Here is a 57,671-nt window from a genome sequence, read left to right as displayed (position 1 = left end):
GCCATGAACGAATCCCCGATCGAGACCAGCTGGGCACCCGCGACGGGCTCGGCCGAAGCGATCGAGGGCACACCCGCGGTCGCCGCCACCACCGCGGCAATGCCGATCACCGCCGAGAGAATCCCCAACCCGCGCATGTGTTCCCTCTCCTGGCCGCAGGCCCGAAGATGGCCCGGATCAATGGTACTGAACGGCCTATCGCCGTTTGCCCACGTCGGCGTTACGTCAGAGGGTCACACCTTGGCGGCCCTTGGCGGCCTGGCGCTCGGCGCGCCTGGCCTGACGTTCCAGGTACTTGGCCTTGACCTCCTCGAAGTCGGAGGCTGTCTTCTTGAGGTCGGTGATGAGGCGGTCCAGGTCCTCGCGGTACCACTCGCCTTCGCCGCTGATGTCGTCGCGCTCGAAGATGCGCCACTTGCGCAGCACCGGCTGGACTACTTCGGCGAGGTGCTGTTGTGGGTCGTAGACCCCGCCGGTGGCGATGGTGACGGCGTTGCGTCGGAATCCCGGAATCGTGTAGCCGGGCATCGTGAAGTTGTCGAGCACCTTGTGGATCGACTTCAGGGCTTGGTTCGGTGCGATCTCCAAACCGGCCTCCACCATGTTGCGGTAGAAGATCATGTGCAGGTTCTCGTCATTGGAGATGTGTTTGAGGAGTTCCTGGGCGATCGGCTCGGCACATGCGACGCCGGTGTTGCGGTGCGAGACGCGGGTGGCCAGCTCCTGGAATGACACGTACACCACCGAGTCGAACAAGCTGTCGGCGAACATATGATCGCCGCCCTGGCGATTCTGGCCGGGAGAGAAGCCGCGGGTCATCTGCTCCACGCGCAGCTTCTCCAACTCGATCGGATCGACCGAGCGGGTGACGATGAGGTAGTCGCGGATGGCGATGCTGTGGCGGTTTTCCTCGGCGGTCCAGCGGTTGACCCAGGTACCCCACGGTCCGTCCATGGTGAAGTTCATCGCGATCTCACGGTGATACGAGGGCAGGTTGTCCTCGGTCAACAGGTTGGTGATCATCGCGATCTTCGCCAACTCCGACAGCTTGGACTGCTCCGGATCCCAGTCCTGACCGCCCAGGGCCTTGTAGTTCTTGCCCTCGGACCACGGGACGTAGTCATGCGGGTTCCACTCTTTGAACACCCCGAGGTGGCGATGGATGTTCTCCTCGACCACGGGTTCGAGCTCATGCAAAAGCTCAAGGTCGGTGAATTCCTTCTGCGGCATGGATGCGGTCCTCGGTTTCAGGGTTATCTGTGTCTAAAAGTGACACTTACATTTGATCGAGTGCCCGTATGACGCTGCTAGTGACGAAGGTCCTCTGCCGGGAGTGGAAAGTCCCGTATGTGCGCCAGAGCCCTGAACCGGAATCGAGTGCGAGCCTGACGCGGAAATCCCGGCGAAAACCCGCGCGGGGCTCGCACTCGATTCCGGCACCGCGCGGGCGGGTCCGCCTCGAGGTGTATGGATCTGCCGGGCGGTAGGTAGCCACGGCCTGTACGTTCAACGGCTATGACTGCGCTCCTGGACCGGTTCTTCCGGATAACTGAACGGCAGTCGACAGTCGGGCGCGAGGTGCGTGGCGGGATCGTCACCTTCTTCGCGATGGCCTACATCGTGGTGCTCAACCCACTCATCATCGGTGGTGAGCCGGGACGCGCGCACAACGTCGACGTGCTGGGTCACGTGCTGCCGGTAGGGCAGGTAGCGGCGGTCACGGCCCTGGCCGCCGGGGTCATGTCGATCCTGTTCGGATTCATCGCCAACTATCCGTTTGCGCTTGCCGCGGGGTTGGGTATCAACAGCCTTCTCGCGGTGTCGTTCGCGTCCCAGATGAGCTGGCCCGAGGCCATGGGCTTGGTGATTGTCGACGGCATTATCATTGTGGCGCTGGGTATCTCGGGCTTTCGCACCGCGGTCTTCCATGCGATTCCCGACGAGCTGAAGGCTGCCATCGCCGCCGGAATCGGGTGTTTCATCGCGTTCATCGGGTTCGTCGACGCGGGCTTTGTGCGGCGCATCCCCGATGCCGCCAATACCACGGTGCCCGTGGGTCTGGGCATCAATAACTCGGTGGCCACCGTCCCGACGCTGATCTTCGCCGTGGGTGTGCTGCTGATGGGAATCCTGGTGGTGCGCAAGGTTCGTGGCGGATTACTCATCGGCATCGTGGCGATGACTGTCGTGTCGATGATCGTGCAGGCCTTGTTCGACCGCGGTGCGCAACCCGCCGACACCAAGGGGTGGAATCTCACGGTGCCCAACTGGCCGTCGTCCGCGGGCGGTATGCCGGATCTGAGCCTGCTCGGCCAGGTGGACATGTTCGGAGCCTTCACCCGGGTGGGGGTGCTGTCGGCGACGGTGCTGGTTTTCGCGTTGGTGCTCTCGAACTTCTTCGACGCGATGGGCACCATGACAGGCCTGGGCAAGGAGGCCGGTCTGGCCGACCAGCACGGCACCCTGCCGGGAATCGGGCGGGCGCTCAGCGTCGAAGGGGTGGGGGCCGTGATCGGGGGTGTCTCCTCCTCGTCGTCCAACACCGTGTTCGTCGAGTCGGCCTCCGGGATCGCCGAGGGCGCCCGAACCGGACTGGCCAATGTGGTGACCGGACTGCTGTTCCTGGCGGCCATGTTCTTCACACCGCTGTATTCGGTTGTGCCGCTGGAGGCTGCCGCGCCGGCACTGGTGGTAGTCGGGGCAATGATGATCGGTCAGCTTCGCAGCATCGATCTCACCCGATTCGACTACGCGCTGCCCTGCTTCCTGACCGTGGTGACCATGCCGTTCACGTATTCGATCGCCAACGGCATCGGTGTCGGGTTCATCAGCTGGGTGGTCCTTGCCCTGGTGTCGGGGGAGCGCGGGTCTCGGATTCGTTCCGTGCACCCGCTGCTGTATGTGGTGGCGGTGTTGTTCGTCGTGTACTTCGCCAAGGGGCCGATCGAGGATCTCCTCGCACGTACCGCCTAACGTTCTTGTCTGTGACTACATGGGCGAACGGAACGGGTGTCGGGTCCTGGCCGGGCCAGCAGGTGCGGCCCGCGACCGAGATTGTGACGGCCGAGCTGCCGCTGGCCCATATCGTGGAGCTGCCGGCACGCGGGGTGGGTGCTGATCTGATCGGTCGGGCCGCCGCGCTGTTGGTAGATATCGCCATCGATGTGGTGCCCACCGGGTATCGGACCACCGCTCGCCCTGGTGCGGTGGTCAGGCGGGCGCGCGGATTCCTGGACGAGGACGTGGACGCGCTCGAGGAGGAGTGGGAACGTGGCGGCCATCGCGGCAGCGACCGCGCCGTCAAGGTGCAGGCGCCGGGACCGGTGACTCTGGCGGCACAGCTCGAACTGCCCAATGGTCACCGTGCCATCACCGACCCGGGCGCGGTTCGTGATCTGGCGGCGTCGTTGGCCGAGGGTTTGGCCATTCATCAAGCCAACCTTTCTCGTCGGCTCGGCGCACGCGTCGTGGTGCAGCTCGATGAGCCGTCTCTGCCTGCCGCTCTGGAGGGCAGGCTGTCCGGGACCAGCATGTTCTCACCGGTGCATCCGATCGATGTGCCCACCGCGACCTCGTTGTTGGATCAGTGCGCCGAGGCGGTCGGTGGTGAGCTGCTGGTGCATTGCTGCGCGTCCCAGCCTCCCTGGGAACTGTTGGGTAGAGCCAATATTCGTGGGATTGCGGTAGATGCAGCCTATCTGGCCGACGCGCAGGCGCTCGATGGTTTGGCCGCGGTGCTGGACACCGGTAAGGCCGCTGTGCTGGGCGTGATTCCGTCCAGTGCGCCGAGTGTGCCCGTTTCGGCCGAGGTGCTGGCCACCCGCACCGCCGGGCTTGCCGACAAACTTGGCTTCGGGCGGGCGGTGCTGCGCGATCGGATAGGCATCAGCACCAGCTGTGGTTTGGCCGGTGCCGACTTCGAATGGGCGCGTACGGCAACCGAATTGACGCGCAAGGTCAGTGACCTTATCGACGCGGACGCGGAGGCGCTGTGATGGACGTCTATCAGGCCATCGCCACTCGCCGGGACGTGCGGGCCGAGTTCACCGGGCAGGTCGTCGACGATGCGACGTTGATGAAGCTGCTGCAGGCCGCCCATCGCGCGCCCAGCGTCGGGAATAGTCAGCCATGGGACTTCGTGGTGGTGCGCGAGACCGAAATGCTGGACACCTTCGCGGCGCATGTCGCCGATCACCGCCAAAGGTTCGCCGACAGCCTCCCGGAGGAACGACGAAACACCTTTGATCCCATCAAAATCGAAGGCATCCGGGAGAGCGGCACCGGCGTGGTGGTCACGTATGACCACGGGCGGGGCGGCCCACACATTCTGGGGCGCCACACCATCTCCGATGTGGGCCTGTTCTCGGCGGTTCTTGCCATCCAGAACCTGTGGCTTGCGGCGGTCGCCGAGGGGATCGGTGTCGGTTGGGTGTCCTTCTACGAGGAACAGTTCCTGTCCGAATTAATCGGCGCGCCAACGCATATCCGGCCGATCGCCTGGCTGTGTGTGGGGCCGGTGCACGAGTTCGCGGAGCGGCCCGATCTGGAGCGATTCGGCTGGCGCAGTGGGCGTCCCCTGCAGGATGCCGTGCACTGGGGTAGGTATCGCCCCTAACGTCCCTTGAAGTCGGGTTCCCGCTTCTCGAAGACCGCGCCGATGGCTTCCTGGAGGTCCTCCGACGGCAAGAACGCGGCGTTCCAGGTCGAGACGTACTTCAGGCCGTCGGCGACGATGTTCTCGCGCTCGCGGCCCAAGACGTCCTTGACGCCCTGCACCACCAGCGGCGGATTGGCCGCGATCTCGGCGGCGGTGGCGTGTGCGGCCGCCAGGGTCGCCTCGGGGGTATCGAAAACGTCATTGACCAGACCGATCTTCTCGGCCCGGGCGGCGTCGATATCCTTGCCGGTGAACGCCAGTTCACGCAGGTGGCCGTCGCCGATGATCGGTGGAAGCCGGTGCAGCGAGCCGATATCGGCCACGATGGCGACCTTGGCTTCGCGCACGCTGAACTTCGCCTCGGAGCTTGCGTACCGGATATCGGCCGCCGCGATGAGGTCGACGCCGCCGCCGATGCACCAGCCCTGAATCGCGGCGATGACCGGCTTGCGGCACTCGGCGACGGCGGTCACCGAGGCCTGCAGCCGGCGGATCTCGTCGAGGAAGTCGGTACGCGGTTTGGCCAGCGCCTTCTCGGCCAGCAGCGGCATGAAGGTGCCTGCCATGGCCGGCAGGTCCAACCCGTAGCTGAAATGCGCACCCGCGGCGGCGAGAACGACCGCCCGTACCTCCGGGTCGGCATCCAGCTCGGTGAAGATCAGCGGCAGTTCCCGCCAGAAGTCCGGTCCCATCGCGTTGCCCTTGCCGGGGCCGATGAGGGTGACCTGGGCGATGTGCCCGGTGATCTCGACGGTGAAGGCTTTCCAGTCAGACATGGCCTGAGCCTACGGGTCCGGATAATCGACGCTCAGGCGGGCAGCAGGCCCGTGCGGTCCTCGCGCAGCTGCTTGATCACCGACGGCCACGACATTGCCCAGGACTGCACATCGTCGCCGGACTGGCTCGTCATGAAACCGCGAATGATGCCGACGAGCACCGTGCGGTCGCCGACGTGGGTGTAGACCGGGCCGCCGGAATCGCCCTTGCCGATCACCGGGCCGTTAAACCTGAACCAGCCGTTGCCAAGTCGTGTCACCGATCCGCACGCATCGCCCGTGGTGTGACCGGTCCGGCAGACGGGCATGCCGACGTCGGGAGCGACCGTGTCATCGCGTTCGAGGCGCTGGCCGTTGGCCAGGACGTCGTTCAGCGGCAATCCGTCATCGATGGAGATGGCCTCGTAGTCGATCGTGTACTCGTTCTCGTACACCGGGCCCTCGGGGGGACGGTTGTCATGTGCCAGCACCTTGTGTCCCACGGCGGCACCGTCGCCGTTGCGGATGATGCCGTCGCCGTTGAAGCAGTGCCCGGCGGTGATGCCCACACGGAGTCCAGGATCGACGTAACCGAGCGTGCAGCTGAGCGAGCCCTGGTAGATCAGCATGCCGGGATATACGAGCGGGGGATCGGCATGCGTTGGCGCTGGATACGCGGCGGGGAGCGCGCACAGCACCGCAACGATGGTGGCTATCCACAAAAACGGGCGCATGAGTGTTAGGGGACAACAATTCTCGCGGGACCGGACGGCCGGTCATCTGAGGGCGCGGGGGGCAGGACCATCGATGGTGCCTGCGGGTTGATCGCGACCGGACTCGCGACGCTGCCCTCGCCGGGGCGGCGTGAGGCCGCGATATCGTCCCGGATCTGTTGCTGCACCGTGGGCCAGGACAGCGCCACAGTGGATTCGCGATGGGTTTGGTTGGCCGTGAAGCGCGCGCTGACGATTCCGACGATGGCCGCGTTGCCCGGGGAGGTGACGGTGTACACGGCGCTACCGGAGTCTCCGTGGTCGGCGGGCAGGCCGTCCACCAGGAACCAGCCGTTGCCGAATCCGGCGATGGCGCCGCATGCCTCACCGGTGGTGATACCCACTCGGCACACGGGCAGGCCGTCCCGGGGCACGACCGCCGGATCAACTCCGAGTCGCAGCCCGTTGGGCAGCACATTGTTGATCGGTACGCCGTCGTCGAAGGCGATGCCCTCGTAGTCGATGCGGTAGTCGTCGCGCGACAGCGGTCCCTCGGGCTGGATGTTGGACTGGGCCACCGCGAGCTGTCCGATGCGGAGGCCGTCGTTGGTGAACACCGGACCGTTGCCACCGCAATGACCCGCGGTGACACCGACGCGCGCGGCGGGATCCACGAAACCGAGCGTGCAACTCAGTGATTCCTTACCGGGTGGGCGCTGGATGATTTCCATACCGGGGTAGATCAGTGGGTCCGCATGTGCCGCAACCGGGTTGGCAAGGCCAATGCCGATCAGTGCGGTGACGGCCGCGGCATACACCGTCAACCGTCCCCATGGGCCGGTTCGTCGACTCTCATCGCCGACACTGGTCACGCCGTAGCTCTCTGTCTGCCACGTTCACCGTCAATAAAGCCCGACCAGCATGAGGAGAGCACGCGGCACGACTCTCCGTGTCGCTACGAGCCTATGCGAACCGGGCGTCCTGTGGTGCAGGAAGTGCGGTTGGGGCAGGTGAATCCCCAGGTGGCGGGGTGGCATCGGGTGATTTTTCGAGGTCTTCCCGCAGTTGATTGAGCACAGTCGACCAGGAAATCGCGGTGGTCTGGACCACGCCGGTCTCGATGTTGCGAGTGATGCCGCGTGCGATTCCGACGATGGCGCCGTGCCCTGGCGAGGTGAGCGAGTACACCGCGCTGCCCGAGTCGCCATGGTCGGCGGGTAACCCGTCAATCTCGAACCAGCCATTGTTGACCGTGGTGACGGTGCCGCAGGCCTCGCCGGTCGTGACGCCGTTGCGGCAGACCGGCAGCCCGGTGTGCGGCTGGATCCCGCTGCCGCGTTCAAGTCGAATCCCGTTGGGGAGTATGTCGTTGATGGCCACGTCGTCACGGAATTTGATCGCCTCGTAGTCGATCACGTACTTGGTGCCGTCGATCCGGTCGCCGTCGTGCAGGTTGGAGCCGGCGATGACGAGGGCGCCGATGAGTTCGCCGGCCGAGTCGTATACCGGGCCGTCGGTATCCATGGCGCAATGGCCTGCGGTGAGACCGATCCGGGCACCGGGATCGACGTATCCGAGCGTGCAGCTCTGGGTTCCCTGGATGATCTCCATCCCGGGAAACACCAGAGGACCGTCGGCGCGCGCGCAAGGCGCCACGGCGATGGCGGTTAGTGCCGCGGCGGCCAGGGCACTGCAGAATCGATTGGCAACAGACACTGTGCGCCCCAGCCTGTCTCTGTGAGTGGTAGGCAAATTTTGAGGTAGCGCGGGGGGATTGTCAAAAGGTTCAGTCGTCCTGATCCAGCAGCTTGATCAGCCGTTTGGTGGCGATCAAGCGGTATGAGGCATCCAGGAGCTCGGCGACCTCGTCCCAGTCCACCTCGGAGGCGGTGAAATCCAGTCCGAGCCAGCCATAAGGCCCCATGTACGCCGGGTAGTAGAAGCGTTCGTCCTGTAAGAGTGCGGTGCGTTCGGAATCGTCCACCTTGATCAGCACCGAGTACGGGTAGGCGATCATCTCACCCTTGGTGGCGCCTTTTGCGTTGCCGCCGAACATCGCGAAGATCTTGCCCGCCTTGAAGACGGGTCGGCCCCACGAGATCTGTTCGGCCGCTTCCGGCAATGCGAGCGCCAGTTCGCGCAGTTCAGCCAGGCCGGGATCGTCTTCGGTGAACATAATGGGGTGTGTGCCCATGGGCACATCGTAGGGTTCGGGAGCTGTCGGGTGGGTCCGTTAGCCTGCCCGGTATGGATTCCGACATCCAGCGCCAATGGGGCGAGCTGGCCGACGAGGTGCGTGGCCATCAGTTCCGTTACTACGTCAAGGACGCCCCGGTCGTTTCGGACGGCCAGTTCGACGAGCTGCTGCAACGGCTGACGGCGCTGGAAGAGCAGTACCCCGAGCTGCGTACACCGGATTCCCCCACGCAGCTGGTGGGTGGTGCGGGTTTCGTCACCGAATTCAGGTCGGTCGATCACCTGGAACGAATGCTGAGCCTGGACAACGCATTCAGTTCCGAGGAGCTGGTGGCTTGGGATGCCCGGGTGCGCGGCGATATAGGAGAAGAGCCGGAGTATCTGTGTGAGCTGAAGATCGACGGCGTGGCGCTCGCGCTGGTGTACGAGAACGGCGTGCTGGTGCGTGGGGCCACCCGCGGGGATGGGCGCAGCGGTGAGGATGTCACGCTGAACGCCCGGACCATTGAGGACGTGCCGGAACGGCTCACGGAGTCAAAGGAATACCCGATACCCGCGCTCCTGGAGGTGCGCGGTGAGGTGTTCTTCCGGCTGGAAGATTTCGAGGTGCTGAACGCTTCCCTGGTCGAGGAGGGCAAACCGCCGTTCGCCAACCCGCGCAATAGCGCCGCGGGCAGCTTGCGGCAAAAGAACCCGGCGATCACCGCCCGGCGACGGCTACGGATGATCTGCCACGGACTTGGCCGCGCCGAGGGTTTCTCGCCGGAGAGTCTGCATGATGCCTATTTGGCGTTGGGAGAGTGGGGCTTACCCGTCTCGACGCACACCACCAAGGTGCGCGGTATCGCCCAGGTACAGGAACGCGTCAACTATTGGGCTGAGCACCGCCACGATGTGGAACACGAGATCGACGGCCTCGTGGTCAAGGTCGACACCGTGGCGCTGCAGCGGCGCCTCGGCAGTACCTCGCGCGCGCCCCGCTGGGCCATCGCCTATAAATACCCGCCCGAAGAGGCAACGACCGAGCTGCTCGACATCCGGGTGAGCGTGGGCCGCACCGGACGGGTCACCCCGTTCGCCTACATGACCCCGGTCAAGGTGGCCGGATCCACGGTGTCCTTGGCGACCCTGCACAACGCCTCCGAGGTCAAACGCAAGGGTGTGCTGATCGGTGACACCGTGGTGATCCGTAAGGCCGGCGACGTCATCCCCGAGGTGTTGGGACCTGTCGCCGATCTGCGAAATGGGTCCGAGCGCGAATTCATCATGCCCACAACATGTCCCGAATGCGGCACCACGCTGGCACATGAGAAGGAGGGTGACGCGGACATCCGCTGCCCCAACTCGCGTAGCTGCCCCGCGCAACTGCGTGAGCGGGTCTTCCACGTGGCGGGGCGTGGCGCGTTCGATATCGAGGCTCTCGGTTATGAGGCGGCGATCGCGCTGCTTTTGGCCGGCGTCATCGAGGACGAGGGCGATCTCTTCGGCCTTACCGCCGATGACCTACTGCGGACCGATCTGTTCAAGACCAAGAACGGGGCGTTGTCCGCCAACGGAAGTCGGCTACTGGACAACCTGGACAAGGCGAAACAACAGCCACTGTGGCGGGTGTTGGTGGCGCTCTCGATTCGCCATGTCGGCCCCACCGCAGCGCGTGCCCTGGCCACCGAGTTTGGTGACCTGGAGGCCATCGAGGGTGCGTCTGTCGAACAACTGGCCGCCGTCGAGGGCGTGGGAGCTACGATCGCCGCGGCCGTGGTGGATTGGTTCACCATCGACTGGCATCGGGCCATCGTCGACAAGTGGCGCACCGCGGGAGTGCGGACTGCCGATGAGCGTGACGAGTCGATACCGCGCAACCTGGAAGGGCTGTCCATCGTCGTAACCGGCTCGCTCCCAGGGTTTTCCCGTGACGAGGCCAAGGAGGCCATCATCGCCCGGGGTGGCAAGTCTGCGAGCTCGGTGTCCAAGAAGACGGCGTTTGTGGTCGTCGGTGACGCGCCGGGGTCCAAGTACGACAAGGCCGTCGAGCTAGGGCTGACCATCCTCGATGAGGACGGTTTCCGGGCCTTGCTGGCCGACGGGCCGCCCGCGTAGTACGGGTGGCCCGCCGACGCCTGGACCTCTACGGCTTCGGCGGAATCGAGAGATCGAACACTCGTAGATCACCGTAATCCTTGGAGGAGAAGTGGGTCTCGACCCACTTCTGAACCTCGTCGGCCACCCGCTTGGTGTCGTCGCCCTGTTGCGGTTGTTCCTTCTGCTTGTCTTTGTCCTGCTTGTCTTTGTCTTTGTCTTTGTCCTTGACGGACTCGGCATAGAACTGGACGGCGCCATCCTGGGTGTATTCGATGAACTGCTGCAGGGTGATCGGGTTATCGCGCCCGGAGAATCCGCCGATCGCCATCACCGGAGCATTGGTCTCCAACTGAATGGGCGCGGCCGTGCGGGTGTTGGTGGTCGCCACCGGCCATCGGGCGCCCGAATCCTTGATCTGGGCGGCCAATGCGGGATCTAGCGGCTCGGGTGGTTGACCGCCGAACTTGTCGTCCTTGGCGATCGCCGGTCCCGACGAGGACAACCCGCCCACCTTCGGGGTGGTCACATTGGCGATGGTGAAAGCGAACGAACCTCCCAGTGAAACCACGAGCGCCACAGCGGCGATGGCGTAGCGCAGCCGGGCGCTGCGCTCCAGTGCACCGAGTGCGAGGACAACCGCCACCACGAGACCGCCGATCAGCAGGACCCACCGCAGCCAAGGCAGCCAGGCTGGAATGCGCCGCAGGAGGACGAAGGCCATGACGGTGCCGCTGAGCGTGAGTGCGCTCAGCCCGAACTTGCCGATGCGCTCGGACCGATGCCGCCACAGCAGCACCGTGCCGATCGCCAGGGAGCCGGCGATGGCCGGAGCCATTGCCGAGGTGTAGTACGGATGGAACTGCTTGGCCATGTAGCTCAGGATCACGTAGTTGGACACCATCCAGGTGCCCCATAAAACGAGCCCTGCCCCGGCGGGATTGGTGGTGATGGCGCGCAGGCGGCCCGTCCAGCCCGCCGTCTGCGGTGTCTTGCCGACGATGATCAGCCCGAGGATCAGCGCGATGAACGCCGTGGGAAGCAGCCACGCGATGTGATCGGCCTGGGTGTCCTGGAACAGCCGGAAGATGCCCGGGGTGCCCGAGAATCCGGGCCCGCTGCCGCGGCCGCCGCCCATTCCATCGGAGTTGTCGCCGAGCAGGCGGTCCAGGCCGTTGTAGCCAACCGCCAGCGTCCACTCACTGTTGTCCGTGGAGTTGTCGACGTACGGGCGACTGGCCGCTGGGGTCAGCGCGACGGCGGCCATCCACCATCCCGACGAGGCCAACAGGGCGACGCCGGCGCCGATGATGTGCAGAAGTGTTGTCTTCCAAGGCCATTTCGCGGACACCAGGTAGGCCAGGAGTAGCGCGGGAGCTACCAGCAGACCTTCGAGGGTCTTGCACAGGAACGCGAACCCGATGCCGACTCCGGCCAGGGCCAGCCAGCCGGCGGCGCTCCGCGAGCGCTCGGAGTCGATGGCGCGCGTGGTGAAGTACGCGGCAACCACCATGCCGAACACCATCGGTGCGTCGGGGTTGGAGTGCCGGAACATCACCGAGACCACCGGGATGAGAGCGAACAGGGCCGCCGCGAGCAGGCCCGCGCTTGGACCCGCCTGCCGCCGCACCGCCGCGCGGATCAGGGCCGCGCTGGCGATCGCAAGGACAGCCTGGGGGATGAGCATGCTGGCGCTGGAAAAGCCAAAGAGCCTGGCAGACAATCCCATCAACCACAGACCGCCGGCCGGCTTGTCGACTGTCACGTAGTTCTGCGGATCGAAGCTGCCGAAGAACCATGCCTTCCAGCTCTCGCTGCCCGATTGGACGGCTGCCGCGTAGAAGGCATTGGACCACCCGTTCTGGCTGATGTCCCAGAGGTACACCACGGCGATCGTCAGCAGAATGGCGGCGAGGATGAGTCGTTCCCTTGTCCGGCTCATGGACGCGTCGATGTCAGTCACGTCAGTGAGTGTGCCGCGCGATTCAGGGAATTGGCTGTGCCGTTCCTGTGAACCGACCGCTACCGCACCAAGGTTGCGACGATCCCGGCCAGGTAGCCCAGACGCGCCACTTCCGAGGGCCGGAACTCCGGTCCGCCGGGACGGCCCAGCACCACCGCGGTGTCACCCGAACCCAGCGGCGCGGCCGCCAACGTGGTGTCCATGTCTTTCCACAGTTGGGGCACCCAATCTGCGGTGCTGTCGAGAACCTGCGCGCGGCTCAGCGGTAGCCAGGGGGCGGAGGTGGCCTGGGTTTCCGGGGCCCCCGCGCTGCCGGCCACCCGAATGAAGCCGGTGCCGTCTTGCCGCACCACCGTGCACCAATTCGCGCGGAGTACGTGGGGGGCCTCGTGGGCGAGCACCTCGAGGCGGGCAGACGCCCCGGCAGCGGCCACCCTGTCGATCAGTTCCAGCTCGCGGTGCGCTTCCAGCAGGCCGGTGTGTGGGCGAATGGAATGCACATGCACTCCATTCAGCGCCTCGGCGGCGGTGATCAATGTATCGGGCATGGAGCCCGGCGGAAGGTCGATGACCAGGTCGTCGATGGCGTAGCCCGGACCGCGTTCGACGACGTCCAGGGACAAGATGTCCGCACCCACCGTGCCGAGCGCGACGGCGACCGACCCCAGACTGCCGGGGCGGTCGGCGAGCTGTAGGCGCAGCAGATATGACGGCACGTCCAACACTGTGGCATAGGTCAGGCAGTGCCGCCCTCTAGGCTGTCTAGCCGTGAGCGCCATATCCCGTGACGAGGTCGCGCACCTGGCCAGACTGGCCCGGCTTGCGCTGACCGACGCTGAGCTGGACGGATACGCCGGGCAACTCGACGCGATCCTCGGCCACGTCAGCCAGATCAGTGCCGTTTCCACCGATGAGCTGGACGAGGTTGATGCGACGAGCTCCCCGCTCGATGCGGTCAATGTCACACGGCCTGACGTGATCGCCGATTGCCTTACTCCTGATGAGGCGCTGGCGCAGGCTCCTCGGGTGGCCGAGGGCCGTTTCGCGGTGCCGCAGATTCTTGGGGAGGAATGATGAGCCGACCGGCCTCTGAACTCATTAGGCAGGACGCCGCCGCACTGGCCGCGTTGATCCATTCCGGCGAGGTGTCATCCGTGGAGGTGACACGCGCGCATCTGGATCAGATCGCCAGCACCGACGAGACCTACCGGGCCTTCCTGCATGTGGCGGGGGAGCAGGCCCTGGCCGCCGCCAAGGACACCGACGACGCGATAGCGCGCGGTGATCAGCCCGCTTCTGCTCTTGCCGGTGTTCCGCTGGCACTCAAGGATGTCTTCACCACCCGGGACATGCCGACCACGTGTGGGTCGAAGATCCTGGAGAACTGGGTACCGCCCTACGACGCGACCGTGACCGCCCGGCTGCGCGAGGCTGGGATTCCGATCCTGGGCAAGACGAACATGGACGAGTTCGCGATGGGCTCCTCCACCGAGAACTCCGCGTACGGCCCCACCCGTAACCCCTGGGACGTTGAGCGGGTGCCGGGTGGTTCGGGCGGCGGTAGTGCTGCCGCGTTGGCGGCCTTCCAGGCGCCGCTGGCCATCGGTACCGACACCGGTGGCTCGATCCGCCAGCCCGCGGCGCTGACCGCGACGGTCGGGGTCAAGCCGACGTACGGCACCGTTTCCCGTTATGGGCTGGTGGCCTGCGCCTCCTCGCTGGATCAGGGCGGGCCGTGTGCACGCACGGTTTTGGATACCGCGCTGCTGCATCAGGTGATCGCGGGCCATGACCCGCGTGACTCCACCTCGGTCGACGAGCCGGTGCCCGATGTTGTGGCCGCGGCTCGCGCCGGTGCCGCCGGTGATCTCAAGGGTGTCCGTGTCGGTGTGGTGTCGCAGCTGCGCGGCGACGGGTACCAGCCCGGCGTGATGGCGTCGTTCGATGCCGCCGTCGAGCAGCTGACCGCGCTGGGCGCCGACGTGGTCGAGGTGTCTTGTCCGCATTTCGAATACGCACTCCCGGCTTACTACTTGATCCTGCCCTCGGAGGTGTCCTCCAACCTGGCCCGATTCGACGCGATGCGATACGGCATGCGGGTCGGGGACGACGGAACGCATAGCGCCGAGGAAGTCATGGCGCTTACCCGGGCGGCCGGCTTTGGTCCAGAGGTCAAGCGGCGCATCATGATCGGCACCTATGCGCTGTCCGCTGGCTACTACGACGCCTACTACGGCCGGGCGCAGAAGGTACGTACCCTGATCAAACGTGATCTGGAGCGCGCCTACGAGCAGGTCGATGTGCTGGTCACCCCGGCCACGCCTACGACCGCATTCCGGTTGGGGGAGAAGGTCGATGACCCGCTGGCCATGTACCAGTTCGACCTGTGCACACTGCCGCTGAACCTGGCCGGGCACTGCGGAATGTCGGTGCCCTCCGGTCTTTCCGCCGACGACGGGCTTCCGGTCGGGCTGCAGATCATGGCGCCGGCGCTCGCCGACGACCGGCTGTACCGGGTGGGTGCGGCGTATGAGACCGCCCGGGGCGCGTTGCCCGCGGCGCTGTAGGAACCCACAGCCAACTGGCAGTTGATATACGACGGTTATCGGCAGTCGGCTGCGTACCGTGGAGGCATGCCGCGCGTGCCTTCCTGCGTCGCCACCCTGGCGTTGTGTGGTGTGCTCGCGGCCGCACCGGCGGTCTGGGAGACTCCTGGCAGTGAGTCGGCGCAGCGGGTGACCTGCTCGGTGCAGACCGACAAGGCCTGCATCCACTCCAATGATCCGCACATGAGCTCGGCGCCCGATCCCGATAACAAGGCGCCGCTGGCAACGGTGCCGGCAACCAAGACGCGTCCCACGGTGATTCAACCGGGCCGCTAGCCGGCGGTGCTGTCGGGGCGATCATCCGCAGTGGGCAGGTACACCGTGAACGTGGTGCCCGCTCCATGTCCCGCGCTGTGTGCCTCGATGCGCCCATCGTGCGCTTCGACAAGCGCTTTGGCGATCGACAACCCGATACCTGCTCCGCCGTGCTGTCGATCGCGGGCGGCGTCGGCGCGATAGAAACGATCGAACAGTCTGTCCAGATGTTCGGCCGGGACACCGTCGCCGGTATCGGAGACGGTGATCGTCGTACCGGCGCCGGTGGCCACCGCCGTCACGGTGACGTGCCCACCCGGGCCGGTATGGCGCAGGGCATTGTCGAGCAGGTTGCTCAATACCTGGCCAATCCGCTCGGGGTCGGCCCATACGTCCGGTAGTGCGTCCTCGGCGTGGGCCTGCAGGACAACTCCCTTTGACTGGTAGCGCGGCACGAACGCGGCGACCGTCGTGTTGACCAAGTCGTTGGGTGACACCAACCGCGCGTCGATCGATGTGGTACGGCTCTCGGCCACCGAGAGAGCATTGACATCGATACTGAACCGCGTCAGGCGACGGGTTTGATCCCGCAGTGTGGCTACGGTCTGTTGATCCAGTTGCTGCACACCGTCTTCCACTGCTTCCATGTACGCCTCAAGCACCGCGACCGGGGTTCTGATCTCGTGCGCCAGGTCGGCCAGCATCTGCCGGCGCGCCTCGTCCACGGCGCCGAGTCGTTGTGCCATTTTGTTGAAAGCCGCTGCGACAGCGTCGAACTCCTTGCCCAACAGTGGCGGTGGCACCCGAATGTCGTAGTGCCCGTCGGCAACAGCGGATGCCGCCTGTGACAGCGAAGTGGCCGAGCGATGGACCCGTCGACTCAGATACCAACTCAGGGTGAGTGCGGCCAGGGCCGACACCACGACGGCGAACCCGATGGACATCGCGGTGGCATGGCGGAAGGCGCGTTCGTAGGGGTGATCGTTCCCGGCGCCGGGCGCTACCTGCTGATCCATCAGGCGGCGGAACATCGGGGGCCCCACGATGGCGGCGACCACGCTGGTGGTGGCGATCCCGGCGAGGACCACCACCGAGTTCACCACCAGCAGCCGCAGGCCGATGCCGTACTGGGGACGTGTCACGATCCAGAGCCCATGCGATAGCCGACGCCGCGCACAGTCGCCACGTATCGCGGCAGTGCCGGGTTGTCGCCCAGCTTTTGGCGTAGATGCCCGATGTGGACATCGACGATGTTGTCGTTTCCTACCCACGTATCGCCCCATACCGCATCGAGCAGTTGCTTTCTGCTCAGCACGATGCCCGGCCGGGAAGAGAGGGCGGCAAGTACGTCAAACTCGGTGCGCGTCAGCGTGACTGGTGCTTCGCCGATATGTACCTCACGGCCGTCCACGTTGATGCGCAACGCTCCGAACACGCGGGGCGGGCTCAGATCCGGAGCTAATTCGTCCGACGGCGCGGGCACGCGGCGGGGTCGCCTAAGCATGGCGCGCACCCGGGCTACGACCTCCCGCGGGCTGAAGGGTTTGGTGACGTAGTCGTCGGCTCCGACAGAAAGTCCGACGATGGTGTCCACCTCGGTGTCCCGAGCGGTCAACATCACCACATAGGCGTCGGAGAAAACGCGAAGCTGTCGGCAGACCTCGATACCGTCCACGCCCGGCAGGCCGATATCGAGGATCACCACATCGGGATCGACCTCACGCGCCAGATCGAGTGCGCGACGGCCATCGTGGGCGAGGTGAACCTCGAACGATTCCCGCCTGAGATAGCTTGCGACTACCTCGGCAAGCGGTACTTCATCGTCGACCACCAGGGCCCGATAATCCGGGGCAGGCACCGCCGCGGCATCGTGGGAGGAACCGTGCATGTGCCCATGGTGCACTGACCGACCCGTCCACGTCGAAGGTCGCTGCGTCTCGGGGGCACTTCTTCATCGAAACTTCAGAGTTTCCTTGGCGCACCGATAGCACCCGGCGGCGATTCGGGTACCGAAACCGCTGTTCATGGCCCTGATTGGGCCTGTGGTAGCCCGCCGATTTCTCCATCGAATCTTCAGTGGGCGCTCAAAGAACACATGCCTTTCGCGCCGAGCCTTGTGAAGTCGCCGGAAATGGTCCCGCGGCACGACTAGCAAGGAGCGTCATCATGAAGAAGTTCGCATTCGCGGCCATTACCGCTTCGGCTTTCGCGGCAGCTGCTGTGGGGTTGGCCGGGACCGCCGCGGCGTCCACGAGCACCGGCGGCGGTAACGCGGGTGACACGGTGACAAATCTGCAGAAGCAGGGGTATTCGGTGCAGATCAACGGCAGCGTGTCGGCGCCGCTGTCGCAATGCACGGTGACGGATGTGCACGGGGTGTCCGCCGGCCAGACCAGCGCGTTCTCGTCCACCACCGCGTACGTCGACGTCTCGTGCCCCGATTTGAACAACTGATGGAAAGTCGTTGCTAAGTGGGGAATTTGGCGTGCGACTAGCGCTGGGTCGGTGGCCCCGGCTAGGTTCGCTCCCATGGCACCGGCGCCCCTACGCGTAGCGACAACCAGTGGTGAAATCGAAGGTTTCGTGCGGCGCGGCATGCGGCGCTTCCGCGGTGTCCCGTACGCCGAACCGCCGGTGGGGCCGTGGCGGATGCGGGCGCCCCGTCCCGTCCACCCGTGGGAGGGGGTGCGTACCTGCCGACGTTTCGGTGCCGCGCCGATTCAGCCCAAGGTGTTCACGCCACAAAAACGGCGCAGCGAGGACTGTCTTACGCTCAATGTGGTTGCCCCCGAGGAGCTGCCCGACGGACCGCTGCCGGTCATGTTCTACATCTACGGCGGTGGCTACTTCCTGGGCAGTTCGAGCAGCCCGCCGTACGAGGGTTCGATCCTGGCGCGCCGTGGATGCGTCTATGTATCGGCGAATTACCGGGTGGGCGCGTTGGGGGCTTTTGATCTGTCGTCGTTGTCGGACGACGAACACGTGATCGAAAGTAACCTGTACCTGCGTGATCTCGTGCTCGCCCTGCAGTGGGTCCGCGACAACATCAGTGCCTTCGGCGGCGATCCGGACAACGTCACCATTTTTGGTGAGAGCGCGGGCGGTAGCGGCGTCGAGACCCTGATGGCGACGCCGGCCGCCGCGGGTCTGTTCCAGCACGCGATCATCCAAAGTACGGCCAGCGGCCTCGCCGCGAGCGCCGATGCGATCGCACACGACGCCCGGCGGTTCGCCGAATTGCTTGGTGCCACGGCTGATAACGCAGCCGCGACCGTCATGAATGCCTCACCGCGGCAGCTCCTGCGCGCACAGCGTAGGTTGATCGCGCAGGGTGGGTTCCCCTTCGGGCCGTCCGTCGACGGTAGTTATCTGCCGAAGCCTCCCGTGGAAGCCATGGAAAGTGGTGAAGCGCAAAGGGTTCCGTTGATCATCGGCAGTAACGCCGATGAGGCCCGGCTCTTCACCAAAGCCATCAAGGTGATGCCGCTGTCCGAGTCCGAGCAGCAGGAGATCCTCGGGCGCGGGGGGACCGGTTACCGGGAGCGGATCATTGCCGCCTATCCGGGATATCCCTCCAAGGAGGCGCGCCTGCGGTTGGCGGGGGACATGTTCTTCACATCGTCGGTATGGCGGATTGCCCGCGCCCATCAACACTTCGCACCGGTGTACGTCTACCGGTTCGACTATGCGCCCTGGACGGTGCGCGCGGCCGGTTTGGAGGGATCCCACGCCACCGAGCTGCCGGCGGTTTTCGGCAACTATCGGGGTCCCGCCGGCCCCATCTTGGCCGGCAGCTTTACCCACCGAGATGCCTCGCGGGTCGTCGATGACGTGCAACAACGTTGGGTCGCGTTCGCGCGCAACGGCGTTCCGAGCCAGGACTGGCCGCGATACTGCGGTCCGGACTGGCCCGTGATGGTCTTCGACCGGGAGCCGCGTGTCGAGCAGAATCTGGGCGCCGACCGCCGCGCGGTATGGGCCGGGTTCAGGCTGAACATCCAGAGCCGCCTGCCCAAGGCTTCGTAGCGCTGCCGTCTGACCGGCTCACGGGCATGATGGGGGCTATGCGTATCGGAGTGCTTACCGGCGGCGGCGACTGTCCTGGCCTGAACGCTGTCATCCGTGCGGTGGTGCGAACCTGCGCCAACCGCTACGACTCGCAGGTCGTCGGGTTTCAGGACGGGTGGCGGGGTCTATTGGAGAACCGGCGCATCCAGCTGGCCAACGACGACCGCAACGATCGGCTGCTGACCAAGGGTGGGACTGTGCTCGGCACCGCACGCACCAACCCGGACAAGCTGCGCGCCGGGCTGGATCAGATCAAGCAGACCCTCGATGACAACGGGATCGATGTGCTCATCCCGATCGGCGGAGAGGGCACTCTCACCGCGGCCAGCTGGTTGGCCGACGAGAACGTGCCGGTCGTTGGTGTGCCCAAGACAATCGACAACGACATCGATTGCACCGATGTGACTTTCGGGTTCGACACCGCGCTGACCATCGCCACCGATGCCATCGACAGGCTCCACAGCACGGCCGAATCTCATCAGCGGGTGATGCTGGTCGAGGTGATGGGCCGGCATGCGGGCTGGATCGCGCTGCATTCCGGATTGGCCTCGGGTGCGCATATGACCCTGATCCCCGAAGTGCCGTACGACGTGGAAGAGGTGTGCCGCCTGATCAAAGGGCGCTTCCAGCGCGGCGATTCGCATTTCATCTGTGTGGTGGCCGAGGGGGCCAAGCCGGCCGAGGGGTCAATGGAGTTACGCGACGGCGGAATTGACGAGTTCGGGCATCAGCGGTTCACCGGGGTGGCCCAGCAGCTGGGAGCCGAGATCGAAAAGCGCATCAACAAGGAGGTGCGCACCACCGTCCTCGGTCACGTGCAGCGCGGCGGCACCCCGACACCATTCGATCGGGTGCTCGCGACGCGCTTCGGCGTCAACGCCGCGGACGCCGCACACGCGGGGGAGTACGGCGTGATGGTGTCGCTGCGTGGACAGGACATCGGGCGGGTGCCGCTGTCGGAAGCGACCCGTCAGCTCAAGCTGGTCCCGAAGAATCGCTACGAGGACGCCGCCGCGTTCTTCGGCTGAGATTCCAGTCATTAGCACCGCACATGGTGATCTAATGCGCGCATGGAATCGTCAATTACGTATGTAATCGGGAGGGTGGCGATGGGGGCCGCGCTATGCGCCGGTCTGCAGCTGTCGGCGCCGGGTACTGCCTTTGCTGCCACATCGATCGAGTTCGAGCTGTCGGGGACGTTCGGCGAGGGTGTGATGGTCGGCTACAACGGACCCGACGGCGGATACGCCGTGGACACCGTCGGCTTGCCCTGGTCTACGAGCTTCGACTACGACGGTGACGGACTGTCATTGGTGTTCTCGGGTTCACACCCCGGGGACGATCCGGGATCGGTGACGTGCCGGGTGAAGGTGAACGGCCGCGTGGCGGTGTCACGCACGGACAACGCACCGAGGACCGCCGGGCACGGCGCGGTCTGTCATCTGATCAGGAGCGGCTCGAGCTACGTCGGCAACTAGCGGTCAGATCCACCGCTCGACGGCCGCGACCGTGTCCGTGGGCACGGTGTTGAAGCAGATTGTTGCCTGGGGTGCGTGCTTGTGGACGACGTTGAGCACTGTCTCGAAAAGCTGAAGGTTCGAGGGCATGGTGCGTATGCCGGCGCCGATCACCACGCAGTCCCGTGGCCGCGTCTCGAGGGCCTGTCTCACCTGCGCGGTGACTTCCCCGAGTGTCAGGCTGATGAGGCACAGTTCAGCGGCATAGCCCTCGGCATTCAGGATCGCCGCCGACTGTTCCAGACCGGACTGGATATCGTCTGCGGTCAGCTCCACTGTGGCGAAGTCCGGCGTGGTGAAATCGATCAAATACGGATCGATGCCGATGACCAACACGTTGTGGCTCATGAGGCGACCGTACCCGCGAACAGACATGTAGTGCGGGCGCTACCTGCGTTTTCTGTGCAATACATGTCTGCTCGGCCCGCAAAGCCGACCTATTAGGATCGCAGCATGACAGAACTGCTGGACTATGACGACGTGCTGACCCGATACGAGCCGGTGCTCGGCATGGAGGTTCACGTCGAGCTGTCCACGGCCACCAAGATGTTCTGTGGATGCCCCACCACATTCGGCGCGGAGCCCAACACCCAGATTTGCCCCGTGTGTCTGGGCTTGCCGGGCTCGCTGCCGGTGGTGAACGAAAAGGCCGTCGAGTCGGCCATCCGCATCGGTCTGGCGCTGAACTGTGAGATCGCCCCGTGGGGTCGGTTCGCCCGCAAGAACTACTTTTATCCGGACCAGCCTAAGAACTACCAGATCTCTCAGTACGACGAGCCGATCGCGTTCAACGGCTACCTCGACGTTCCCCTGGAGGACGGCACCATCTGGCGGGTGCAGATCGAGCGCGCCCACATGGAGGAGGACACCGGCAAGCTGACCCACATCGGCGGCGAGACCGGCCGGATCTCCGGCGCGACCGAATCTCTCCTGGACTACAACCGGGCCGGAGTTCCGCTCGTCGAGATCGTCACCAAGCCCATCGAAGGCACCGGGGAGCGGGCCCCCGAGATCGCCCGCGCCTACGTGACGGCTCTGCGGGACCTGTTGCGCGCCTTGGATGTTTCCGATGTACGCATGGATCACGGATCCATGCGCTGCGACGCCAACGTATCGCTGATGCCCGCCGGCGCCGACGAGTTCGGTACCCGCACCGAGACCAAGAACGTCAACTCGCTCAAGAGTGTCGAGGTGGCGGTGCGCTACGAGATGCGACGCCAGGCGGCGGTTCTGGACGCGGGCCAGGAAGTCATTCAGGAGACACGGCATTTCCTGGAGCAGGACGGCAGCACCAGCGCCGGACGCCGCAAGGAGACCGCCGAGGATTATCGGTACTTCCCGGAGCCTGACCTCGAACCCGTGGCGCCCAGCACCGAGCTGATCGAGCGGCTGCGTGGCACTCTTCCGGAGCTGCCCTGGCTGCGGCTGGGTCGCATTCAGCAGGAGTGGGGCGTCTCCGACGAGGTGATGCGCGACCTGATCAACAACGGAGCCGTCGAGCTCGTGCAGGCCACCGTTGCCGAGGGTGCCAGCAGTGAAGAGGCACGCTCGTGGTGGGGTAACTACTTGGTGCAACAAGCCAATTCGCGTGAGGTCGAGCTGGCCGAGCTCCCCATCACACCCACCCAGGTGGCTGCCGTTGCCGCCTTGGTCAAGGACGGCAAGCTGTCCAACAAGCTGGCGCGCCAGGTGGTCGATGGTGTTCTTGCCGGCGAGGGCGAACCCGAGCAGGTGATGAACGATCGCGGTCTGGTCGTGATGCGCGACGACTCGGTGATCCAGGCCGCCGTCGACGAGGCGCTGGCCGCCAATCCCGATGTCGCGCAGAAGATCCGCGATGGCAAGGTGGCGGCCGCGGGTGCCATCGTCGGCGCGGTGATGAAGGCCACCAAGGGGCAGGCCGATGCCGCGCTGGTCAAGGACTTGGTGCTCAAGGCCTGCGGCCAGGGCTGATTAGTCCAGGTCGTCGTTCGCGCGGGGGAATCCGCCGCCCTTCGGGAACAGCGGGAACACCACGTCCTCGGTGTCGGTGGCGGTTCCGAAGTCCTTGTTGATGGAACCTCCCCAGACATTGCCGTCGGGGGAGAGCTTCAGCGCCCGCACGTGGCCGTGCTGTTCCTTTTGCCGCAGCACCTCAGGATCGCCGGTAACCGCTCCTGTTTCGGGGTTCTGGCGCACCACAACGGTGGTCTGGTTGAACACCAGGTTGACCATCACCGAGCTGTCCAGTGCGGCGCATCCGGCCACCCCGGGCTTATCCGGCCAGGTCCACACCGTCGAGATCTTGCCGTCCTTGGTGAGCTTTTGCAGCCGGTCGCCCGCCGGTGATCGATCGGTGACATATAGCGTGCCGTTGGCGGCGTCCACGCACATGGCGCCGCCGTCACCCAAACCACTGATCGCGGTCGTCGGCGGCGTCTGCCCCACGGTGGTGGGTTGCTCGATGCGGATCACCTTGCCGGCCAAAGAGTTCGGATCATTCGCTGCACCCGCGTTGCCGCCGGTTCCGGTCTGGACGACCAGCGTGGTGGGGCTGGTGAACGCCAGTGATCCGGCATTGCCGGTGGGACCCTTGGGTATTCCGGTGAGAATGTCCTTGGGCACGTCACCGTCGGCGACGCGAACCACCCGGTTGTCGGTCGGGGTGCTGATGTAGGCGTACATCAGCCGGTCCTGTTGGTAGGAGGGGGAGAGCACGATATCGGACAGGCCGCCGTCGCCGGACGGGTCGACCGGGATGGTCGTCTTCACCTTCGGCTCGGCGCTCGTCGCGATCTCCTTGATGGCACCGGTCGCGCGCTCGGCGACTAGCGCCGTCTTGCCGTCGCTGCCCATGATGAGTCCGCTGGTGGCTTCCAGGCATCCCTGCATCACACCGTCGGCGGGGCATTGCTTGGGAAACGGCTTACCCGGTAACGGCGGCGGAGGGGTGGTTGTGGTCTGGGCTACACCGCGGCGAGGCACCTCGGTAAACGGCTGATCCTGGGTGGGATCGAACCGCACACAACCCGAGAGCAGCGTCACCGCTGCGGCCGCCGTCGCCATCGAACCGACTAGCAGTTTTTTCCCCGATGGCTCATTGGTCGGTCCCGTCACGGGGCTGGAGCGAATGAGCATGCCCGCAAGATTACGGACCTTACGGCGTTGCTCGCCACATTCGGGCCTCCAATGGACTTAGTCTGGGGCCCGTGACCGGTCATTCGGACGACCCGCAGGTGTGGCGCAAGCCGCCCGAATTGGTCGACCCTGAAGACGATGTGCCGTCGGCTACGTACGGCGGCGACTTCGAGACCACGGCAATCCCGCATTACCAGGCGGAGAGGCTGACGAGCTCCCACAACGTGAAAGAGGTTGGACCGTTGTACGATCCAGCGCCGCTGCCCTACGCCGAACCTGCCACTACCAAAATATCTTCCGAGGCGGTGCACGCGCGCCATGCCGCGCCGTGGGGCACCCAGGACCCGGCGGGCGACCGTCGCGGGACCCAGGATCTGGGGCTGTTTTTGCTGCGTGTCGGGGTGGGCGCGGTGCTCATCGCCCATGGTCTGCGCAAGGTTTTCGGCTGGTGGGGCGGGACAGGGCTCAGCGGGTTCGAGGCGACACTGGGTGACCGCGGCTTCAAATACGCCGACATCCTTACTTATGTCGGTGTGACGGCGGAGCTGGGCGCCGGGGTGCTGCTGGTTCTGGGGCTGCTGACCCCGCTGGCGGGTGCGGCGGCACTGGCCTTCATGGTCAACGTGTTGCTCTCGGACATGGTCTCCGATAAGGCCAACCGTTACGCCATCTTCTGGCCCGACGGGCACGAGTTCGAGCTGCTGATGATCGTGGCGATTGTCGCGGTGATCCTGGTCGGCCCTGGTCGGTACGGGTTTGACGCTGGCCGTGGCTGGGCCCGCAGGCCGTTCATCGGTTCCTTCGCCGCGGTGCTGCTGGGCTTCGGTGCGGCGGCCGCCATCTGGGTGTTCCTCAACGGGACGAATCCGCTGGCCTAGGTCTCCCGTCCTGCGCCGACACGCCGTATCGCGTGTCGGCTTCTCGGGAAATGCGTCGTAAACCGTAGTTTCGGCGGGTCGATCGCACTTCGACCCTGTTGCGGAATTCGGTGTCAGAACGCTTTACCTAAACGAATTCCGCTCATCTTGGGCAAAACTGCAACGGAAAACGTATTCTGCTGCCCATGAGTTCAGACATCCCCGTCGAGAGCAAGGGTCTTAAGGGCGGAGCGCTGGGACTGTTGTCCAGCGTCGTGGTCGGTCTCGCCTCCACGGCGCCCGCGTACAGCCTGGCCGCGACCCTCGGGTTGATTGTCGCCAGTGGGGGCGCGCTGCTCGCCGGGGTGAAGGCGCCCGCAATCGCGCTGATCTCCTTCATCCCGATGTATCTCATCGCGGTCGCCTACCAGGAGTTGAACAAGGCCGAACCCGACTGCGGCACCACCTTCACCTGGGCCTCGCGCACCTTCGGGCCAATCGTCGGGTGGCTGGGCGGCTGGGGCATCATCGCCGCCGACGTCATCTGCCTGGCCAACCTCGCGCAGGTGGCGGGGGCCTATTCGTTCACGTTCGTCGGCGACCTCGGCTGGTCGGCGGCGTCGGGCCTGGCCGACAGTGTGCTGTGGTCGACGGTGGCGGGTGTCATCTGGATCGTGATCATGACCTACATCTGTTACCGGGGCATCGAGGTGTCGGCGCGGCTGCAGTATTGGCTGCTGACCGTCGAAGTGGTGGTGTTGGTCGCCTTCGCGATCGTGGCGCTGATCAAGGTCTATACCCATAACGCCGAGGGCTACTCGCTGATGCCGTCGTTGTCGTGGTTCTGGCCGGGCGGCATGGATTTCGGCACCGTCATCGCGCCGGCGGTGTTGACGACGATCTTCATCTACTGGGGCTGGGACACTGCGGTGGCCTGCAACGAGGAGTCGGACGATCCCGGACGTACTCCCGGTCGTGCGGCGGTCATCTCGACGTTCTTGCTGCTGGCCACCTATGCGTTGGTGAGCGTGGCCGCGGTGGCGTTCGCCGGTGTGGGCACCGAGGGCATCGGGCTGGGAAACCAGGAGAACGCCGCCGACGTGTTCAAGGCCATCGGTCCGGCATTGTTCGGCAACAGCTTCCTTGGGCACCTCGGGATGCTCTTGCTGTCGGCATCCATTCTGACCTCGGCCTCCGCCTGTACACAGACCACGATCCTGCCGACGGCCCGCACCACGTTGTCGATGGGTGTCTACAAGGCGCTGCCGGATTCGTTCGCGTCGATTCATCGCACGTATCTGACGCCATCGACGTCCACGATCGCGATGGGTGCGATTTCGATCGTCTTCTACGTGTTGTTCACCGCCATCAGCACCAACCTGCTGACCGCGCTGATCGGTTCGGTGGGCCTGATGATCGCCTTCTACTACGGGCTGACCGGCTTCGCCTGCGCGTGGTTCTACCGCAAGACCCTTACGGACAGCTTCCGCGATCTCATGATGCGCGGCGTGATGCCGCTGGCCGGTGGGGTCACGCTGACCATCGTCTTCATCTACGGGCTCATCCAGTACGCCAAGCCCAGCTGGCTTATCGACGACGCCGGTAACAACGTCACCGTGTTCGGGGTTGGGGCCGTTGCAGTTGTCGGCGTTGGTGCCCTCATTCTCGGTGTGGTGCTGATGCTGCTGTGGCGGGTGGCGGCTCCGCCGTTCTTCCAAGGGGTGACGCTGCCGCGGCGCAGTGCCGACCTGGTGCTGGCGCCCGCCGCGCCGACAACCCATTTCGGGTTGCCCGACGCGGTCGAGGCGCAGCACACCGTGATCGCTGGCGATCTGTCCAATCTCCCGCATGGTGAGGTCGCGGTGAACCCGCAGACGGGTGAGGAATTCACCAAGGACTAGAGGGCGGCGAGTGCAGCCCCGGCGGCGTCATAGTCGGGAATCCAGTTGTCGGCAAGGATTTCGGTGAGCCGTGCCGCCTGCTGCTGCGCAGTCAGGTCGACGGAGCGATAGACGCGTCCCGATGCACGGGCATTGCGTTGCACCCGACTGGTGCGGTCACGGCGCAGTGATTCGTATAAGGACAGGCGTCGGGAAATTTCGGTGATCGGTGCGTTGGCGAGCACGGTGGACAGCACGACCCCGTCCTCAATCGACATGTTCGCGCCCTGGCCGAGGTGCGGCGTCATCGGATGCGCGGCATCGCCCAGAAGTGCAATGCGATCGGTGGTCCAGCGGTTCAACGGCTTTCGGTCGTACAGGCCCCACCGGAAGGTCTCCGTCATTGCCCCGAGAACTCTGAGCACCGGCTCGTCCCAGTCCTCGAACTGAAGCGCCAACTCCGCCACATCGCCTGGGGCGGTCCAGGATTCCTCGGCATCGAGATTGCTTGGGGTGAAGGCCACCACGTTGAGCAGCCGGCCCTGCGAGACCGGATAGATCAGGAAGCTGCGCCCCGGACCCAGCCACATTTGCATGGAATTCAGATCGATGGCGCCCTCGAGTCGCTCAACGGGGATCAGGCCGCGGTAGGCCATGACGCCCTCGCTGGACAGCTCGACCGGGTCTGCGACCACACGTTGCACCACCGAATGGATACCGTCGGCGCCCACGGCGACGTCGGCTCGTTCCTCGGATCCGTCCGCGAAAAGGATCCGTACCTCGTCGGCAGTCTCGACGATGTCGTGGCATGGACGCCCCAGATGGACGGTCCCCTCGGGCAGCGCCCCGAGCAAGGCCTGCTGCAATTCGCCACGGTGCACAGGCAGGGAGGTGACCGGGCGATCGGGGCTGACCGAGGGCCACGCCGGCGGTACCGGAACGCTTTCTCCCTGCCAGGTATGCCAGAGCGTGCGCCCGATCGGGGTGCCGACCGCACGCACTCGATCGCCCAGGCCCACTTCGTCGAGTGCGCGCAGACCGTTGCTTGCGACGACTACGCCCGCGCCCACTTCGCGTAGTTCGTGTGCCTTCTCATAGACAACGACGTCGATATCCTTGGCGCGCAACGCCGCTGCTGCGGTGAGCCCACCAATTCCGGCGCCGATGATCGCTACCCGCATGTGTCCGTCCTTCCGCTGGCTTCGTTTCACAACGTTAGCATGCTAACTATTATCATGCTAACCCTTACACTGTGGGTGTGCCAGGACAGCCGAGTGGGAACAGTGCGCGTGAGATCGAAGAGCTTGTGGCGGCCACGGACGCGCTCTACTTCGCGATGCGCAGAGGGCGGACATCGCCCGCGGGTACGCAGGCGGGCATGAGCCGATCTCAGCTTGAGCTGCTGGCGCCGCTGCTTGACCGGGAGCTGATGTCCGTGAGCCAGCTGGCCGGGACGGCGGGGGTCGCGGTGCCGACGGCCACTCGCGCCCTCAAGCAGCTGGAAGAGCGGGGAGTGGTCGCGCGCACCCGTTCGTCATCCGATGACAGACTGGTCTTGGTGGGCCTCACGACGGATGGGCGTGCACGGGTGATCAAGGCGCAGTCAGCCTTTCGGGCACGGCAGCACGAGGTCTTCGTGGAGCTGACCGGTGCGGATCGCCGTGCCATCACGTCCAGCCTTACCCGACTCGCGGCGATCATCAACCACAATCTGGACGCGCCTGCCTAGCGCTTCGCGAAAATTATCCGGTGCCAATCCTTGTCGGAGACGCCGGTGATATCGCTCATGACATGTTTGACGGTGAGGTACTCCTCGAGCGAGTAGTCCGACATGTCCTTGCCGAACCCGGACGCGCCGAATCCACCATGGGGCATCTCGCTGATGATCGGAATGTGGTCGTTGATCCACACGCAACCCGACTTGATTTCTCGGGATGCTCGCTGCGCGCGGTACACATCGCGTGTCCACGCCGAAGCGGCAAGGCCGTAGGCGGTGTCATTGGCCTGCCGTAGTCCGTCATCGTCGTCGGTGAACGAACGCACCGTCAGCACCGGGCCGAAGATCTCGTCGCGGTAGGCCTCGGAGGTCTCCGCGACATCGGCGATCAGCGTGGGCCGATAGAAGGAACCCGGCAGATCGGGAGAGCTGGCGCCGGTGACGATTCGGCCGCCCTGTGCCGGGGCGCGGTCCACGATGCTCGAAACCCTGGCGCGATGTGCGGCCGAGATCAACGGCCCGATATCGGTGTTGGGATCCAGGGGGTCGCCGACGACGACCTTGTTCATCACCTCGCCGACCCCGGCGACAAAGTCGTCGTACACATCGCGGGCGACGATGGCGCGGGTGGCTGCCGTGCAGTCCTGGCCGGAATTGATGATGGCCCCCGCGACGGCACCCTGGATCGCGGCGTCCAGATCGGCATCGTCAAAAACCACGAAGGGGGCTTTGCCGCCGAGCTCCAACTGTGTTCGATGGCCGTGAACTGCCGCTGCTGCCATGACCTTTCGGCCTACGGCGGTGGAGCCCGTGAAGGTCACCAGATCTACGTCGGGGTGGCCCACGAGGGCGCTGCCCACATCATCGCCGCGCCCGGTGACGACGTTGAGCACACCATCGGGCAGCCCGGCCTCGGCGGCCAGACGCGCCAGGGTGAGTGTGGTCAGCGGCGTCAGCTCGCTCGGCTTGATCACCACCGTGCATCCCGCCGCGAGCGCGGGCAGCACCTTCCACACCGCCATCTGCAACGGGTAGTTCCACGGGGTAATCGTGGCCACCACACCGGCGGCCTCCCGCCGGATGCTGGAGGTGTGGTCGGCCGAGTATTCGGCCGTCGCCTTGCCCTCCAGATGTCTTGCGGCGCCGGCGAAAAATTCGACGTTGTCGATGCTGCCGGGCACGTCGAACTCGGTGGCCAAGCGCACCGGTTTGCCGGTTTGCGCGACTTCCTCGGCCACCAGGGTGTCGGCATTGGCGGCCATGACAGTGGCCAACCTGGCCAAGACGGCTGAGCGGTCGGCCGGTGTCGACGAAGCCCAGGCGGGTCCGGCGGCCCTGGCCGCCGACACCGACGCATCCACATCGGCAGGAGTCGCCAGGGCCAGGTCCGCGATGGCAGAGCCCGTCGCCGGGTTGATCACACGATGCATTTCTCCGCTGGTCGCTACCGGGTGGCCGTTGATCCAACTGCTGGGAACGCTCACCCGGCCACCGTATCGAAAATCGGCGCGTGAAGCCACGGATTCCATTGCCGATTGTTCGTTTATCGTGGGTATCCGTCGTTAATCATTGCGAAAGACGATGGAATCCGTGCACAATCGAGCTCGTGGCCAATACGACACGAGGTTTGATGCGGGGCCAGCTACGGGTTGCAGACCCGAGTAGCGGGTCCGCGGCGTTCCAGCTCGACGATGCCTCCAAGGCGATCGTCGAGGAACTTCAGCAAGACGGCCGGCGTCCCTACGCCACGATCGGAAAGTCGGTAGGGCTCTCCGAGGCCGCGGTGCGGCAGCGTGTGCAACGCATGATCGACGCCGGCGTCATGCAGATCGTCGCGGTCACCGATCCGATGCAGCTCGGATTCAAACGCCAGGCCATGATCGGCATCAAATGCTCCGGCGATACCACCGAGGTCGCCGATCGACTGGCCGAACTGGCCGCCGTCGACTACGTGGTGCTGACCGCCGGGACCTTCGACGCGATCGTCGAGGTGGTCTGCGAAGACGACGACGACCTGCTGGACCTGCTCAACAAGCAGATTCGCGCGGTGCCTGGGGTTACCTCCACGGAGACCCTGGTCTATCTGAAATTAGTTAAACAGCAATATAATTGGGGTACACGGTGACATCCGTTGATGTAGCACAAGACGTTTCTGGCGACCTAGAGGCGAAGGCGTCTCGGCATCTATGGGGGCACTTCGCCCGGCACGGTGCCGGTATCGCACCACCCGTCATCACACGCGGCGAGGGGGTGAGGATCTGGGATGACCGCGGTAAGAGTTATCTGGACGGCCTATCCGGACTGTTCGTCGTGCAGGCCGGGCATGGCCGCGCCGAACTCGCGCAAGCGGCTGCGCGGCAAGCCGAGACGCTCGCGTATTTTCCGCTGTGGTCCTATGTCACCCCGCCGGCGATAGAGCTGGCCGATCGCCTCGCCGCATACGCGCCGGGTGACTTGAACCGCGTGTTCTTCACCACTGGTGGGGGAGAAGCGGTGGAAAGTGCGTGGAAGCTGGCCAAACAGTTCTTCAAACTGACCGGGAAACCCGGTAAGCACAAGGTGATTTCGCGTGCCATCGCCTACCACGGAACCCCGCAGGGCGCGTTGGCCATCACCGGATTGCCCGCGTTCAAGGCGCCCTTCGAGCCGCTGACCCCGGGTGGCTTCCGGGCGCCGAACACCAACTTCTACCGGGCGCCGGAGCCATATGCGCATGACCCCAAGGCCTTCGGCCGCTACTGCGCCGACCGGATCGCCGAGGCCATCGAATTTGAGGGGCCCGATACCGTCGCCGCGGTGTTCCTGGAGCCAGTGCAGAACGCCGGCGGTTGCTTCCCGCCGCCGCCGGGTTACTTCGAGCGGGTGCGCGAAATCTGCGACGAGTACGACGTGCTGCTGGTGTCCGACGAGGTGATCTGCGCCTTTGGCCGCATCGGATCGATGTTCGCCTGCCAGGACTTGGGATACCAACCCGACATCATCACCTGTGCCAAGGGCATGACATCCGGGTATTCGCCGATCGGTGCGATGATCGCCACCGACCGGCTCTTCGAACCCTTCAATGACGGAAAGACCACCTTTCCGCATGGATATACCTTTGGCGGCCATCCGGTTTCGGCTGCGGTGGCGCTGGCCAATCTCGACATCTTCGAACGTGAAGGTCTCAACGATCGGGTGCGTGCGAACGCGCCGGTGTTCCGCGCCACCCTGGAGAAACTCCACGACCTACCGATCGTCGGTGACGTGCGTGGTGAGGGGTACTTCTACGGAATCGAGTTGGTCAAGGACAAGGCCACCAAGGCCACCTTCAGCAATGAAGAAAGCGAAAGACTGCTGCGCGGCTTCCTGTCCACGGCGCTCTGGGATGCTGGTCTGTACTGCCGTGCCGACGACAGGGGCGACCCGGTGATTCAGCTTGCGCCACCGCTGATCAGCGGGCCGCACGAGTTCGACGCGATCGAGCAGATTCTGCGCGGTGTCCTCACCGAGGCCTGGGATCGGTTGTAGCGATGCGAGTTCTCATCGTTGGTGCCGGGGGAGTGGGCAGTGCCGCTGCGTTCATCGCGGCGCGGCGGGAGTTCTTCGACGCGCTGGTGATCGCGGATTACGACATCGCACGAGCGCAGGCGGTGGTGGATCGACTCGACGACCCCCGATTCACCGCGGCCCGCATCGACGCCTCGAGCGCCGATGATGTCGCTACGCTGTGTCGAGAGCATCGAATCACCCACGCGCTCAACGCCGTCGATCCCCGTTTTGTCATGGGCGTCTTCGACGGATGCTTCGCCGCGGGGGTGACCTACCTCGATATGGCGATGAGCCTGTCGCATCGCCACCCGCATAAGCCCTATGAGTTGCCCGGCGTGATGCTCGGCGACGAACAGTTCGCCGCCGCCGAAAAGTGGCAGGCCGCAGGGTTGTTGGCGCTGGTGGGCATCGGCGTGGAGCCAGGTCTCAGCGATGTGTTCGCGCGGTACGCCGCCGATCACCTGTTCTCCGAGATCGACGAGCTGGGTACCCGCGACGGCTCCAACCTGGAGGTGCAGGGGTATCGGTTCGCCCCGTCGTTCTCCATTTGGACGACCATCGAGGAATGCCTCAACCCGCCCCTGATCTGGGAACGCGGCAAGGGGTTCTTCACCACCGAACCCTTCAGCGAGCCCGAGGTTTTCGACTTCCCGGGCGGTATCGGGCCCGTCGAATGCGTCAATGTCGAGCATGAGGAAGTGGTGCTCATGCCGCGTTGGGTAAACGCCCGCAGGGTCACGTTCAAATACGGTCTTGGCGCCGAGTTCATCAACGTGCTGCGCACCCTGCATCTGGTCGGTCTGGACAGCACCGCCCCGGTGAGCGTGCACGCGAACGGCAGTAACGCGGCCGTCAGCCCACGTGATGTGGTGGCGGCATGCCTGCCGGATCCGGCCGGGCTCGGGCACTTGATGAGCGGGGCCACCTGTGCGGGGCTGTGGGTCACCGGCACCGGGAAGGACGGCAGGCCCCGGGAGGTCTATCTGCATCACGTCGTCGACAACGAATGGACGATGGCCCGCGACGGTGCGCAATGTGTGGTGTGGCAGACGGCGGTGAACCCGGTGGTGGCTCTGGAGCTGCTTGCCGAGGGCGCCTGGAGCGGTGCCGGTGTACTCGGGCCGGAAGCCTTCGACAGCCTGCCGTTCCTGGATCGGCTCAATACGTTCGGTGCGCCGTGGGGCATTCAGGAGCGGGCGGTCGCCGCCTAGCGCTGAACACCCTCATAGGGGTTGGGCACGCGGCCGTTACTGGCGGCCGACAGGATCGGCAGCGTCGAGAAGGTGACGCCGGGCAGTCGCATGGTGGTGCCGTCGGTCAGATTGGCCTGCGCCCATGCGTGCCTATCGAAGCTGAGTCCCTCGATATCCGACCACGGCACGGTCCGCGTGGACGTCAACGTGCGGACCTGTGCGGACTCGGTGTCGACGGCGGTGCGGTACCTGGCGATCGCGTAGGACAGGGCGATCGGGATGAGGAGCACCGGCGCCAGGATGGGGAGGGCAAGGACGAAGCTCAGCATGCCCAGCGCCAGAAACCCCGTGACGAAATGAGCCATCGGGGACGTGCGGATCACTGTGCGTTTCGCCTCGGCCATTCATCCATTGTCGCCGACAGTGAAGCGGTTGCGGAAAATCGGCCCGGATCCCGCAGTGGCTTCACGCTCGGCGAAGCCGCTCTTAGCAGGGATTTGACTCGGACCTCCAGAAACGGCTACCGTACGCGGTGTGAACAACCCCGCCTTGCTCGTAGTAATCGGTATGCGCGTCGACGCGTAGCCCGAGTCCAAGGCAACTCGCGCACACTCGACGCGCAACCCTCGTACAGCAGACCGCTGGCGGGGGTTTTTTGTTGCCACAGGTTTCAGTACGGACACAACAGGGTTTTAGAACAGTAAGGACTGAGCACCATGAGCGCACCCGCAAAGCCCAAGCCGGCTTCTGCTGCTGGGCCGGCCCCAGCAGCAGCTCCGGAATCGAACACCGTCGCACCCCAGCGCGTCACCGGCGCGCAGTCGGTAGTGCGGTCGCTTGAGGAGCTCGGCGTCGAGGTCATCTTCGGCATTCCCGGCGGTGCGGTGCTGCCTGTGTACGACCCGCTCTATGACTCGGTCAAGGTCCGGCATGTCCTGGTGCGGCACGAGCAGGGTGGCGGACACGCCGCCAGTGGGTACGCACACGCCAGCGGCAAGGTCGGCGTCATGATGGCCACCTCCGGCCCGGGTGCCACCAACTTGGTCACCCCGCTGGCGGATGCGCAGATGGACTCCATCCCGGTGGTCGCCATCACCGGGCAGGTAGGACGGGGCCTCATCGGCACGGACGCCTTCCAGGAAGCCGACATCTCCGGTATCACCATGCCGATCACCAAGCACAACTTCCTGGTGAACAACGCCGAGGAGATCCCCCGGGTCATCGCGGAGGCCTTCTACATCGCCCAGAGCGGTCGGCCCGGTGCGGTCCTGGTGGATATCCCCAAGGACGTCCTGCAAGCGCAGACGACGTTCAGTTGGCCGCCGCAGATCTACCTGCCCGGTTACAAGCCCGTCACCAAGCCGCATGGCAAGCAGGTCCGTGAGGCGGTCCGGCTGATCGCCGCCGCCAAGCGTCCGGTGCTGTACGTCGGTGGCGGTGTCATCCGCGCGGACGCAGCTCCGGAACTCAAGGAATTGGCCGAACTGACCGGCATCCCCGTCGTCACCACCCTTATGGCGCGCGGTGCGTTCCCCGACAGCCACGAGCTGCACATGGGTATGCCCGGGATGCATGGCACCGTCGGCGCGGTGGCAGCGCTGCAACGCAGTGATCTGCTGATCACCCTGGGTGCGCGGTTCGACGACCGCGTCACCGGGCAGCTGGATTCGTTCGCGCCGGACGCCAAGGTGATTCATGCCGATATCGACCCCGCCGAAATCGGTAAGAACCGCCACGCCGATGTGCCGATCGTCGGGGACGTGAAGAACGTCATCGCCGAGCTGACCGAGGCAATCCGGGCGGACCGAGCTGCTGGCACCGTGGCGGATCCTCTTTCCGAGTGGTGGGAGTACCTGGGCGGTATCCGCAGCACGTACCCGCTGGGATACGACGCACAGCACGACGGCAGCCTGGGTCCGGAGTTCGTCATCGAAACCCTGGGCAAGATCGCCGGCCCCGACGCGGTCTACGTGGCGGGTGTCGGGCAGCACCAGATGTGGGCCGCGCAGTTCATCAAGTACGAGAACCCGCGCACCTGGCTCAACTCCGGTGGTCTGGGCACCATGGGCTTCGCGGTGCCCGCTGCCATGGGCGCCAAGATGGCGCGGCCCGAGGCCGAGGTGTGGGCGATCGACGGTGACGGCTGCTTCCAGATGACCAACCAGGAATTGGCCACCTGCGCCATCGAGGGCGTGCCCATCAAGGTGGCGCTCATCAACAATGGCAATCTGGGCATGGTGCGTCAGTGGCAGACCCTGTTCTACGACCAGCGCTACTCGCAGACCGACTTGGCGACACACTCGCGTCGCATCCCCGATTTCGTGAAGCTGGCCGAGGCGCTCGGCTGCGTCGGATTGCGTTGCGAGCGTGAAGAGGACGTCGCCAAGGTGATCGAAGAGGCGCGGGCCATCAACGATCGCCCGGTGGTCATCGACTTCATCGTCGGTGCGGACGCCCAGGTGTGGCCGATGGTCGCCGCAGGCACCAGCAATGACGAGATCCAGGCGGCCCGGGGCATCCGGCCGCTGTTCGACGATGATGAAACTGCGGAGCAGGAAGGGTCACGATGACCAGCACCCATACCCTGAGCGTTCTGGTCGAGGACCGTCCCGGTGTACTCGCCCGTGTCTCGGCGCTGTTCTCGCGGCGCGGCTTCAACATCGCGTCGCTGGCGGTGGGCCCCACCGAAGCCAAAGGTATTTCGCGCATGACAATCGTCGTCACCGTCGACGATTTTCCGCTCGAACAGGTCACCAAGCAGCTCAACAAGCTCATCAACGTGATCAAGATCGTCGAACAGGACGAGGACAACTCGGTGGCGCGCGAGCTGATGCTCGTCAAGGTGCGTGCCGACGCGACGGTGCGCGCACAGGTCATCGAAGTGGTGAACCTGTTCCGCGCCAAGGTGGTCGATGTGTCGCCCGAGTCGGTGACCATCGAGGCAACGGGCACCCAGTCCAAGCTGGATGCACTGCTGCGGATGCTGGACCCGTACGGTATTCGGGAGATCGTGCAATCCGGTGTGGTCGCGTTGTCGCGCGGCCCGCGGTCCATCGCCGCCGCGAAGTAATACTTAAAAGAGAAGGTAAGAAGGGAAAAGCACTGTGGCAGTTGAGATGTTCTACGACGATGATGCGGACCTGACCCTGATTCAGGGACGCAAGGTCGGCGTTATCGGGTACGGCAGCCAGGGACATGCGCACTCGCTGAGCCTGCGCGACTCCGGCGTTCAGGTGAAGGTCGGTCTGCGCGAGGGTTCCAAGTCGCGCGAGAAGGTCACCGAGCAGGGCCTTGAGGTCGACACTCCTGAAGAGGTCGCCAAGTGGGCCGACGTCATCATGGTCCTCGCGCCTGACACCGCGCAGGCCGAGATCTTCACCAAGGAGATCGAGCCGCATCTCAAGGACGGCGACGCGCTGTTCTTCGGACACGGCCTGAACATCCACTTCGGTCTGATCAAGCCTCCGGCCAACGTCACCGTCGCCATGGTTGCCCCGAAGGGCCCCGGCCACCTGGTGCGTCGTCAGTTCGTCGATGGCAAGGGTGTGCCCGCGCTCATCGCCGTGCATCAGGACCCCAAGGGTGAGGGCCAGGCGCTCGCCCTGTCCTACGCCAAGGGCATCGGTGGCACCCGCGCGGGCGTCATCAAGACCGACTTCAAGGAAGAGACCGAGACCGACCTGTTCGGTGAGCAGGCCGTGCTCTGCGGTGGCACCGAGGAACTGGTCAAGACCGGTTTCGATGTCATGGTCGAGGCCGGATATGCCCCCGAGATGGCGTACTTCGAGGTCCTGCACGAGCTCAAGCTGATTGTCGACCTCATGTACGAGGGCGGCATCGCGCGCATGAACTACTCGGTGTCTGACACCGCCGAGTTCGGTGGATACCTGTCGGGTCCGCGCGTCATCGACGCCGGCACCAAGCAGCGCATGAAGGACATCCTCACGGACATCCAGGACGGCACGTTCGTCAAGCGCCTCGTCGCCAACGTCGAGGGTGGCAACAAGGAGCTCGAGGGTCTGCGCAAGGAGAACGCCGAGCACCCCATCGAGGTCACCGGCAAGAAGCTGCGCGACCTGATGAGCTGGGTCGACCGGCCGATCACCGAGACCGCCTAGTTTCTCGCTGTCTGAACGCAAGGCCCCCGCGCTCTCCGGAGTGTCGGGGGCTTTGTGTTTTCCGCGGTCGGCGTTCAACGGGAATAGTGTCCATCGAGTACCCGATTATGTTTGATTACACCCGACTCAGTAGCCGTCGTTCTACATGCCCGCCTAAGTCATGCCAACATGCGATCCGTGATATTCAACTTCGCCCAGACGTCCCCGTGGTGGATTCCGTGGATCCCCTTCCTGGGATCGCTTGTGGTCGCGGTCGGTGCTTTTTACGGCATCCGCAAAGCAACCGAGAACAACCAGAAGGCCATCGGAGCCTCGAACACTCGCGAGGTCGAGAAATGGCGCAGGGAGACGCTAATCAGGTTGTGTGAGGAAGCCTCGGCAGCACAGCGGGACATCGATCGAAGGTACAACCATGAGGCGATCAGCACCCCTAACAAGTGGGACGAGTATCAGAACGCTGTTTGGGTCGGAACGCGCAAATTAGGTTCGATCGCTGACAGCTTTACGATCCTCGGAGCGAGCGACCTGAACGACAAGTGCATCGCGATGCGGGAGGCGGCCTACGCAGTGGCGAAGCCCGCGAAAGCCCTTCGGAGCCAAGCCCAAAACAGTCCCAGCGAAAAGCTGGAAAGCCTTCCTGGTTGGCTAGACCACTGGAACGCTCTAGTAGCACTGTCCAATGCCCGCGAGCAACTTATCTACTCGGCGGCGAAGCTCAACGAAACGTTGATGAAGCCTAGCTGAGGCGAGGCAACGGTACCCGCGATCGCTTTCGCACAATGACGGACTCGGCGCGGGCCGTCCGCGTCGGGCCGTCGTAGATCACGGCGTCACCTTCGATTTGAATACGGGGCGGGCAATCCGCGACGAAACCGCTTGAAGCTGGGGATCATCGATCAGGTTGGGTAGGTTTGCATTTCTGGAGCGTGGAACGGAGGGGAGTGTGGCATTTGATCCACTACTCGAAGCGGGAACCCACCGGGTCACTTGGACCCTGTCCAAGCCCCCCGAGACCGACACATGGGATGTGTCGGGCGAAGTCGACCTCTTAGCTCTGCGTCAGCCACGCGGTTCGGTTTTTGGCACCGCGCCAGCGACTTGGAACGAAGGGCCCGGTAGCCAGCGTTCGGCAGGGTGGCCTCAACACTTTGAATACCCGCTTGTTTACGGCGAGATGAATGGTGGGCTCGACGTCGTCCTCCTCGACGCACACCTAACCGTCCACGGCGAGATGCCCCGATCCGGCTTCGTCAATTTCTCGGACGCGAATGCACATTTCGATGCGTGGGCTGCTCTAGTCGGTCGTGGCGCTCCGGCGACTGGTCCGCTGTTAGTTGACTCAGGGTTCATCCAGGTACCTCACCTTGAAGCGCTTGCAGGCAAAAGCCCGATCCTCCAGGTGATGTTTCCTGAAGGGAATATGTACGAGCAGGATGAGCCTCAATTCTCCGCCACCTTCGATAAGCACAGTCACCAGGAATGGCGCGACGACCGCGCGGAAGTTGCTCTCTCCTATGACCTCTCGGCGGACCTTTTTAGTTGGTATAGCTTCGGCCTGACCTTTAGCCCTATTGTCTCAGTAAAGCTCAACGAACCGGTTCCATTATCGGAGTTTTTAATTCAGTGGGCATGGCCACTGCGTCAGTTAGTCGCGGCCGCAACGGGCAGACGGGAGGACATTAGCTACCTGACGGTGTCACCCGTGTTCGCAGACGATGAACGTGAGCCCGAGAAGCGTCAATTCCAGGTGTTCAATGCCTCCATCTCGCAGGCGCGATACTCATCTTCGAGGTCACTGAGAGATAAACACATTTCCGCGATCCGCCTATCGGAAGGTGAGTCGCTTTTGGCGATGTTGAGGCGATGGCAGGATCTGAAAGATGAGCAGAATCCCATCCTGAACACGTACGACATTAGTGCGGTGGGACCGAGCCAACACCCGCGAGCGCGATTTCTGCTGCTACTTCAGGCGCTCGAAGGTCTTCACGGACATGAGCACCGTGACGAAATGGAAGAACGTCGGTCCAACCACAGCGCCCTTCGTGAGCCCATTCTGAGCCGCTGCAAAAGCGCGCTCACAGAGCTGCCGGATGACTTCAGGTTCATCAAGAAGTTCCTAGCGAGATGGCCCCCGGAGACCTCCGATGTAGCAATCCGAAAGATGCTCCAGATGTTGCCGATCGATCTGGAACCCGAGCTCGCGAAGAGCGCACTTGTCGAATCAGTTCGCATCGACAACGACCGAGTAACTTCAACACTCGACGCGATTAGAATCGCTCGAAACGACCTGTCCCACGGCACGAAGGCGTACGACAGGCTCGAACTGGCTGGGGTAGCCGACATTCTGGAACGGGCCGTACGTGGTCATCTACTTCGACTTCTCGGAACCTCGACTGACGCCATCACTCGTGCGCTCTCGCGAGAAGATTGATTAGAGTCGTTAACCCTTATGTAACCGCGCGGGATCGGGACCTCTGCCGGTTCCTGCTTGGGTGCTGCGCCCGCCTCGTAGGCAGTGCTGTCACCCACGGCTGGCCTCACGTTGCCGCGCTGCAATCGCCGGGGCCAGGATGTCCCAGCGCCCTGCAGAGCCTCGCGCGAAGCTCTCCGGCGAGTTCGCGTTGCATTTGCGAGATGGCGGGACGTACTGCCTGCATCATCACCGACGATCCGGAGTGCCGCGCGCAGGAATTCCAAGATGGAAGGGCCAGTCATTTCGTCCTCGACGGAGGCGCTTCCCCAAGATTTTGGTGCTCTCATCCGTGCCACCTCGCGTCGGCGGCAATCCTGCCGACCTGGCTTCGGGTCAGCTTGCCGTCGCCGTTGCACTCTTCGGGCATCCGTAGTGACTTAATCATTGACAAGAGCAGGCTTTGGCTCTTTCGGAGATCGTCCACCTCCTGCATAGGTACCGACTGTCCGTTGTAGCCCTTCACGCGAGTGTCTTCGCCGGCAACCTCGTAACCGCGCTGAGTGCACAGCTCGCGGCAGGTTTCCAACTGCCGCTCAGGCGACTCGACCGTGGCCATATCCGGAACGGTGGATACTGGAACGCGATGACCACCTCCCACGCGACGTCCGTCGCCTCCCGACTTGCCGCACCCGTCGCTGTGGGTGCGGTGGCGGTCGCGGGTTGTGCCGCGATCTGGCTCGGAGACCCGACGACGCCCGGGGGGGTGCTCCCGGTGTGTCCGTTCAAGGCGCTTACCGGTCTTGACTGTCCCGGCTGCGGCGGCCTGCGCATGGTCTATTCGCTGATGCATGGTGACGTGCTGGGCGCATTGCGCTACAACGCGGTTGGCTTGGTGGCCCTGGGATTCCTCGCGGTCTGCTTTTGGGCGTGGACGGCCAGCCGCTGGCGGGGCGAATCCGGTTGGAATCCGCCGTGGCTTCGCGGGTGGGTTCCGGCGATCACCTTGGTGGTCTTCGTGGCGTGGTTCATCATCAGGCTGATCCCCGTCGCGCCCTTCACCGCGCTACGGGTGTGAGGGGCTAGGCCGAGCGCTCCATGAGCTCTCGAGCGTTCTCTCCCAACGTAATACCGTCATCGCCGATGAATAGCCGAGAGATCTTGCGGGCCACCGGCTCGACTGTGAACGGAACAAATGCGGGTTGTGCCACTCGTAGCAGCATGGCCAACACCGGGTCGGCGATCCGTGGAATTCCCAAATGGCGCCGTACTTTTGGTGGCACGACCGCGACGGAGGGGACGGCGGTGACGAGGGTTATTGCGGCGACCGCGGCGGCCGTCAGTCCGCCGAAGCCTCGTGCGTTTCTGATCACCGACAGTGCGAACCGCACGCCGCCCGGTACGAAGCCTTTCACCATCCGGTACTCGGATTCGATCGAGTCGTAGTAGGCCGCCACCTCCTCGGAGGTCACCGGCACCGTGTCCGGGTCGGCACCCATCAGTTCGGCGAACGTCTTGACTTCCGAAAAGAATTGATCCCGTTCGGCTTTGGGGAGGCGCCGGGGAATGAGCCGTCCCGGTGCGGGTGTGTTCTCGTAGATCCGTAGTGCCGCATGCATGATCGTGACGTGTGCGAAGAGCACCAGCGCAGGGCCCTGGGCGTCATAGGTCCGGTCCGTGCCGGGAATGACACCCTTCATGTTGCGGTGGTAATGGCGCAGATGCGCCGAAAGGGCGTCGGCGCTTGCGGTATCGCCGAAGATGATCGGCATCGGCACGCCGGCGGTCCGCTGAATGCGTTTGACGGTGTCGTCGAAGTCGATCTGGTTGCTCTTGCTCTTGGTGAACACCGGATCGTTGTTGATCTCGACGGCTTGCAGTCCTTCGTGGCTGCCCTCCAGCAGTGCCGTGACCAGGACGATCATCGGGGCCACGGAGGGATGCAAAAACACCTTCCAGGTCACCGAGCCGGGGCCGAAGTAACCGTAATCCGGGCTTCCGTCGGGGCCCGTGCGTTGACCGGCGGGGGTGGCGCCGTCCCCGCGTCGCCAAATCCGGGTTTTGGCATCACCGCGTGGCGGCATACCTGCTGAGCGCGGTGTCGTGGTGTGTGCAGCTGTGCTTGGCATCGTTGCCTCCCAGGGAGCGATTTGCTACCTACCATTGGAGACGTTAACAACGCCAGTTGTCAACAGTGGCGCGTGCAACTGTTATCGAGGTGACCCCCTTGCCGTAATCGCCGCTGCTGGTTACCGGCGGTTCGCGTCGATCAGATCCATTCCCAAGGCGGTGGCATCGTGAATGACAGCCTTGCCGTCGCGGCGGCTGCGTACCAACCGGGCCTGCCGCAGCGTCGATGTGTGCTCGGAGGCCGACGCGGGACTGATGCCGAGCTCGCGGGCGATATCGCCGGTGGTGTGCTGCTGGGTCAGTGCGCGTAGCACGGCCGCCCTGGTCGATCCGAGTATCGCCGCGAGCGGGTCGGATTCGGAGTCAATATTGAGGGTCAGGTCGATGGGTGCGGGATACGCAAGGACCACTGGTTGATCGTCAAGCTCGCCGACGAGCGGTGGCCCCGCCCAGAAGACGCTGGGTGTCAATACGATGCCGCGACCACGCAATGCGATGGTGTGCCGTTGTGGGCTGTCGATCTCAAGGCAGTCGCCCTGCCAGCGCGCACCCGGGATGATCATGCTCAGCGCGGCCCGCACGCCGTGGCGTGCCATCATGCGCCCCTGCCTGACGAGTTCGATCTGATGGTTCGCCTGGATATCGGGCCAGTATGGTTCCAGCACCGCTCTGTATGCATCTTTTGTCATGCGCCCCAACGCCAAAGTGGCCTCACGGTCGCCTGCGATGGCATACCGCAGATAGTGTGGCGCGCCGGCGCCTTCGGTGGGGCCGCGCCCGAAGGCCGCCAGCTCAGCCCGCGCCTGCTGCTGGTCCAGTTCTTGCATGGACCGCATGCCCTCATCGAAATTGTCCCCCAGCACGGTGGGGGACAACGACCACGAAAAGTGACTCACCACTGTCCGTCCTGGCGCGGCCGCGATGGGGAAAGCGGCCAGCGCACGACAGCGCCACCGTTCACCCCATGGTGTGCGAATCCCATGCCGCAGTGCACGTGTCGCGAATTTCAGCTCCAGCAAGGGAGCAGGCATGGGGAGGAACCGAGTCAGAGCAAGGTCATTCGCGGTGAAATTGAGGCGCAGCACGCTGACCTACAACCCGCTGCGGACCAGGTGGGCGAGCATTCCCACACAATATGCCCTTACCTTTCGGTACGCCTATGAAACATTGCCTCGCGTGAAGCTGTCCGGAACGCACACAATGCGATGAACATTTCGGTGTCGGTCGAAAGGTTGTACCGCTCGCGGGCAGCGCGGTTCAATCGGGTCGGCGGGTACCGGCGGGCGAGGAAGTTGATCGGCGGCAATTCGGATGGCTGCTCGACCAATTGTGGCTCGCCGGTTGCCCCGACAGCTGAAGCGAGGGGCAGTCATGAGCGTCGATCCCAGCCGGACGTTGTCGTCGTTGGATCTGCTCGACGACGACGAGCATGCCCAGCTTGCTGCGTGGGGCAATCAGGCGATGCTGAAGGAGCGACCGGAAATTAAACGGTCGATCCCGGGGGTCTTCACCCAGCAGGTCGAGCGTGCCCCCGACGCTTTGGCACTGACCTTTGCGGGCCAGTCCATGACATACCGGGAACTGGACGAGGCTGCCAATCGGTTGGCGCACTTCCTCGCCGCCGAGGGCGTGCGGCCAGGACAGTTTGTGGCGCTGCTCTTTTCGCGATCGACCGAGGCCATCGTGGCAATACTGGCGGTACTCAAGGCGGGGGCCGCATACCTGCCGATCGACCCGGCCCTGCCAGCCGCCCGGATCGAGTTCCTGCTCGCTGATGCTTCCCCGGTTGCCGCGGTCACCACCGCTGCTTTGCTTCACAGGTTGGACGGGTTCGGTGTGCGGGTATTTGATGTCGACGACCCTGCCGTCTACGCGCAGTCCTGTGAGGCACCACCAGCACCATCCCCCGATGACCTCGCACACCTCATCTACACCTCCGGCACCACTGGTGTTCCCAAAGGTGTTGCGGTGACTCAGCACAATGTGGTTCAGCTGTTCGACGAGCTGGATATCGGCGTACAGCTAGCTCCGGATCAGGTGTGGACCCAGTTCCACTCTTATGCGTTCGATTTCTCGGTGTGGGAGATCTGGGGTGCACTCCTGCACGGCGGCCGGTTGGTGGTGGTGCCCGATTCGGTGGCGCGCACGCCAGAGGACTTCCATGATCTCTTGGTTGGTGAGGGAGTCACAGTGTTGACCCAAACACCCTCCGCGGCCGGGATGCTCTCACCGGACGGACTGGAGTCGACGTCGTTGGTGATCGGTGCCGAGCCTTGCCCGCCCGAATTGGTTCGTCGGTGGGCCCCGGGACGGCTGATGGTCAATGTCTATGGCCCGACCGAAACAACCATGTGGGCCTGCAAGAGTGAGCCGCTGCGTGCGGACACATCGGGTCAACCGGTGCCGATCGGCTCGCCGGTCGCGCACGCGGCGTTCTTCGTGCTCGACAGGTGGCTGCGCCCCGTGGCTGACGGTGTTGTCGGCGAGTTGTATCTGGCGGGTTCCGGAGTCGGATCCGGCTATTGGCGCCGTACGGCGTTGACGGGGGCGCGGTTCGTGGCTTGTCCGTTCGGGCAGCCGGGCGACCGTATGTATCGGACCGGGGATTTGGTGTCGTGGGGCTCGGACGGGCAGCTGCAGTATTTCGGGCGAGCCGATGAGCAAGTGAAGATTCGCGGATATCGGATCGAACTCGGCGAGATTGAGGCCGCACTGGTGCGACTGGACGGGGTGCGGCAGGCGGCGGTGATCGCCCGTGAAGATCGCCCCGGTGACAGGCGGCTCGTCGCCTACATCACCGGCACTGCGGACCCGCTCAGCGCTCGTGCCGCACTGGCCGAGCAACTCCCGGCATACATGGTGCCGGCAGCGGTGATGGTGATGGAGACGTTGCCCCTGACGGTGAATGGCAAGTTGGACAAGCGCGCGCTTCCCGCACCCGAATACCGCAATCTCGGTGCGGATTACCGAGCACCATCGACCCCCGTGGAGGAGGTGTTGGCGGGGATATATGCCCAAGTGCTCGGTGTTGATCAGGTCGGCGTGGACGACTCGTTCTTCGACCTGGGCGGCGACAGCATTTTGTCGATGCAAGTTACCTCCCGTGCGCGCGCAGCGGGTGTGTTGTGCCGGCCCCGTGACATCTTCGTGGAGCAGACCGTGGCCCGGCTGTCGAGGGTGGTGACGCTGGCCGACAACGACACCCGGAATGTCGATGAAGGCATCGGACTCGTCGAGACGACTCCGATCATGCACTGGCTCCACAGCGTGCAGGGCCCCGTTGACCACTTCAACCAGACGGTGGTGCTGCAAGCCCCGATTGGGGCCGATGAGGCCGACATCGTCGTTCTGCTTCAGGCGCTGCTGGACCGACACCCGACTCTGCGGCTGCGCGCCGAGAGCAGTGATGGCGGCTGGCTACTATGCGTGCCCGACAAGGGTTCTGTCGATGCCCGAGCGTGCATTCGCACCGTCGAAGCGCTATCCGATGAAGCGTTGGGGGCAGCGTGTTCGCGGTTGGACCCGGGAGCCGGAATGATGCTCAGCGCCGTGTGGGCACCCGGCGGAGGCCAGTTGGCGTTGACGATTCACCATCTCGCGGTGGATGGGGTGTCATGGCGAATCCTGTTAGAGGACTTGAATATTGCCTGGATGCAACGCCGCAACGGTCAGGACGTGGCGCTGGCGGGTTCAGGGACGTCGTTCGCTCGATGGGCGTCTCTGCTGCACGAGTACGCACGACGTGCGGGTGTGGTGGAGTCGGCGGATATCTGGCGATCGGTATCCGCGGTTCCGCCGGCGCTGCCTGTGGTGCGGCCCGGCGTGGACACCTACGTCACCGCCGGCTCGTTGTCGGTATCCCTGGATACCGACGTCACACGGATGCTGCTTAGCGAGGTTCCGGGGGCGTTTCATGCTGGGGTGCAAGATATCTTGCTCATCGCGTTCGGATTGGCGTGGAACGAATTCCTGGGCGCAGGGGGCGCTCCCATCGGTATCGACCTCGAAGGCCATGGCCGCGCCGAAGAATTGGTCACTGATGTTGATCTGTCTCGGACGGTGGGATGGTTTACCGCGAAGTACCCGGTGGCGCTTTCGATGGGCCAGCTCACATGGGCGCAGGTGATCGATGGCGGCCCGGCTCTGGGCGCCGTCGTGAAGGCCGTCAAAGAACAGCTTCGGGGCCTCCCGAATCCACTGACCTACGGCCTACTGAGGTATCTGAATCCGGAAGCCGACCTCCCGGATTCGGATCCGACCATCGGCTTCAACTACCTCGGGCGCCTCGGCGCAGGGGCGACGGGCATTTCCGACGACCTGTGGCGGATCAGTCAGGAGAACTTGCTATCGACCGGTGCATCCTCAGCGATCCCGATGCCGATGATGCACACCGTGGAGGTCAACGCCGGCATCCTGGAATCAAGTGCGGGGACGGGGCCGCGGCTACAGGCGGGCTGGACATGGGCGCCTTCGGCGGTTGACGCGGTTCAGGTCCAGCGTTTGAGCCAGTTGTGGTTCGAGGCTCTCGCGGGGATCTGCACTCATGTTCGCAATGGCGGCGGCGGACTGACCCCGTCCGACATCCTTCCCTCCCGCCTGACTCAAGATCAGATCGACGAACTGACGAAACGCCACCGCATCGCTGACGTGCTACCACTCACGCCGGTGCAGCAGGGTTTGTTGTTCCACTCCACCATCGCGACGTCCGCGGACGAACCCGTGGCGGGCACCACCCTCCGCGATGTCTATGCGGTGCAATTGGATATCACGATGATCGGTGCCGTTGACGTGCACCGGCTGTACGACGCGGTGCACGCCGTCGTGAAGCGGCATCCGAATCTGGTCGCGCGATTCTGCACGCAGTTCGGTGAGCCGGTGCAGGTCATTCCAGCGGACCCCATGATCTGTTGGCAACACTCCGAACTCGAATCCGCGGAGGAGATCGAGCGGCTGTGCGCCGCCGAGCGCATTGCGGTGTGTGACCTTCTGGCCGGGCCAACATTCCGGGCGGCTTTGGTGCGCACCGAAGGAAACAAGCACCGGTTCGTCCTGACGTTCCACCACGTCGTGATCGACGGGTGGTCACTGCCGATTCTGTTGCAGGAAATCTTCGCAAGCTACTTCGGACAGCCTCTCCCGCCGCCGCGGCCGTACCGCAGTTTCGTCGGCTGGCTGGCCGATCAGGATCGTGACACCGCACGTGCGGCGTGGGCCAAGGCTTTGGAGGGATTCGACACTCCCACTCTCGTCGCCTCGCCTGGCGCACCGGGTCCGCGCGGTGTCGAGTCGTATCGCGTGTCGGCCGAGATCACCCAGGCTCTGGGCGATCTCGCACGCTCACAACACACCACGGTCAGCACGGTCTTGCGGGCCGCCTGGGCACAGTTGCTCATGGTGCAGACCGGTGCGGATGACATTGCTTTCGGCACAGTGGTGTCGGGTCGACCGGCGTTGTTGACGGGGGCCGACGAAATGGTGGGTCTGCTGATCAATACGGTGCCGGTACGGGTCCGGGCCGGCGCGACGACCACGGTGGCTGAGCTGCTGGACGACATGCAGAGCACTCACAACGACCTTCTTGAACACGAACATTTGGCGCTCAACGAGATTCACCATCTCGCTGGTCATGATCGCTTGTTCGACACGCTTTTCCTCTACGAGAACTATCCGGTGGATGCCAGCACGTTCATCGGCGCGCATGAGTTGACGATCACCGAATTCGCCACCCGCGAATACAACCATTACCCACTGTCGGTGATGGCACTACCGGGCCATCAGCTCGGCCTTCGCGTCGAATACGACAGGGCAGCATTCGACCTGGCTGATGTCGAAGCGCTGATCGAGCGCCTCCGACGGATTCTGGCAGCCATGACCGCCGACCCGGCGCGGCGAGTCCAATCGATCGATGTGCTCGATATCGACGAGCATGAACGACTCGACGGCTGGGGCCATCGGGCAGTGGTGACTCGGCCCGCAGCGGCATCGGGTTCGATTCCGGCGATGTTCGCGCGACAGGTCGACCGTGCGCCGCACGCGGTGGCGGTGACGTTCCAAGGTCGGTCGACGACCTATCGCGAACTCGATCACAAGGCCAACCGGTTGGCGAACCAGTTGGCCTCGTTCGGTGCCGGGCCGGGAGGATCGGTGGCGCTGTTCATTCCACGCTCCGATGACGCGATCGTTGCGATCCTGGCGGTACTGAAGACGGGGGCCGCCTACGTACCGATAGATCCGGCGGTGCCGACGACACGGCTGGAATTCATGCTTGCCGACGCCGCGCCGGTCGTCGTGGTTACGACAGGCGAGCTCCGGACTCGCTTGGCCGGAACAAGTGTGCCCGTTCTCCGAATCGACGAGCGCGCCGTCGATGAGCCTGCCGGGGTGACATTGCGGGCACCTGGACCGGACGACATCGCGTACACGATCTACACCTCCGGTACCACGGGCGTACCGAAGGGGGTGGCCGTCACCCATGGCAATGTCACCCAATTATTGGAGGTGTTGCCCGTCGACCTGCCCTCGGGGCCGGGCCAGGTGTGGTCTCAGTGGCATTCACTCGTCTTTGACGTTTCCGTCTGGGAGATCTGGGGCGCGCTGCTGCATGGCGCACGGCTGATGGTCGTACCGGAGACAGTGGCGGGCTCGCCGCGGCGTCTGCTCGATCTCCTGGTCGCTGAAAAAGTCAGCGTCCTGCACCAAACACCTTCTGCGATAACAATGTTGGATCGGGATGGTGTGGACAACATGGCAGTGGTCGTGGCCGGCGAGCCGTGCCCGGCCGGAGTGGTGGACCGATGGGCGCCCGATCGCCTGATGCTGAATGCCTACGGCCCGACGGAGGCAACGATCTACGCCGCCATCAGCAAGCCTCTGCTACCCGAAACGGGTTCGGTGCCCATCGGCTCACCGGTCCGTGGCGGTGCGACGTTTGTTCTCGATGACTGGCTGCGGCCCGTGCCGCCCGGCGTCGCCGGCGAACTGTATTTAGCCGGCTCGGGGTTGGGAGTCGGCTATCTGCATCGATCCGGATTGACCGGATCACGTTTTGTGGCATGCCCGTTCGGCAACCCGGGCGCGCGGATGTATCGCACCGGCGACCGGGCGCGATATGGCGACAACGGTCAGCTTGAGTATCTGGGCCGCACCGATGAACAGGTCAAGATTCGGGGATATCGAATCGAGCTCGGCGAGATACAGTCGGCGCTGGCCGAGTTGGACGGGGTAGAACACGCGGCGATCATCGTCCGGGAGGACCGTCCCGGCGACAAGCGCCTCGTCGGTTACGTCACCGGAACCGCAGATCCAATCTCGCTGAGAACGCTCTTGGGGGAGCGGCTCCCGCAGTACATGGTCCCGGCCGCGGTGGTTGCGGTCGAGGCAATGCCCCTCACTGTCAACGGGAAGCTCGACAAGCGCTCACTGCCTGCGCCCGTATATCAGGACGCGGCGCGTTACCGGGCTCCGGCGAACGCCGTTGAGCGGACCATCGCCGACATTTATGTTCACGCACTTGGTATTGATCGAGTCGGGGTCGACGATTCCTTCTTCGATCTCGGTGGTGATTCGATCTCAGCGATGAGGGTCGTCGCCGCTATCAACACGGCTCTCGACGTTGACCTGGCGGTGTGGACTCTCTTCGAGGCGCCGTCGGTGAGAAGCCTGAGTACCCACGTGGATGGTGCCGCGTGCTCGGCGGCCGTCGTCGAAACCTCAAGAACGAGCTGTGCATCCGTGCATGGGAGGGGAGCAACTCGGGTGAGTGCCAGCGATCTCACGCTGGACAAATTCATTGATGTCGCGACACTGGCCACCAACCACACCCGACCACATGCGACCGGCGGCGCGGGAAAGGTGTTGCTCACCGGAGCCACCGGATTCCTTGGTCGCCATTTGGTGCTGCATTGGCTGAACGAGATGGCGCGGGTTGGAGGCACGCTGACCTGTTTGGTGCGGGCGTCATCCAATGAAGAAGCGCGTCGGCGTCTCGAGAAGTCTTTCGACAGTGGCGATCCAGAGTTGATGGCGCACTTCGACACGTTGGCTGTGGGTCGGCTGGAGGTTGTCGCGGGTGACAAGGGCGAGCCCGGTCTGGGGCTGGATACGCAGACATGGCAACGACTGGCTGAATCCGTTGACCTGATCGTCGATTCGGCGGCCTTTGTCAACAGTGTCCTGCCGTATGACGAGCTTTTCACACCCAATGTCGTCGGGACCGCCGAACTGATCCGACTCGCGCTGACGACGAAGCTCAAGTCCTACTCGTTCGTATCAACATCAGATGTCGGCCGTCAGATCGAGCGGCCAAAGTTCACCGAGGCAGCCGATATTCGCGATATCAGCCCCAGCCGCGTGGTGGACGCCAGTTATGCCAACGGCTACGCCAACAGCAAGTGGGCCGCCGAAGTTCTCCTCAGGGAAGCGCACGACACCTTTGGGCTGCCGGTCGCGGTGTTTCGTTCCAGTATGGTCATGGCCGATACAAGCTACGCGGGTCAACTGAACGTGGCCGATACGGTCAGCCGAATGGTGTTGAGCATCATGGCTACCGGCATCGTGCCCGGATCGTTCTATCAGCTTGATAGGCACGGCCATCGGCAGCGTGCGCATTTCGACGGGCTTCCGGTGGAATTTGTCGCGGCGGCGATTGCCACCCTGGGTGCTCAAGTGGTCGACGGGTTCGAGACCTATCACGTGATGAACCCGCATGACGATGGCATCGGGATCGACCAGTACGTCGACTGGTTGATAGAGGCGGGTCACCCGGTCGAGCGAATCGGTGACTTCGGAAATTGGCTGCAGCGGTTCGAGGCCGGTCTACGTGCGTTGCCGGACCGACAGCGCCAGAATTCCGTATTGCAGATGTTGATGGTGTTGAAACAGCATGGGCAGCTGCGGGCACCAGAGCCGACACGCGGGTCGTACGCCCCGGCCGATCGGTTTCAGGCTGCCGTGCGTCGTGCGAAAATCGGCCCACACCAGGATATTCCGCACGTCTCGGCGCCGGTTATTCTCAAATACGTCACCGATCTGCAGTTGCTCGGGTTGTTGTAGCTGCGCAGACGAAAGTGTGACGCGGGCGTCATCTAAATTTGGAAATGCAACGGAATGCTGCGTGGTCCGCGGATGGCGGGAGTGTCGCGCCAACTCACCGGACCGGTGATCATCGGTCTGCGCGCCAGGACCTCATGAAGGGCCACTGTGGTTTCCAGCCTGGCCAGGGCCGATCCCAGGCAGTGGTGGGTGCCGTATCCGAAGGCCAGCGGCGGGATGCTCTTGCGATCTGGCCGGAACTCAGCGGGTTCCACGAACACCTGCGGATCGCGGTTTGCGGCGGCGATGGCAATGAGAACGGTCTGGCCCTCTTGGATCGTGTGGCCGCCGAGATGGTGTTCTTCGGTCGCCACACGCGCGGTGGCCAGTACCGGACCGTCGAGTCGAAGCAGTTCGGTGATGACTGCGGGATCATCCGGGTCGATGTGGTCGGCCAGTTGGGAACCGTCTTCGCGTGGCGCCAACAGACGGACCATGCTTGCCCCCAGGAGATTTGCCGTCGTCTCGTGGCCCGCTATGGCAACCATGAAGGCCATGGTGACGACGTCTTCGAGGGACAGATTGGTATCGGATGCGATCAAGCTGAGGAGATCATCACCGGGGTGTGCTCGCCGATCCGCTGCCAGGGGCAGCAGTTCGGTGGCGAGGGTGGCCCCGGCTGCGGTGCCCGCCATGACGGTATCGACGTCGGCGAAGGCACCCAACATCTGGATGATGATGGGGGATTCCTCGCGCAGGACGGCTGACGACGAGTCGTCGAGGCCAAGCCATTCACCGATGATGGCGATCGGTAGCGGCAAGGCTATGTCGGCCATGAAGTCGAAAGATATACCTGCCAAGGGGTATTCGACGACGTGCGAGGCGATGGACTGCACGCCCTGGCGCAGACCGGCGATGAATCCGGGGGTGAATACGTCGCGGACCGCGCCTCTGAGTTCGGTGTGGTCCGGCCCGTCGGCGAAGAGCATGTTTCTACCGAAGTTGGACATGTCGAGGTATTCGGGGGCCGCGGCGCGCATCTGGGGGCTGGCCAGCGGGTCACTCGACCAGCCGCTGCCGCCCAACACCTCGCGGGCGGCCTGATAACCGAGAACCAACCAGGTACCGGCATTCTCGTCCCAGACCACGTCGCCACGCGACCGCAGGTTTTCGTAGTACTGGTAGGGATCCCTTGAATCCCAGGGGATCCGCGGTGCGATGGGGTTAGCAGTGGTCATGGCGATCCAATCCGAAGGGCAGGCCGCGGTCACGCACCCATGCGACATGCCGTTTACCTAATGGGGAAACGGGTTCGGCGACACCGTCGAGATCATCGAGCAGCGCACGAGTGTGCCCGGTCGCGTTGAGCGTTGCCGACAAGGCGCTGATGTTCAGGTTGATCCGAGCCAGGAACACCAAATCGCTCGGTATCGACATCTGATGCAGCGTCTGGAAATTCAGCAGGGACCGGGTCGCGTTGGTTGACACTTCACGGGTGAAGGTCACTGGTTGCGGGGCGCGGATGTCTTGCACGGTTGACCCAAGCCATTGAAAGACGTCTTGCGCCGACAACGGCGAATCGTTGGCGAAGTAGCCGGCCTCGACCATCAGTTGGCGCAGGTCCTCTCCGCGTTCATCCGCGGCGGCCCGAATCATCTGCACGAGCCGATACCGCAGGGACTCGGGGACCACCTTGATGCAACCGAAATCGACGAAACCGACCGACCCGTCCATCCCGAACCGGTAATTGCCCGGATGCGGGTCGGCATGAAACAGATTGGCGTGCCGGAACGATCCGGTGCTGAAACGCCAGATGGCCTCCACCCAGACATTTTTGAGGTCCTGATCGGCCTGTTGCGCCGCCGTCCAATCCAGGCCGTCGAGATATGTCATGGTGAGTACCCGATTGCCGGACGCTTCGGGGATCACCTCGGGTATCCGGATGAATGGATGGCCCTCATACAACGCGGCGAAGGCCTGGATATTGGCGGCCTCGTGTCGGTAGTCCAATTCCTCGGATATCCGCGCGGCGACCTCATCGGCCATCTGCCGGTGGTCCAACTGCGGCTTGGGGCCGGCAATCCCCGTCGCGAAGCGCAGGAAGGTGGCCATGAGCTCCGCGTTGGACAGATCATGCCGAATAGCATGTGCCACACCGGGATACTGGATCTTGACGGCAACCCGGCGGCCATCGTGCAGGATCGCGCGATGCACCTGACCGATCGACGCCGCAGCCATTGGGTCGTCGCTGAATTCGGAGAACAGCTCCTCGATCGATGTACCGAGATTCTCTTCAAGGGCTTGGCGTGCCAGGAGCGGATGCATAGGTGGTGCGTCGGCCTGTAACCGCGTCAACGCGTTCTGATACGGCGAGAGCTGTGTGTATCCGTGGGAGGCGATATCTGCGACCGAGAAGATCTGGCCGGCTTTCATGAGGACGCCTTTGGAGTGGCCCAGTAGTTCGGTGTAGCGCTCGGCGGTGCGTTCGTGGAAACGTTCGACGGCGCCGGCGTCGCCGGCCTTTTGACGTAGGCCTGCGACGAGTCGGCCGCCGGCGGCGCGGGCGGTGAAGCCCGCCAGGGGCATGGTGCGCCGGATTCGGCCGTGGGGAATCTGATTGTTGCTCATGGTCGGGCACCAACCTCTGACTGGCCCCGTGGTTCCAGTCCGAAGGGCAATCCGCGTTCACGCACCCACGCCACATGCCGAACGCCCAGGGGAGTCTCAGGTTCCGCGATTCCGATCATGTCTGCGGCGGCCGACCGCGCGCTGACTGTAGCTCCGAGCTTCGACATTGCGGACCGAACGCCAAGCGGAAAACGCACAAGATAGATCAGGTCCGGTGGAAGAGAGATCCGTCGTGAGAGGGAGCTGTCGAGCGCGTTGAGGTTACGGTCTATCAATTGAGGCGTGTAGGTGACCGGTTGCGGAAGCGTTGCGTCGGTGTTGATGTCATTCATCCACCGCAGAGCTTCTTCGTTGGACATAGTGGACTCGGCAGGGAGGAAGCCTGCTTCCTTCATCGTGGAATAGAGATCGGCTGATCGCTGCTGGATGCTTGCGGCGACCATTCGAATCCAGGCGAGACGATGTCTCTCGGAAAGGGTCTTCACAGATCCGAAGTCCACGATCCCGAGGCTGCCGTCCAGTCCGAACCGATAGTTCCCTGGATGCAGATCCGTGTAGAAGGCGGAGTCGTGTTGTAGCGGTGCGAGACTGAATCGCCAAAGTGCCTCCGCCCAAGTATTTTTCAGATCCTGGTCGGCTTGTTGCGCTTCGGCCCAGTCGATCCCGTCGACATAGGTCATCGTGAGGACTCGCCCCGTAGACAGTTCGGGCACGGCTTCGGGTACTCGGATGAACGGATGGCCGCAGAATAGTTGGTGGAACGCGGATATGTTTGCCGCTTCCTGCTTGTAGTCCAGCTCTTCCTTGATCTGATGTGAGATGTCGCGTGCGGTTGCGGGCAGATCGATTGCGTACCTACGGTCCAACAGTGCAAAGGTGACTCGCAGGAATGTAGTGACGAGCTCGGTGTTCGCGAGGTCGTCCTGAATTGCTTGTGCCACACCGGGGTACTGGATCTTCACGACGACATCACGGCCGTCATGAAGTGTCGCGCGATGGACCTGCCCAATCGAGGCCGCAGAGATCGGCTCCCCTGTGAACGTGGCGTATGCCTGACGTACCGGCATGCCGAGCTCCGATTCGAGGACGCTGCGCGCCAGTGCGGGCTCCATGGGTGGGGATTGGGTCTGGAGTCGAGTCAATGCCCGTTCGTATGGGGAAATTCTGCCGTCGTTGGCACCGCTCATGTCGATACTCGAGAAGATCTGGCCTGCTTTCATGAGGACGCCTTTGGAGTGTCCGAGCAGTTCGGTGTAGCGCTCTGCTGTCTTTTCATGGAAGCGGTCGACGGCTCCGGTGTCACCGGCCTTTTCGCGCAGGCCTGCGACGAGTCGTCCGCCTGCGGCGCGGGCGGTGAAGCCCGCCAGCGGCATGGTGCGCTGGATCCGTCCGTGTGGAATGTGTCTGTCACTCATAGTCGGGCACCAACCTTTGGCTGATCTCGCGGTTCTAATCCGAACGGGAGCCCTCGCTCTCGCACCCAGGCCACATGCTGGATACCAAGGGGAGTGGAGGGCTCGTCGACACCCGCCATGTCCGACAGGATCGCGCGCAGATTGACCGTCGCGCCGAGCGTCGTCATCGAGGAGGTAACACCCATGGTGATGCGGCTCAGCATGAACATTTCGGGTGGGATGGTCAGATGGCGCGATCCGGCATTGGGATTGGAGATATTCACCGCGGCAAGGAATTCCTCCATCAGCTCGGGTGTGTACCGCACTGGTTGTGCCAGGGACAGCCCCGGGCTGAAGCTGGTAATCCAGTGGTGCACCGCGTCGGCCGAAGCCTTGGAATCGGCAGGCAGGACGCCGTACTGGACTGCTAACCGGCGAAGCCCTCGCCTGTCGTCCTGGAACATTGCCTGACCCATCAATGTCCAGCCGTACCGCCCAAATTCTTGAAACTCTTTGACACAGCCGAAGTCGACGACGCCGATGCTGCCGTCTAGGCCAAAACGGTAGTTACCGGGGTGCGGGTCGGCGTGATAGAGCGATGAGTGCTGGAAGGACCCGTAGACAAAGCGCCACAGGGCCTCTGCCCAGGTGTCCTTGAGCTCTCGATTGGCGCCCTGCGCCTCGCTCCAACCCATTCCGTCCACGAACGTCATGGTGAGCACCTGGTCGCCGGATGCCTCGTCAACCAGGTCAGGCACCCGAATGAATGGGTGGTCGCGATATAGGTCGCCAAAGGCGCGGATGTTGGCGGCTTCATTGCGGTAGTCGAGTTCTTCGCTGATCCGGTCGGCGATCTCAGCGGCGATGCCCCGTAGATCGGCCTGGCTGTCAATCCCTGTCGCCGATAGGGCCACCCGTAGAAAGGTGGCGAGTAGCTCGGTGTTGGCAAGGTCATCCCGGATGGCCTGCGCTACACCGGGGTACTGGATCTTCACGACGACATCACGGCCGTCATGAAGCGTCGCGCGATGGACTTGGCCGATAGAGGCCGAGGATATTGGCTCGTCGTCGAAATCTGCGAAAAGCTCACCTAGACAGAGATTTAAGTCGTCCTCGAGTACCCGGCGGGCCAAGCTAGAGTCCATCGGGGGAGATTGCGTTTGCAACCTCGTCAGCGCGCGGGCGTACGGAGTCAGGGAGCCACTGAGGCTGGTGTCGAGGGTGGAGAAGATCTGGCCTGCTTTCATGAGGACGCCTTTGGAGTGTCCGAGCAGTTCGGTGTAGCGCTCTGCTGTCTTTTCATGGAAGCGGTCGACGGCTCCGGTGTCACCGGCTTTTTCGCGTAGGCCTGCGACGAGTCGTCCGCCTGCGGCGCGGGCGGTGAAGCCCGCCAGCGGCATGGTGCGCCGGATCCGTCCTCGGGGGACTTGACCGTCTGTCATGACTACCTCCTACCGGTGACCCAAACCAGCTGTTAAAGTACTCACTGAGTGACACTAAGTGATTACTTGGGAGACGTCAATGGTAGAGATTTCCACCAAAGAACGCCTGGTCGCCGAGGCCATGCGGCTCTTCGGCGAGCAGGGGTACAAGGCCACCAGCGTCGCGCAGATCGAGAAGGCGGCTGGCCTTACTCCCGGATCGGGCGGGCTCTATCACCACTTCAAGTCCAAGGAAGCGTTGCTCGAGGCCGGTATCGATCGCCAGCTCGATCGCCGTCGTGCGATGCGTGACATCCGTGCGCTCTTCGGTGGGCTCGGAGACCTGCGCAATGAGCTGACGATGATGGGCCGGTACTTACTGACAGTGCTCGATGAAGAGTCGCAGCTGCTGCAAATCGCGTCGAGTGTTCCTGCTGGCCATCTGGCCCGGCTCGACGACGCCTACGCCGCACTTTTCGACGGTCTCTATGCCGAGCTGACTGATTGGGTACATGGTTGGGCTCCCGGTATCGGCAAGCGGGAAGCGGAATCGATTGGGGCGCTGGGTGTCAACGCCCTCTTGGGGAAGCGGGCGACGAGCACGGTCTTCCGTGCGCCGACCGCCACCATCGCCGACGAGGACTACATCGCCGAATGGACGACCATGCTGGCTACGAGGATTGAATCGCTGCGCTGATCTTCGCCGGTGGCACACACGTCGGTCGGGACCACCGTTGGTGCGTTGAAGCAGGCGCCAACGCAATGGCCCTGATTCTCCTGGAGTGTGAAATCACTTCTGTCCCAATAACTTCATTGGTAACAAATGCGGCGGGTTTGTCGGTGGGCGTCCCTATAATTCGAACATGAGTTCGATCGGGGGGTTGGAGGCGGCGGTTGATGCCTTCTGCGCTGACTCGGTCGATGGGCTCACGGGCGCTGAGGCGTTGACGGTGTTGGCGCGCCTGGAGGTTGTACAGCGCCGATTGTCTGCCCGCGGTGTGTGTTTGATTCCGAAGGTGACGGGTGAGGCGTCTCCGGTAGAGCTTGGGGGCACGTCGTTTCCGGATGTGTTGTCGCGGCGGCTGCATATCGGTAAGGGTGCGGCGCGGCGCCGGATCGCCGATGCGCAGCAGTTGGCGCCGCGGCGGGCGATCACCGGTGAGGTGTTGGCGCCGCAGCTGCCGAATGTGGCCGCGGCCCTTGAGCGCGGCGATATCGGCGAGGAACATGTGCGGATCATTCGGCAGTTCTTTGACCGGTTGCCGGTGGTGGTGGATGCCCCGACCCGCGAGGCTGCCGAGGCGCAGTTGGCGGTCATGGCCGCGCAATTCAGGCCCGAACAATTACGCACCGGTGCCGACCGCATGATGGCGCTGTTGAATCCGGACGGGGAATTCTGCGATGTGGATCGGGCGCGACGCCGCGGGGTGAGCATCGGGCCG

At 64.1% G+C, this 57,671-nt stretch carries 50 protein-coding genes (1 of these 50 running past the window's edge); 27 read left to right on the top strand and 23 right to left on the bottom strand.

The window, feature by feature from the left end; genetic code table 11:
• On the bottom strand, positions 1-137 hold the start of the coding sequence (locus B4393_RS20290) for an SGNH/GDSL hydrolase family protein (protein WP_078335616.1). The gene continues 724 nt to the left of window position 1, outside the view; only the first 137 of its 861 coding nucleotides appear in the window; it begins with the start codon at positions 135-137; its stop codon lies beyond the left edge, outside the window.
• An 88-nt stretch (positions 138-225) separates the two neighbouring features.
• Positions 226-1,230, bottom strand: coding sequence for an acyl-ACP desaturase (locus B4393_RS20285; protein WP_078335615.1), 1,005 nt, complete (start codon positions 1,228-1,230; stop codon positions 226-228).
• A 285-nt stretch (positions 1,231-1,515) separates the two neighbouring features.
• Here B4393_RS20285 and B4393_RS20280 point away from each other — a divergent pair, with 285 nt between their 5' ends.
• The 3 genes from B4393_RS20280 to bluB are packed head-to-tail and all read left to right on the top strand — an operon-like array spanning position 1,516 to position 4,615.
• Entirely contained in the window at positions 1,516-2,973 is a 1,458-nt protein-coding gene (locus B4393_RS20280) for an NCS2 family permease (RefSeq protein WP_078335614.1), read from the top strand.
• A gap of 11 nt (positions 2,974-2,984) precedes the next feature.
• Positions 2,985-3,995 carry a methionine synthase gene (locus tag B4393_RS20275; RefSeq protein ID WP_078335613.1) on the top strand — a complete coding sequence of 337 codons (1,011 nt, stop codon included), beginning with the start codon at positions 2,985-2,987 and terminating at the stop codon, positions 3,993-3,995.
• Complete coding sequence (gene bluB / locus B4393_RS20270; RefSeq protein WP_078335612.1) at positions 3,995-4,615, top strand: 5,6-dimethylbenzimidazole synthase; 621 nt, start codon at positions 3,995-3,997, stop codon at positions 4,613-4,615. Before B4393_RS20275 ends, bluB begins: the two co-directional genes overlap by 1 nt.
• Here the strand turns inward: bluB and B4393_RS20265 are convergent.
• The 5 genes from B4393_RS20265 to B4393_RS20245 all read right to left on the bottom strand — a co-directional run bounded on the left by B4393_RS20265 (position 4,612) and on the right by B4393_RS20245 (position 8,319).
• A complete protein-coding gene (locus B4393_RS20265) occupies positions 4,612-5,433 on the bottom strand; it encodes a crotonase/enoyl-CoA hydratase family protein (RefSeq protein WP_078335611.1) in 822 nt (273 codons plus the stop codon). The two genes, bluB and B4393_RS20265, sit on opposite strands and share 4 nt — an antisense overlap.
• 32 nt (positions 5,434-5,465) lie before the next feature.
• Positions 5,466-6,146, bottom strand: a complete 681-nt coding sequence (locus tag B4393_RS20260) for an Rv1815 family serine proteinase (protein ID WP_078335610.1) — start codon at positions 6,144-6,146, stop codon at positions 5,466-5,468.
• A gap of 5 nt (positions 6,147-6,151) precedes the next feature.
• Entirely contained in the window at positions 6,152-6,997 is an 846-nt protein-coding gene (locus B4393_RS20255) for an Rv1815 family serine proteinase (RefSeq protein ID WP_078335609.1), read from the bottom strand.
• 91 nt (positions 6,998-7,088) lie between these two features.
• Entirely contained in the window at positions 7,089-7,841 is a 753-nt protein-coding gene (locus B4393_RS20250; protein ID WP_078335608.1) for an Rv1815 family serine proteinase, read from the bottom strand.
• Between the two features lie 70 nt (positions 7,842-7,911).
• Entirely contained in the window at positions 7,912-8,319 is a 408-nt protein-coding gene (locus B4393_RS20245; RefSeq protein WP_078282788.1) for an MmcQ/YjbR family DNA-binding protein, read from the bottom strand.
• Between the two features lie 53 nt (positions 8,320-8,372).
• On the opposite strand from B4393_RS20245, the gene ligA reads away from it, so the two are divergent.
• Positions 8,373-10,418: an NAD-dependent DNA ligase LigA gene (gene ligA / locus B4393_RS20240; protein ID WP_078335607.1), complete on the top strand. Its 2,046-nt coding sequence runs from the start codon at positions 8,373-8,375 to the stop codon at positions 10,416-10,418.
• A 28-nt stretch (positions 10,419-10,446) separates the two neighbouring features.
• Here the strand turns inward: ligA and B4393_RS20235 are convergent, their stop codons facing one another.
• On the bottom strand, positions 10,447-12,339 hold the full coding sequence (locus B4393_RS20235) for an ArnT family glycosyltransferase (RefSeq protein ID WP_078335697.1): 1,893 nt from the start codon (positions 12,337-12,339) through the stop codon (positions 10,447-10,449).
• Positions 12,340-12,419: 80 nt separating this feature from the next.
• Complete coding sequence (locus B4393_RS20230) at positions 12,420-13,076, bottom strand: ACT domain-containing protein (protein ID WP_109558532.1); 657 nt, start codon at positions 13,074-13,076, stop codon at positions 12,420-12,422.
• A gap of 52 nt (positions 13,077-13,128) precedes the next feature.
• Between B4393_RS20230 and gatC the strand changes: the two genes are divergently transcribed.
• The 3 genes from gatC to B4393_RS20215 all read left to right on the top strand — a co-directional run bounded on the left by gatC (position 13,129) and on the right by B4393_RS20215 (position 15,242).
• Entirely contained in the window at positions 13,129-13,434 is a 306-nt protein-coding gene (gene gatC, locus B4393_RS20225) for an Asp-tRNA(Asn)/Glu-tRNA(Gln) amidotransferase subunit GatC (RefSeq protein WP_070938943.1), read from the top strand.
• The gene (gatA, locus tag B4393_RS20220) at positions 13,434-14,927 is read left to right on the top strand and encodes an Asp-tRNA(Asn)/Glu-tRNA(Gln) amidotransferase subunit GatA (protein WP_078335605.1); all 1,494 of its coding nucleotides are present in this window, start codon (positions 13,434-13,436) and stop codon (positions 14,925-14,927) included. Before gatC ends, gatA begins: the two co-directional genes overlap by 1 nt.
• Positions 14,928-15,038: 111 nt before the next feature.
• On the top strand, positions 15,039-15,242 hold the full coding sequence (locus tag B4393_RS20215; protein WP_078335696.1) for a hypothetical protein: 204 nt from the start codon (positions 15,039-15,041) through the stop codon (positions 15,240-15,242).
• Here B4393_RS20215 and B4393_RS20210 read toward each other — a convergent pair.
• On the bottom strand, positions 15,239-16,363 hold the full coding sequence (locus tag B4393_RS20210; RefSeq protein WP_078335604.1) for a HAMP domain-containing sensor histidine kinase: 1,125 nt from the start codon (positions 16,361-16,363) through the stop codon (positions 15,239-15,241). The genes B4393_RS20215 and B4393_RS20210 overlap by 4 nt on opposite strands.
• Positions 16,360-17,109, bottom strand: a complete 750-nt coding sequence (locus B4393_RS20205; protein WP_078282783.1) for a response regulator transcription factor — start codon at positions 17,107-17,109, stop codon at positions 16,360-16,362. Before B4393_RS20205 ends, B4393_RS20210 begins: the two co-directional genes overlap by 4 nt.
• 278 nt (positions 17,110-17,387) lie before the next feature.
• Between B4393_RS20205 and B4393_RS20200 the strand changes: the two genes are divergently transcribed.
• From B4393_RS20200 to B4393_RS20185, 4 genes are all read left to right on the top strand, one after another.
• A complete protein-coding gene (locus tag B4393_RS20200; protein WP_078335603.1) occupies positions 17,388-17,675 on the top strand; it encodes a hypothetical protein in 288 nt (95 codons plus the stop codon).
• Between the two features lie 75 nt (positions 17,676-17,750).
• The gene (locus B4393_RS20195; protein WP_078335602.1) at positions 17,751-19,247 is read left to right on the top strand and encodes a carboxylesterase/lipase family protein; all 1,497 of its coding nucleotides are present in this window, start codon (positions 17,751-17,753) and stop codon (positions 19,245-19,247) included.
• Between the two features lie 38 nt (positions 19,248-19,285).
• Positions 19,286-20,317 carry an ATP-dependent 6-phosphofructokinase gene (locus B4393_RS20190; RefSeq protein ID WP_070938950.1) on the top strand — a complete coding sequence of 344 codons (1,032 nt, stop codon included), beginning with the start codon at positions 19,286-19,288 and terminating at the stop codon, positions 20,315-20,317.
• Between the two features lie 42 nt (positions 20,318-20,359).
• On the top strand, positions 20,360-20,767 hold the full coding sequence (locus tag B4393_RS20185) for an MmpS family transport accessory protein (RefSeq protein WP_109558529.1): 408 nt from the start codon (positions 20,360-20,362) through the stop codon (positions 20,765-20,767).
• Between the two features lie 3 nt (positions 20,768-20,770).
• On the opposite strand, the gene B4393_RS20180 is transcribed toward B4393_RS20185, so the two are convergent.
• Positions 20,771-21,154, bottom strand: coding sequence for a hypothetical protein (locus B4393_RS20180; protein ID WP_078335600.1), 384 nt, complete (start codon positions 21,152-21,154; stop codon positions 20,771-20,773).
• Positions 21,155-21,259: 105 nt separating this feature from the next.
• Here B4393_RS20180 and gatB point away from each other — a divergent pair, with 105 nt between their 5' ends.
• Entirely contained in the window at positions 21,260-22,759 is a 1,500-nt protein-coding gene (gene gatB / locus B4393_RS20175) for an Asp-tRNA(Asn)/Glu-tRNA(Gln) amidotransferase subunit GatB (protein ID WP_078335599.1), read from the top strand.
• On the opposite strand, the gene B4393_RS20170 is transcribed toward gatB, so the two are convergent.
• Complete coding sequence (locus tag B4393_RS20170; protein ID WP_070938954.1) at positions 22,760-23,923, bottom strand: PQQ-dependent sugar dehydrogenase; 1,164 nt, start codon at positions 23,921-23,923, stop codon at positions 22,760-22,762.
• Between the two features lie 71 nt (positions 23,924-23,994).
• Between B4393_RS20170 and B4393_RS20165 the strand changes: the two genes are divergently transcribed.
• Complete coding sequence (locus tag B4393_RS20165; protein ID WP_070938955.1) at positions 23,995-24,801, top strand: DoxX family protein; 807 nt, start codon at positions 23,995-23,997, stop codon at positions 24,799-24,801.
• A 185-nt stretch (positions 24,802-24,986) separates the two neighbouring features.
• A complete protein-coding gene (locus B4393_RS20160; protein WP_078335598.1) occupies positions 24,987-26,681 on the top strand; it encodes an APC family permease in 1,695 nt (564 codons plus the stop codon).
• On the opposite strand, the gene B4393_RS20155 is transcribed toward B4393_RS20160, so the two are convergent.
• The gene (locus B4393_RS20155; protein ID WP_078335597.1) at positions 26,678-27,841 is read right to left on the bottom strand and encodes an FAD-dependent monooxygenase; all 1,164 of its coding nucleotides are present in this window, start codon (positions 27,839-27,841) and stop codon (positions 26,678-26,680) included. The two genes, B4393_RS20160 and B4393_RS20155, sit on opposite strands and share 4 nt — an antisense overlap.
• 77 nt (positions 27,842-27,918) lie before the next feature.
• On the opposite strand from B4393_RS20155, the gene B4393_RS20150 reads away from it, so the two are divergent.
• Positions 27,919-28,389 carry a MarR family winged helix-turn-helix transcriptional regulator gene (locus B4393_RS20150; RefSeq protein WP_109558533.1) on the top strand — a complete coding sequence of 157 codons (471 nt, stop codon included), beginning with the start codon at positions 27,919-27,921 and terminating at the stop codon, positions 28,387-28,389.
• On the opposite strand, the gene B4393_RS20145 is transcribed toward B4393_RS20150, so the two are convergent.
• Positions 28,386-29,861: a gamma-aminobutyraldehyde dehydrogenase gene (locus B4393_RS20145; RefSeq protein WP_109558534.1), complete on the bottom strand. Its 1,476-nt coding sequence runs from the start codon at positions 29,859-29,861 to the stop codon at positions 28,386-28,388. The genes B4393_RS20150 and B4393_RS20145 overlap by 4 nt on opposite strands.
• 122 nt (positions 29,862-29,983) lie before the next feature.
• Between B4393_RS20145 and B4393_RS20140 the strand changes: the two genes are divergently transcribed.
• From B4393_RS20140 to B4393_RS20130, 3 genes are read left to right on the top strand one after another with little or no spacing between them, the layout of a single operon-like run.
• On the top strand, positions 29,984-30,502 hold the full coding sequence (locus B4393_RS20140; RefSeq protein ID WP_078282772.1) for an Lrp/AsnC family transcriptional regulator: 519 nt from the start codon (positions 29,984-29,986) through the stop codon (positions 30,500-30,502).
• Positions 30,499-31,884, top strand: a complete 1,386-nt coding sequence (locus B4393_RS20135; RefSeq protein WP_078335594.1) for an aspartate aminotransferase family protein — start codon at positions 30,499-30,501, stop codon at positions 31,882-31,884. The genes B4393_RS20140 and B4393_RS20135 overlap by 4 nt, the downstream gene beginning before the upstream one ends.
• A 2-nt stretch (positions 31,885-31,886) precedes the next feature.
• Positions 31,887-33,116 carry a saccharopine dehydrogenase family protein gene (locus tag B4393_RS20130; RefSeq protein ID WP_078335593.1) on the top strand — a complete coding sequence of 410 codons (1,230 nt, stop codon included), beginning with the start codon at positions 31,887-31,889 and terminating at the stop codon, positions 33,114-33,116.
• Here the strand turns inward: B4393_RS20130 and B4393_RS20125 are convergent.
• Entirely contained in the window at positions 33,113-33,502 is a 390-nt protein-coding gene (locus B4393_RS20125) for a PH domain-containing protein (RefSeq protein WP_070938962.1), read from the bottom strand. The two genes, B4393_RS20130 and B4393_RS20125, sit on opposite strands and share 4 nt — an antisense overlap.
• A gap of 312 nt (positions 33,503-33,814) precedes the next feature.
• On the opposite strand from B4393_RS20125, the gene B4393_RS20120 reads away from it, so the two are divergent.
• The 5 genes from B4393_RS20120 to B4393_RS20100 all read left to right on the top strand — a co-directional run bounded on the left by B4393_RS20120 (position 33,815) and on the right by B4393_RS20100 (position 39,647).
• Positions 33,815-35,668 (top strand): acetolactate synthase large subunit, encoded by a 1,854-nt coding sequence (locus B4393_RS20120; RefSeq protein WP_078335592.1) that lies wholly within the window; start codon positions 33,815-33,817, stop codon positions 35,666-35,668.
• Positions 35,665-36,168: an acetolactate synthase small subunit gene (gene ilvN, locus B4393_RS20115; RefSeq protein ID WP_078335591.1), complete on the top strand. Its 504-nt coding sequence runs from the start codon at positions 35,665-35,667 to the stop codon at positions 36,166-36,168. The genes B4393_RS20120 and ilvN overlap by 4 nt, the downstream gene beginning before the upstream one ends.
• A gap of 46 nt (positions 36,169-36,214) precedes the next feature.
• Positions 36,215-37,216 carry a ketol-acid reductoisomerase gene (ilvC, locus tag B4393_RS20110; protein ID WP_174544373.1) on the top strand — a complete coding sequence of 334 codons (1,002 nt, stop codon included), beginning with the start codon at positions 36,215-36,217 and terminating at the stop codon, positions 37,214-37,216.
• Positions 37,217-37,393: 177 nt separating this feature from the next.
• Complete coding sequence (locus tag B4393_RS20105) at positions 37,394-37,960, top strand: hypothetical protein (protein ID WP_133052594.1); 567 nt, start codon at positions 37,394-37,396, stop codon at positions 37,958-37,960.
• Positions 37,961-38,159: 199 nt separating this feature from the next.
• A complete protein-coding gene (locus tag B4393_RS20100) occupies positions 38,160-39,647 on the top strand; it encodes an ApeA N-terminal domain 1-containing protein (RefSeq protein ID WP_133052595.1) in 1,488 nt (495 codons plus the stop codon).
• A gap of 325 nt (positions 39,648-39,972) precedes the next feature.
• On the opposite strand, the gene B4393_RS20095 is transcribed toward B4393_RS20100, so the two are convergent.
• Positions 39,973-40,245, bottom strand: a complete 273-nt coding sequence (locus tag B4393_RS20095) for a hypothetical protein (RefSeq protein WP_078335588.1) — start codon at positions 40,243-40,245, stop codon at positions 39,973-39,975.
• Positions 40,246-40,272: 27 nt separating this feature from the next.
• On the opposite strand from B4393_RS20095, the gene B4393_RS20090 reads away from it, so the two are divergent.
• Positions 40,273-40,704, top strand: coding sequence for a DUF2752 domain-containing protein (locus B4393_RS20090; RefSeq protein WP_078335587.1), 432 nt, complete (start codon positions 40,273-40,275; stop codon positions 40,702-40,704).
• A 4-nt stretch (positions 40,705-40,708) separates the two neighbouring features.
• On the opposite strand, the gene B4393_RS20085 is transcribed toward B4393_RS20090, so the two are convergent.
• Positions 40,709-41,755, bottom strand: a complete 1,047-nt coding sequence (locus tag B4393_RS20085) for an oxygenase MpaB family protein (protein WP_078335586.1) — start codon at positions 41,753-41,755, stop codon at positions 40,709-40,711.
• A gap of 120 nt (positions 41,756-41,875) precedes the next feature.
• Positions 41,876-42,841 carry an ArsR/SmtB family transcription factor gene (locus tag B4393_RS20080; protein ID WP_078335585.1) on the bottom strand — a complete coding sequence of 322 codons (966 nt, stop codon included), beginning with the start codon at positions 42,839-42,841 and terminating at the stop codon, positions 41,876-41,878.
• Positions 42,842-43,127: 286 nt separating this feature from the next.
• On the opposite strand from B4393_RS20080, the gene B4393_RS20070 reads away from it, so the two are divergent.
• Positions 43,128-50,807, top strand: coding sequence for a non-ribosomal peptide synthetase (locus tag B4393_RS20070; RefSeq protein WP_078335584.1), 7,680 nt, complete (start codon positions 43,128-43,130; stop codon positions 50,805-50,807).
• Positions 50,808-50,839: 32 nt separating this feature from the next.
• On the opposite strand, the gene B4393_RS20065 is transcribed toward B4393_RS20070, so the two are convergent.
• From B4393_RS20065 to B4393_RS20050, 4 genes are read right to left on the bottom strand one after another with little or no spacing between them, the layout of a single operon-like run.
• Positions 50,840-52,024 carry a cytochrome P450 gene (locus B4393_RS20065; protein ID WP_078335583.1) on the bottom strand — a complete coding sequence of 395 codons (1,185 nt, stop codon included), beginning with the start codon at positions 52,022-52,024 and terminating at the stop codon, positions 50,840-50,842.
• On the bottom strand, positions 52,011-53,414 hold the full coding sequence (locus B4393_RS20060; protein WP_078335582.1) for an ABC1 kinase family protein: 1,404 nt from the start codon (positions 53,412-53,414) through the stop codon (positions 52,011-52,013). The genes B4393_RS20065 and B4393_RS20060 overlap by 14 nt, the downstream gene beginning before the upstream one ends.
• Complete coding sequence (locus tag B4393_RS20055) at positions 53,411-54,829, bottom strand: ABC1 kinase family protein (RefSeq protein ID WP_462021593.1); 1,419 nt, start codon at positions 54,827-54,829, stop codon at positions 53,411-53,413. Before B4393_RS20055 ends, B4393_RS20060 begins: the two co-directional genes overlap by 4 nt.
• The gene (locus B4393_RS20050) at positions 54,826-56,250 is read right to left on the bottom strand and encodes an ABC1 kinase family protein (RefSeq protein ID WP_078335580.1); all 1,425 of its coding nucleotides are present in this window, start codon (positions 56,248-56,250) and stop codon (positions 54,826-54,828) included. The genes B4393_RS20055 and B4393_RS20050 overlap by 4 nt, the downstream gene beginning before the upstream one ends.
• A gap of 79 nt (positions 56,251-56,329) precedes the next feature.
• On the opposite strand from B4393_RS20050, the gene B4393_RS20045 reads away from it, so the two are divergent.
• The gene (locus B4393_RS20045; RefSeq protein ID WP_078335579.1) at positions 56,330-56,926 is read left to right on the top strand and encodes a TetR/AcrR family transcriptional regulator; all 597 of its coding nucleotides are present in this window, start codon (positions 56,330-56,332) and stop codon (positions 56,924-56,926) included.
• A gap of 166 nt (positions 56,927-57,092) precedes the next feature.
• Positions 57,093-57,671 (top strand): DUF222 domain-containing protein (locus B4393_RS20040; protein ID WP_157901298.1); only part of this gene is annotated, 579 nt, incomplete at its 3' end.

It is taken from the genome of Mycobacteroides franklinii (assembly GCF_002013895.1).
Taxonomy (GTDB): domain Bacteria; phylum Actinomycetota; class Actinomycetes; order Mycobacteriales; family Mycobacteriaceae; genus Mycobacterium; species Mycobacterium franklinii.
This window is presented reverse-complemented; position numbering and strand designations above follow the sequence as displayed.

What these genes read in the sequence shown, in the direction of transcription:
- B4393_RS20285 (WP_078335615.1), bottom strand. Translation starts at nt 1,230, where the DNA reads ATGCCGCAGAAGGAATTCACCGACCTTGAGCTTTTGCATGAGCTCGAA.
- B4393_RS20280 (WP_078335614.1), top strand. Translation starts at nt 1,516, where the DNA reads ATGACTGCGCTCCTGGACCGGTTCTTCCGGATAACTGAACGGCAGTCG.
- bluB (WP_078335612.1), top strand. Translation starts at nt 3,995, where the DNA reads ATGGACGTCTATCAGGCCATCGCCACTCGCCGGGACGTGCGGGCCGAG.
- B4393_RS20265 (WP_078335611.1), bottom strand. Translation starts at nt 5,433, where the DNA reads ATGTCTGACTGGAAAGCCTTCACCGTCGAGATCACCGGGCACATCGCC.
- B4393_RS20260 (WP_078335610.1), bottom strand. Translation starts at nt 6,146, where the DNA reads ATGCGCCCGTTTTTGTGGATAGCCACCATCGTTGCGGTGCTGTGCGCG.
- B4393_RS20245 (WP_078282788.1), bottom strand. Translation starts at nt 8,319, where the DNA reads ATGGGCACACACCCCATTATGTTCACCGAAGACGATCCCGGCCTGGCT.
- ligA (WP_078335607.1), top strand. Translation starts at nt 8,373, where the DNA reads ATGGATTCCGACATCCAGCGCCAATGGGGCGAGCTGGCCGACGAGGTG.
- B4393_RS20235 (WP_078335697.1), bottom strand. Translation starts at nt 12,339, where the DNA reads ATGAGCCGGACAAGGGAACGACTCATCCTCGCCGCCATTCTGCTGACG.
- gatA (WP_078335605.1), top strand. Translation starts at nt 13,434, where the DNA reads ATGAGCCGACCGGCCTCTGAACTCATTAGGCAGGACGCCGCCGCACTG.
- B4393_RS20205 (WP_078282783.1), bottom strand. Translation starts at nt 17,109, where the DNA reads ATGCACGGTTCCTCCCACGATGCCGCGGCGGTGCCTGCCCCGGATTAT.
- B4393_RS20200 (WP_078335603.1), top strand. Translation starts at nt 17,388, where the DNA reads ATGAAGAAGTTCGCATTCGCGGCCATTACCGCTTCGGCTTTCGCGGCA.
- B4393_RS20195 (WP_078335602.1), top strand. Translation starts at nt 17,751, where the DNA reads ATGGCACCGGCGCCCCTACGCGTAGCGACAACCAGTGGTGAAATCGAA.
- B4393_RS20190 (WP_070938950.1), top strand. Translation starts at nt 19,286, where the DNA reads ATGCGTATCGGAGTGCTTACCGGCGGCGGCGACTGTCCTGGCCTGAAC.
- B4393_RS20185 (WP_109558529.1), top strand. Translation starts at nt 20,360, where the DNA reads ATGGAATCGTCAATTACGTATGTAATCGGGAGGGTGGCGATGGGGGCC.
- B4393_RS20180 (WP_078335600.1), bottom strand. Translation starts at nt 21,154, where the DNA reads ATGAGCCACAACGTGTTGGTCATCGGCATCGATCCGTATTTGATCGAT.
- gatB (WP_078335599.1), top strand. Translation starts at nt 21,260, where the DNA reads ATGACAGAACTGCTGGACTATGACGACGTGCTGACCCGATACGAGCCG.
- B4393_RS20170 (WP_070938954.1), bottom strand. Translation starts at nt 23,923, where the DNA reads ATGCTCATTCGCTCCAGCCCCGTGACGGGACCGACCAATGAGCCATCG.
- B4393_RS20160 (WP_078335598.1), top strand. Translation starts at nt 24,987, where the DNA reads ATGAGTTCAGACATCCCCGTCGAGAGCAAGGGTCTTAAGGGCGGAGCG.
- B4393_RS20155 (WP_078335597.1), bottom strand. Translation starts at nt 27,841, where the DNA reads ATGCGGGTAGCGATCATCGGCGCCGGAATTGGTGGGCTCACCGCAGCA.
- B4393_RS20130 (WP_078335593.1), top strand. Translation starts at nt 31,887, where the DNA reads ATGCGAGTTCTCATCGTTGGTGCCGGGGGAGTGGGCAGTGCCGCTGCG.
- B4393_RS20125 (WP_070938962.1), bottom strand. Translation starts at nt 33,502, where the DNA reads ATGGCCGAGGCGAAACGCACAGTGATCCGCACGTCCCCGATGGCTCAT.
- B4393_RS20120 (WP_078335592.1), top strand. Translation starts at nt 33,815, where the DNA reads ATGAGCGCACCCGCAAAGCCCAAGCCGGCTTCTGCTGCTGGGCCGGCC.
- ilvN (WP_078335591.1), top strand. Translation starts at nt 35,665, where the DNA reads ATGACCAGCACCCATACCCTGAGCGTTCTGGTCGAGGACCGTCCCGGT.
- ilvC (WP_174544373.1), top strand. Translation starts at nt 36,215, where the DNA reads ATGTTCTACGACGATGATGCGGACCTGACCCTGATTCAGGGACGCAAG.
- B4393_RS20095 (WP_078335588.1), bottom strand. Translation starts at nt 40,245, where the DNA reads ATGGCCACGGTCGAGTCGCCTGAGCGGCAGTTGGAAACCTGCCGCGAG.
- B4393_RS20090 (WP_078335587.1), top strand. Translation starts at nt 40,273, where the DNA reads ATGACCACCTCCCACGCGACGTCCGTCGCCTCCCGACTTGCCGCACCC.
- B4393_RS20085 (WP_078335586.1), bottom strand. Translation starts at nt 41,755, where the DNA reads ATGCCAAGCACAGCTGCACACACCACGACACCGCGCTCAGCAGGTATG.
- B4393_RS20070 (WP_078335584.1), top strand. Translation starts at nt 43,128, where the DNA reads ATGAGCGTCGATCCCAGCCGGACGTTGTCGTCGTTGGATCTGCTCGAC.
- B4393_RS20065 (WP_078335583.1), bottom strand. Translation starts at nt 52,024, where the DNA reads ATGACCACTGCTAACCCCATCGCACCGCGGATCCCCTGGGATTCAAGG.
- B4393_RS20060 (WP_078335582.1), bottom strand. Translation starts at nt 53,414, where the DNA reads ATGAGCAACAATCAGATTCCCCACGGCCGAATCCGGCGCACCATGCCC.
- B4393_RS20055 (WP_462021593.1), bottom strand. Translation starts at nt 54,829, where the DNA reads ATGAGTGACAGACACATTCCACACGGACGGATCCAGCGCACCATGCCG.
- B4393_RS20050 (WP_078335580.1), bottom strand. Translation starts at nt 56,250, where the DNA reads ATGACAGACGGTCAAGTCCCCCGAGGACGGATCCGGCGCACCATGCCG.
- B4393_RS20045 (WP_078335579.1), top strand. Translation starts at nt 56,330, where the DNA reads ATGGTAGAGATTTCCACCAAAGAACGCCTGGTCGCCGAGGCCATGCGG.